Origin of the sequence: Pseudomonas sp. GL-R-26 (genome assembly GCF_019947365.1) — a bacterium.
Lineage (GTDB): Bacteria > Pseudomonadota > Gammaproteobacteria > Pseudomonadales > Pseudomonadaceae > Aquipseudomonas.
In genome coordinates this window covers 1-50,320 of sequence record NZ_JAGYGI010000036.1, presented here as the reverse complement: position 1 = coordinate 50,320, position 50,320 = coordinate 1, and the positions used below count along the sequence as shown (strand labels likewise).

Sequence of the window (50,320 nt, the reverse complement as noted above, 5' to 3'; positions counted from 1 at the left end):
GGCGGGACCCTGGGGCTGGCGCAATTTGCCAACAGCACCAAGGGTGACCCGAATGCATTGCTGGTGGTCGGCGCGATCATGGTCGCGGGCATCGAACAGAACAAACCGCAGATCAGCCTGAAGGATGTGACGCCCATTGCCCGGCTGTTCACCGAGTACAACGTGATCGCCGTGCGCAAGGAGTCTGAATACAAGACCCTCGATGACCTGATCAAGGCCTTCAAGGCCAACCCGACGAGCATCACCTGGGGCGGCGGCTCCAAGGGCTCGGTGGATCACATCGGCATCGCCGAGCTGGCGGGCAAGCTGGATGTGCCGGTCAACAAGGTCAACTACGTGGCCTTTGGTGGCGGTGGCGAGGTGGTTGCCCAGGCGCTGGGCGGCCAGCTCAAGGTGATCACCGGCGGTTACGCCGAGCTGGGCCAATACATCAAGACCGGTCAGTTCCGCGTCCTGGCCATCGGCGCGCCGGAGCGGGTTGCCGGCATTGATGCACCGACCCTCAAGGAGAGCGGTTATGACGTGACGATCGGCAACTGGCGCGGCGTTTACGGTGCAGCGGGCCTCACCCCGCAGCAGCGTAAAGAGGTGATCGACGCGGTCATGGCCGCCACCAACAGCAAGGTCTGGCAAGACAATCTCCAGACCAACGCCTGGACGCCCAGCGTGCTGACCGGCGATGAGTTCGGCAAATTCGTCGAAGAAGAACACGTACGGTTGCACGCCATGCTGGTCAAGGTCGGGCTGCTCTGAGATGGCCACACAGCGCGCAGTGGTGCCGACGCAATTGGCGGTCGGCATCGGCCTGATCGCCATCAGTGTCGTGCTGGCGATGGGCGCCTACCGGTTTCCGCCCGAAATGGGTTTCGTCATCCTCCCGGCGTACGTTTACCCCTATGTCGTGGCAGCCTTTCTGGGTGCCGTGGGCCTGCTGCTGGGGTATCAGGCCGTCAGTGGCGGTTTTCGCGAGCTGGATAACGACGCCACCACGGTGCCGGGTGGCAAAACCGGTGCTGCATGGGTGACAGCGGGGCTTGTCGGGGTGGCGGTGCTGATCAACCTGATCGGTTTCGTGCTGGCCGCCGGGTTGCTGTTTGCCTGTGCGGCGCGGGGGTTCGGCAGCCGTCATCCCCTGCGGGACCTGGCCATCGGCATTGCCTTGACCCTGCCGATCTACTGGCTGTTCAACGCCGGGCTTGGGGTTTCCCTGCCGTCGCTGATCAACATCTGGCTTTGAAAGGAGATCGACACCGTGGACATTCTTTCAAGCCTGGCGATGGGGTTTTCCTCGGCGCTGACGCCGATCAATCTGATGTGGGGGTTCATCGGCTGCCTGCTCGGTACCGCCATCGGCGTGTTGCCGGGGATCGGGCCGGCGCTGACGGTGGCCTTGCTGTTGCCGATCACCGCCAAGGTCGACCCCACCGGCGCGCTAATTATGTTCGCCGGTATTTATTACGGCGCGCAGTTCGGTGGCTCCACCACTTCGATCCTGCTCAACACGCCCGGAGAGTCGTCTTCCATGGTCACCGCCCTGGAAGGCAACCTCATGGCACGCAACGGCCGGGCCGGACCTGCGCTGGCGACGGCGGCGATCGGCTCATTCGTCGCCGGCACCATCGCCACGATTTTGCTGACGCTGTTTGCGCCCATCGTGGCCAGGCTGGCCCTGAATTTCGGCCCGACCGAATACTTCGCGATCCTGGTGCTGTCGTTCACCACCGTGTCGGCGGTGCTCGGCGCTTCGATGCTGCGCGGGTTTGCCTCGCTGGGTGTCGGGTTGACCATCGGTTTGATCGGTCTGGACTCGACCTCGGGCATTGCCCGCTACACCCTCGGCGTGCCGGAACTGGTGGACGGCATCGAGGTGGTGCTGGTGGCGGTCGGCTTGTTCGCGGTGGGCGAGGCCTTGTACAGCCTGCTCTATCAAACCGAATCAAACGAAGGACGGCATCGCCTGACCTCGTTGTGGATGACCCGCGCCGACTGGAAACGCTCGGTGCCCGCGTGGCTGCGGGGCACGCTGATCGGTTTTCCGTTTGGCTCGATTCCGGCCGGTGGCGCGGAGATTCCGACCTTCCTGTCCTATTCCACCGAACGCAAACTCAGCAAGTACCCCAAGGAGTTTTCCGCCAACAAGGGCGAGGGCGCCATCGAAGGCGTGGCCGGCCCGGAAGCGGCCAACAACGCCAGCGCAACCGGGTCTTTGGTACCGCTGCTGACCCTGGGCATCCCGACGTCTGCGACGGCGGCGATCCTCTTGGCGGCGTTCCAGAACTACAACCTGCAACCGGGGCCGATGCTGTTCGAAACCTCCGCGGAGCTGGTCTGGACGCTGGTGGCCTCGCTGTACATCGGCAACGTGATCCTGCTGGTGTTGAACCTGCCGCTGGTGGGGCTGTGGGTCAAACTGCTGCAAATCCCCCGGCCGTACCTGAACGCCGGCATCCTGGTCTTCGCCACCATCGGCGTGTATGGCATGCGCCACTCATCCTTCGACCTGATCCTGATGTTGGGCATTGGCTGGGGCGGGGTGCTGATGCGCCGTTTCGACTTCCCCGTCGCCCCGGTGATCGTCGGCATGCTGCTGGGGCCGATGGCCGAGAAACAACTGCGCAACGCCTTGTCCATCAGCCAGGGCGACTGGACGGTGTTCCTCACGCAACCGATCTCGGCGTTCTTCCTCGCCCTGACGCTACTGGTGCTGGTGGTGCCCCATGTGTTGCATAAACGCGGCATCAAGTTGCATGAGGATGATTGAGCAATCCCACAGGGTCATGCAGTGGTTTGCGCGGTGAACCATTGCATGACCGGTGCGCAGGCCGGATGCGCGGCGGCCGAAGGTTGCAGGCACAGCGAGTAAATCCCCCCGGTCTTCAACGGCTCACCAAACGGGATCACCAGTTCGCCCCGTTGAATCGACTCACCGGCCAGGGTCATGTCGGTCATCGCCACGCCCAGGCCCCGGGCGGCGGCATCGAGCGCCAGTTCGTCGAGGTTGAAGGGGATGTGCCGATAGTCATGCAACGACTTGCCGCCATGGGCTGACAGCCAGACCTGCCAGTCATGTTGATCGGAGGAGCGGTGCAGCAACGCGAACCCCGACAGGTCCTCCAGCGAAGCCAATGGCCGGGTCGGGGTGCCAAGCCCTGGTGCACACACGGGCACCAACGCCTCCTCGAACAAGGTCAGGCAATCCGGCGCTCCGGACGGCTCGGGCAGGTAAAGGATATAGGCATCGCTGTCACTGGCCGGCTCGACCACTTCGGTGGCCACGGTTTCGATTGCCAGGGATACGTCCGGGTGATGCCGGTAGAACTCGCTCAGCCTGGGCAGCAACCAGCGCACCGCCAGTGACACGTGCATGCGAATGCGGAACGGGCGCTTTTTCGGCGCGAGCCGGTCTTCGAGGGTGCGCAGCTGTTCGAGGATGCTGCGGGCGCTGGTCAGCACCTGTTCGCCCTCGGCAGTCAGTTGAAGGCTGCGGCTGCTCCTGACAAACAGCGCCACGCCAAAGTGGCTCTCCAGTTGCTGGATCTGTCGGCTCACGGCGCTTTGGGTCAGGCAGAGCTTTTGCGCCGCCTGGGTGAAGCTGCCCGACCCGGCAACTTCGACCAGGGCCTGCAAGCCCTGCAGCGAGGGCACGTGGCGAATCTTGTCCATGCGTTTTCAGAATGCCTCGATGATTTAATAACGTTGGTTGCCCGTGTTTGGAGCCTTTAGATTCTAGTCATCGCCACCGTCTTCGAAAACCATTTATGCAAATCCTGCATGCAGTGGGTCGAGACGGAACGCAGAACAAGAACCTGAGGTGACACATGGAAAATATCTGTGGCTGGATTGCGCAAGCGGGGAGTTCACCCCTGCGTGAGCCGCTCAAGGGCACGCAACAGGCCGATTGGCTGGTGATCGGTGCCGGCATCACCGGCCTCAGTGCGGCGCATGCCCTGGCGCAATTGCACCCCCAGGCACGCATCGTGGTCGTTGACCGGCAGCGGGCTGCGCAAGGCGCTTCGGCGCGCAACTCCGGTTTTGTGGTGGCCCATGAGCATCCTGCCGCTGGGGAGCTACTGGGTAGCGACGGGTTTGCCGGGTATCAAGTGGATACGTCCATCGGCCGCGCAGCCGCCGACGAGGTCCGTAAGCAGATTGCCCGCCATGGCATCGAATGCGATTTCAGGGAGTCGGGTTATTTCTTTGCCGTCAGCGATCCGCGCAAGCTGACCCAGGTCGATGCCAAGCTGCAGACCTTGCGTGCCGTGGGCGCCAGCGCGCAGTTTCTGCAAGGCGAGTCGTTGCTCGAAAAACTCGGCAGCCGGCACTACCGCGCCGCGATCTGGTGCGGCAACGGCAATGCGCTGCTGCAACCGGCGAAGTACGCTCGGGGCTTGCTCGATGCCCTGCCGCCGAAAGTGACGGTCTACGAGAACACCGATATCACAGGCCTTGAGCGCCAGGGCAACGGCCAAATTCGCGCCCGGGGCCAAAACGGTTGTGTCGAGGCCAAACAGGTATTGGTCTGCCTGAACGCCTTCATCCCCCGCGCGGGCATCGATGACAGCGGTACATTCGCGATGGAACTCAGCGCCAGCCTCACGCGGCCCCTCAGCGATCAAGAGTTTGAAGCCCTCGGTGCGCCAGCGTCCTGGGGCGTGCTGTCGACCCGTCCGCTCGGGGCCACGGTGCGCCTGACCCCGGATCGCCGGGTGATGATCCGCAACACCGCGGAATACCGCTCCCGGGATCTGTCATTGAGCGAATTGTCGACCCGCCGCCAACACCATGTGCTGGGGTTGCAACGGCGTTTCCCGATGCTTGGCGAGCAGGACATCGAATACACCTGGACCGGCCATCTCAGCGCTTCGCGTTCCGGGCAGCCGTATTTCGGCAAAGTCGAGGAGGGCGTTTTCGCCGTGGCCGGGTGCAATGGTTCCGGCGTGGCGCGGGGCACGTTGTGGGGCCGCTTGCTGGCGGAGTGGGCCTCGGGTCGTGATTCGCCGCTGACGCAGTCGGTCATTCAACGGGCGCAGCCCGGCTGGCTGCCGCCCAAGCCGTTGCTCGACATCGGTGCCATGCTGCGTATGCGCGTGGAAACGGTCCGGGCCAGAAGCGAAATCTGAAAACACCCATTTCACAACAAGAACAAAAGCACTTCCCATCGAAGGTGATTCAACATGCGCGTCAATACGCTTTCCCTTGTGGCCCTGATCTCGACCTTTTCCGCCGCCACGTATGCCGACGAAACCGTCAATATTTCCAACTGGAACGGCTACATCGCCGACGACACCTTGCCCAGCTTCACCCAGGCAACCGGGATCAAGGCGACCTACGACATCCACGACAGCAACGAAGTGCTGGAATCGAAGCTGATGACCGGCAACACCGGGTATGACGTGGTCAGCCCGTCGAACCACTTCCTGTCGCGCCTGATCAAGGCCGGCGCCATCCAGAAACTCGACAGGAGCCAGTTGCCCAACTGGAAAAACCTCGACCCGGCGCTGATGAAAAAGCTTGAGGTCAACGACCCGGGCAACCAGTACGGCTATCCGTATATGTGGGGCACGGCGGGCATCGGTTACAACGTCGAGAAGATCAAGGCGATCTTCGGCAATACCGACGTCACCCATTCCTGGAGCCTGTTCTTCGACGAGAACAACATCAAGAAGCTCAGCGAGTGTGGGGTGGCGATCATCGACAACCCGACGCAGATCCTGCCGATCACCCTCAATTACCTGGGCCTGCCGCCCCATAGCCATGAGCCGGCCGACTACAAGAAAGCCGAGCAGGCGCTGCTGAAGATCCGGCCTTACGTCCAGTACTTCCATGCCTCCAAGTACATCAGCGACCTGGCCAACGGCAACGTCTGCGCGGTGATCGGATTCAACGGTGACATCGTGCAGGCCGCCGCCAGCGCCAGGGAGGCGAAAAACGGGATCGATATTGCCTACTCGATCCCGGACGAAGGTTCCACGTTGTGGCTGGACATGGTGGTCATGCCCAAGAGCGCGCCGCATGAGAAGAACGGTTACGCCTACATGAACTACCTGCTGGAGCCGAAGGTGATTGCCAACATCAGCAACAGCATCCATTACGCCAATCCCAACAGTGCGGCGGATGCCTTCGTCGACCCGGCGGTGAAGCAGGACCTGGCAATCTATCCGCCGAAGAGCGTGATGGACAAGCTGTTTACCGTCGAGGACTTGCCCGCGGCTATCGCACGGTTGAGCACGCGGCTGTGGACCAAGTTGAAAACCAATACCTGACCGACTGGTGATTCCGGTCAATCAGATGTGACACTGCACCTGTGGCGAGGGAGCTTGCTCCCGTTGGGCAGCGAAGCGGCCCCGGCTCTTCATACGAGAAGCTGGGACTGCTGCGCAGTCCAACGGGAGCAAGCTCCCTCGCCACGGTTACTCGTTTGCCTGAGTCAACGATTCATTCAGGCGTCGATAGCCGGGAAGTCGATGTCGGTCAACGCTGCGTTGTTCAGGTAGTTGGTCAATGTCTGCGAGGCCACATGGGCGATCACTTCGATGATCTTGCCGTCATCGATGCCGGCAGCACGGGCTGTGGCGATCTGTTCGACCGTCAGGTGACCACGGCTTTCGGTGACTTGGCGGGCGAGGGTGGCATAGGCGTTGAGCTCACCCTGACGTGCGCTGAGAATGTCCTGGCCCGACAGCCCGGCCTTACTGGCGAACAGCGTGTGAGCGGCCAGGCAGTAGTCGCAGCCGTTGACCTGCGAGGTGGCAAGGAACACCGATTCTTTTTCCGTGGCGCTCAAGGACGTCTTGCCCAGTGCGGCCGAGTTTTGCAGATACGAGGCCAGCACCGCCGGGGCGTGGGCCAGTACCTTGAACAGGTTGGGCAGAAAGCCGATTTTCTTCTGCACGCCTTCCAGCAGCGGGCGGGTGGCGTCGGTGGCGTGTTCCAGACTGATCGGGGCAATGCGGGTCATGGTGATACTCCGTGGTGTAAGGCGCGGAATGCGCTGGGTACGGAGCTCATGTTAGGGAGAAGGTCTGGCGTATTGGGTGCAAATCGTCGAGGATATGCGACAGATCGTCCAGAACTGCTTCCGGGAGCCTGTCATGGATCGCTTGTCCACGTTGCTCACACACTTCGGCGTCAATGCCGGCACCTTCCATAGCGGTACGTTCTGCGGCACCGCCGCCTACGACGGCCAACAGACCAGCGGTCATTTGCACCTGCTTCAAGCGGGCGAGTTGCTGCTCAAGATGGGCGACCAGCCGGACCTGCAACAGACCGAACCGAGCCTGATCTTTTTCCCCCGGCCCTATCGACATCGCCTGTTCGCGTCTGAAGCGTCCGGCACGCAACTGGTGTGCGCGACCCTGGATTTCGACGGCGGAGCGGGCAATGCCCTGGCGGCGGCGCTGCCGGATTATCTGGTGCTCAAGCTCGATGAAATCCCGACCCTGGCCGGGACCCTGGAATGGCTGTTCAACGAGGCGTTTGACGGTACGTGCGGACGCGAAGCGGTGATGGATCGCCTGTTCGAGCTGCTGGTGATTCTGTTACTGCGGCACATCTTGAGCACCACTGGCCAGCAACCGGGCATGATGGCCGGCCTCGCCGATGCGCGCCTGGCGCGGCCCCTGAGCCTGATGCACGAAAACCCGGCCAAGGCCTGGAGCGTGGCCGAGCTCTCGGTCGCCGCCAACATGTCGCGGGCCAGTTTCGCCGAGCACTTTCGCCGGGTGGTCGGGCAGACGCCGGTGGATTACCTGGTGAGCTGGCGCATCAGCCTGGCGCAGAAACGCCTGCGCGAAGGTCGACCGATTGCGTTGATCGCCGAGGAGGTCGGCTACGAAAGTCCCTCGGCGCTGGCCCGGGCGTTTCGGCGCAAGACCGGGATGAGCCCGCGGGAGTGGAAGGGCAACTGACCTTGCATATTCCCCTGTGGGAGCGAGCTTGCTCGCGATAGCGGTGTGTCAGACACCTATGCTGTCGACTGACGTTCCGTCATCGCGAGCAAGCTCGCTCCCACAGGTCTAGCGGTGCGGCTTCTTTACGCGTACATCAGAACTTGAACGCCTGACGTCCTACCAACAGCCATTTACCGTCCTGCTTTTGCCAGATCTGGAAGTTCTCGATTTCGGTTGGCACCACTTCAGTGCCTTTCAGCGCTTGCGCCGAGAAGTGGTGACGGACCAGTGCGACGTCGCCGGAGACGGTAATGGTCTGGTTCTGCATCTCAAGGGTCTTGAACGCGCTTTTGCCGGTTTCGATGTCGGCGATGAAGGCCTGCTTGTCCTGGATCTTGCCGCTGGAATGCCCGTAGGTCAGGTTTTCGGCGGTCAAGGCGTTCAGCTCCGGGATGTCTTTGTGCAGCATGGCCTGGGTCAGGTGGTCGACCGCCTGGGCCACGTCCTTGTCCGCGGCAGCCGGGGTGGCGGCGACGTAGCCGCTGAACAGGCACAGAAAACCGATCAGCACTTTTGCTTTTTTCATGGGTGTTTCCTTGTTGTTGTAGGGATAGCGCGATGATTGGAAGAATATTCGTCAGTCATCGTACAACCTATCATGAGGTGAAGGAATAAAGCGAACTTGCCTGGCACCCTTGCCTCGAAGTTAAAAGGGCGATGTCCTGACTTTGAGGTATTGCGCCATGCAGCTTGACCCGCGTTTACGGCTCGACCTGACGTTGCTCATGGTGTTTGTGCTGATTGTCGGAGTGTCGGGGTTTTCTCCCCGCAGCCGGGTGGACTGGGCGCTGGAAAACCTGCTGGTGCTGTTGCTGGTGGGGACCTTGGTCGCGGTTTCTCGGCGATTCCGCTTGTCGGCGATGTCCATCACGCTGGTGTTTGCGTTTCTGTGCGTGCATGAACTGGGCGCCCACTACACCTATTCTCTGGTGCCTTACGATCATTGGTCTTCGGCGTGGTTGGGCTTCAGTTTCGACCGGGCGCCTGGTGTTCACCGCAATCACTACGACCGACTGGTGCATCTGAGCTACGGGCTGCTGCTGGCTTATCCGGTGCGTGAAGTCCTGCGGCGACTGACGCCGCTGCGCGGGTTCTGGCTGTTTTTCGTGACCCTGAACATCATGCTGTCGACCTCCGCCGTGTATGAGTTGGTGGAATGGATCGGCGGGGCCTTCCTGGGCAATGACACGGCGAACGCCTTCGTCGGCGCGCAAAACGATCCGTGGGATTCGCAGAAGGACATGGCCATCGCGGTCGCCGGTGCGTTTGTCAGTCTGTTGCTGGTGTCTTTGCGCGGCATGGCGCAAGAACACTCGATGACCACAGCAAGGTGATCGGGCAGACCGCTTCGGTGGGGGCAGCTGTCGCGGGCTTTGAGGTTGCAGAGCACTGTAGGAGCTGGCAAGCCAGCTCCTACAGGTCGGGGATTAAAGATATTTATCGGTCACAGCGCCCTCCGATGCACTGGACACCGTCTTCGCATATTTGGCCAACACCCCGCGCTTGTATTTCGATTCCGGCCGCACCCAGCGCGACTTGCGCTCGGCCAGCACCGCATCGGAGACATCCACCGTGATCTGCCGGGTCTCTGCATCGATGATGATCCTGTCGCCATTCTCGACCAGCGCAATCGGCCCGCCTTCAAAGGCTTCCGGCGTGATGTGACCGACCACGAAACCGTGGGACCCACCGGAGAAACGTCCGTCGGTGATCAGTGCCACCTCCTTGCCGAGGCCTTTGCCCATGACCGCCGACGTCGGCGACAGCATTTCGCGCATGCCCGGGCCGCCCTTAGGGCCTTCATAGCGGATCACGATCACTTCGCCGGGCTGCACTTCGCCATTGAGAATGCCGGCCAGCGCACCTTCCTCGCCGTGATAGACCCGGGCCGTGCCTTCGAAGCGCAGGCCTTCCTTGCCGGTGATCTTGGCCACGGCGCCGGTGGGCGAGAGGTTGCCGCGCAGAATGACCAGGTGGGAGTCCTTTTTGATCGGCTGGTCGAAAGGCCGTATCACGTCCTGGCCGGCCGGATAGTCGGGCACGCTGGCCAGGTTTTCCGCCAGGGTCTGGCCGGTGACGGTCAGCACATCGCCGTGCAGCATGCCGGCATCGAGCATGCGCTTCATCAGTGGTTGAATGCCGCCGATGGCCACCAGTTCGCTCATCATGTATTGGCCGCTGGGGCGCAGGTCGGCGACCACCGGGGAAATTTTGCCCAGCTCGACGAAGTCATCCAGGGTCAGTTCGACATCCACCGCGTTGGCCATGGCCAGCAGATGCAGCACAGCGTTGGTCGAGCCGGCGAGGGCGATCACCACGCGAATGGCGTTCTCGAAGGCTTTGCGGGTCATGATGTCGCGAGGCTTGAGGTCGAGCTTGAGCAGCTCCATGACCTGCTGGCCGGCGCGGAAACTGTCCGAGGCCTTGTCGCCGCCAATGGCCTCCTGGGAGCTAGAGCCGGGCAGGCTCATGCCCAAGGCTTCGATGGCCGAGGCCATGGTGTTGGCGGTGTACATGCCGCCACAGGAACCGGGGCCGGGAATCGCCACTTCCTCGATCTGCTTGACCTGGATCTCGCTGATATCGCCCCGCGCGTGCTGGCCCACGGCCTCGAACACGGAAATGATGTCGGTATGGCCGGCACCCGGCTGGATGGTGCCGCCGTAGACAAAGATCGACGGGCGATTCAGCCGCGCCATGCCGATCAGGCAGCCCGGCATGTTCTTGTCGCAGCCGCCGATGGTCACCAGGCCGTCGAAACCCTCGCAACCGGTGACCACTTCGATGGAGTCGGCGATCACCTCGCGGGACACCAGCGAATATTTCATGCCTTCGGTGCCGTTGGCGATGCCGTCGGAAATGGTGATGGTGTTGAAGATCACGCCCTTGGCACCGGCGGCATTCGCGCCTTTTTCAGCTTCGAGCGCCAGCTTGTCGATGTGCATGTTGCAGGGCGTGACCATGGCCCAGGTCGAAGCGATGCCGATCTGCGGCTTGGTGAAGTCTGCATCGGTAAAGCCCACGGCCCGCAACATGGCGCGTGCCGGTGCCGCCTCCACGCCGTCGATCACTTGAGAGGAGTACTTGCGCAGATCGTCTTTGTCGCTCATGACTGCTCCTATCGCTCATGGCTGTTCCTGACACACTCGTTGATAAAAACAGGATGAGTATAGAAGGCCGGGCGCCCTGGCCCGGACTAACCGGTCTGGAACAGACGCGCGGGTAAGCCTTGTCGTGATATTCTTCGCGCCAACTTGGTTTGACCTGTTCAGTTTGCGTGTCCTTGAGACGTGCCGACGGAATCACTGTCGCTCAAGTAGCTGAAGCCAATAAAGATAAAAAGTCAGTTCAGAAGGGACATTAAAGTGGGGTCGATGCGGTTCGTCGGCCTTGTGTGCCCACCCTGCAATCCTTGAGTGCCGCACCCGTGACTGCCGTGAAACACGGGGCTGTGCGCGTGAGGATGGAAGGGCGGATGGCGTTTTATCATAGGTGCTACAGATGTTTAAGAAAGTGAACACGGCCCTGCTGGGGCTGGCTTTGTCCATGGGGATGTCTTCCGTCCACGCGGAAGAGGCAAAGAAAGTCGATGTGTTGCTGATCGGCGGCGGCATCATGAGCGCGACCCTGGGTGTGTGGCTCAATGAGCTGGAACCTGGCATGTCGATGGAAATGGTCGAGCGCCTCGACGGCGTCGCCCAGGAAAGCTCCAACGGCTGGAACAACGCTGGTACCGGTCACTCCGCCCTGGCCGAGCTGAACTACACCCCGGAAGACGAGAACGGCAAGGTTTCGATCCCGAAGGCCGTTGAAATCAACGAAGCGTTCCAGATCTCCCGTCAGTTCTGGGCCTGGCAGGTTCAGCAAGGCGTGCTGAAGAACCCGCGTTCGTTCATCAACTCCACGCCGCACATGAGCTTCGTGTGGGGTGATGACAACATCAAGTTCCTGAAAAAACGCTACGAAGCCCTGCAAGCGAGCCCGCTGTTCGCTGGCATGCAGTACTCCGAAGACCCGGCTGTGATCAAGCAGTGGGTGCCGCTGATGATGGAAGGGCGTGACCCGAGCCAGAAGATCGCGGCCACCTGGAGTCCGCTGGGTACTGACGTGAACTTCGGCGAAATCACCCGCCAGTTCGTTGCACACCTGCAAACCACACCGAAGTTCGACTTGAAGCTGTCCAGCGAAGTGCAGGACATCACCAAGAACGAAGACGGCAGCTGGCGCGTCAGCTACAAGAACCTCAAAGACGGTAGCAAGACCGAAACCGACGCCAAGTTCGTGTTCATCGGCGCCGGCGGCGGTGCCCTGCACCTGCTGCAGAAGTCCGGCATTCCTGAAGCCAAGGAATACGCAGGCTTCCCGGTAGGAGGCTCGTTCCTGGTGACCGAGAACCCGACCATCGCCGAGCAACACCTGGCCAAGGCCTACGGCAAAGCCTCTGTTGGCGCTCCGCCGATGTCGGTTCCGCACCTGGACACCCGCGTGCTGGACGGCAAGCGCGTGATCCTGTTTGGCCCATTCGCGACCTTCAGCACCAAGTTCCTGAAAGAAGGTTCGTACCTGGACCTGCTGACCACCACGACCACTCACAACGTGTGGCCAATGACCAAGGTCGGCATCAAGGAATACCCGCTGGTCGAGTACCTTGCAGGCCAGCTGATGCTGTCTGACGAAGACCGCATGAACGCTCTGAAAGAGTACTTCCCGAACGCCAAGGCTGAAGACTGGCGCCTGTGGCAAGCCGGCCAGCGCGTGCAGATCATCAAGCGTGACGAAGCCGCCGGTGGCGTGCTGAAACTGGGCACCGAAATCGTCGCTTCCCAAGACGGCAGCATCGCCGGCCTGCTGGGCGCCTCCCCAGGCGCATCGACCGCTGCACCGATCATGCTGACCGTGCTGCAGAAAGTCTTCAAGGACAAGGTCGCGACCCCTGACTGGCAGGCAAAACTGCACCAGATCGTACCGAGCTACGGCACTCAGCTGAACGCCAGCCCTGAGAAAGTCGCTGAAGAGTGGGCCTACACCGCCAAGGTGCTGGAACTGACTCCGCCACCCGCGGTGATCGCGCCGGCTGTGAAGCCAGTGACTGTAGACACTGCTGTTAAGGCACCGAAGGCTAATGCTGCGAGTGATATGGCTCTCTAATTAGACTGCCGGATCAAAAAAAGCCCACTGAACCGGCGACGGTCAGTGGGTTTTTTTGTGGGCGATGGCACAGGCAGCGCTTTGAACCCGGAGTGTCCACGCCGTCCATAACGGGGGGGCCTGTCATCAATTGTCAAGTCACTGACGCTCAATGAGAAGCAGACAGTTTGGCCCTGACGATACTGATTTGTTTACCGACCACGGTAAGGCGAAACCGTAAGCCTGATACCTCTCCGCCCTGGCGGGAATTTGTAGGAGCGAGCTTGCTCCGGGCGGCGTTCCGACGATTGACTCAAGTGCGCTACGGTTAGTCAGTAAGCACGCGCTATCGTTAACGACATCGCGAGCAAGCTCGCTCCCACAGTCAGTTGCATCTCAATAAAACAAATCATAGAGAGCGCAGAATGAAGTTCAGCTTTGTAGACAACAGCAAACCGACCCGTCGGCGGGTTTTACGCGATGCTTTCACTCTGGCTTTGGCGGCCTCGCCGTTGGCAAGCCTGGCCAGGGCAGCCGACGAATCCGCAGCGGCCAGCGAATCCGCGGAGGAAGTGACCTTTGCCGCCGGCCCACGACCGCTGGTGCAATACCCGCAAAAACGCCCGTTGACCCTGGTGACCACGCGGCCGCCGCATCTGGAGACGCCATTCCCCGTCTTCAACGAAGGGCCGATCACGCCTAATGACGCCTTTTTCGTGCGTTACCACTTGGCCAATTTCCCGACCAGCATCGATCCGGACAGCTACCGCCTGACGATCAAGGGCACGGTCGACACGCCGTTGTCACTGTCCCTTGCCGAGCTCAAGGCCCTTGCCGAACCGGTTGAAGTGGTCGCCGTGAATCAATGTTCGGGCAACAGCCGTGGCTTCTCGATGCCCCGGGTGTTCGGCGCTCAGTTGGGCAATGGCTCAATGGGCAATGCGCGGTGGGTGGGGGTACCGCTCAAGGCTGTGCTGGAAAAGGCGGGGGTAAAAGCCGAGGCCAAACAAGTGACCTTCCGTGGGCTCGATAAACCGGTGCTGCCAAGCACGCCGGAGTACATCAAGGCGCTGGACATCAGCCATGCCATGGACGGCGAGCCGATAATCGCCTGGTCGATGAATGGCACCGACCTGCCATTTCTCAACGGTTACCCGATTCGCCTGGTGGTGCCAGGCTATTTCGGCACGTACTGGGTCAAGCACCTGAGTGAGATCGAAGTCGTCGACCATACCTTCGACGGTTTCTTCATGGCCAAGGGGTACCGGGTTCCAGACAACGATTGCTTCTGCATTGCCCCCGGCACCACGGCGGCGAAAACCGTGCCGATCTCCAAATTGCCGGTGCGCAGTTTCATCACCAGCGTTAAACACGGCGATGTATTGCCGCTGAACAAAAGCGTGCTGCTCAAGGGCATCGCTTTCGACGGGGGCGTTGGGGTCAACAAGGTTGAGGTGTCGATCGACGGTGGAAAAACCTGGCGCGAGACCCAACTCGGGCAGGACCTTGGCCGTTACTCCTTTCGTGAGTGGACACTGCCGATCACCTTTACCGGCAAGGGCGCCACTCTGTTGATGGTGCGAGCCAGCAACAGTGCCGGCGAGACGCAGCCGCTGCAAGCCGACTGGAACCCCGCTGGCTACCGCCGCCACGTCGTCGAAACCACCCACGTGACCGTCGCCTGAGGAGGGCCGCATGAAACTTGTGAAATGCATGACCGCCTTGCTCTGCGCGGCTCCGGTTTTTCTCACCACCCTGGCTGGCGCCGCGCCGCTGTCCATTACGCTGCCGCCTGAAACGGCGGTGTTCAAGCCCAGCACGATGCCTGGCTACGCTTTGGCGCAGCAGAAGTGTTCTGTCTGCCATTCGGCCGATTACATCAACTTCCAGCCGCCGGGCATGAGCCTGGCGCAGTGGACCGCCGAAGCGGGCAAGATGCAGCACGTGTACGGCGCTCCGATCAGCGACCAGGATGTGAGTGTTATCGGTGCTTACCTGGCGGTGACTTACGGCAGTGCGAAGGCGAGCGATGCCGATGTTCAGGCGGTCTCCAACCCGCCGGCGGATCAGCCACCCACGGTGTCGGTAGCGAAAGTTGCCTCGGCCTTGCTCCAGGACAACGCCTGCCTGTCCTGTCACGCGGTCGATCATAAGGTCGTCGGCCCGGCCTATCACGATGTGGCGGCCAAGTATGCCAATGACCCGCAGGGGCTGGCCCGGGTAATGTCGAGCATTCAGCACGGCGGTAGCGGAAAGTGGGGGGATGTGCCCATGCCACCGTTCGCGCAGTTGAGCTCGGACGACCTGAAAAGCCTGGCGACGTTCATCATGAAGCAGTGAATCAGCGTTAGCCTGATGCACAAAAGCCCACTGAACCGGCAACGATCAGTGGGCTTTTTTGTGGTGCGGGTTTATTCAAGACATCGAGGAGTTGGTCGCGCCGAAGCGCTTGAGAATGTCCTGGTACATTTTGGTCCGCCGGTGATCTTGGCCATAGCCGCCCGCAGCAGCGACGGTGCCGGACTGGACGTGATCCAGGTACTTGAAGATTTTGCCGGGAGAAAGAAACACGACTTTGTAGCCAAGCCCGATCACGCGGTCTTGCAGCTCATAACCGGGCACACGGTCATCGATCTGAAAATGCAAACCCTGCTGCTTCATCAGTCTGCCATTCCACAGCGTGCAAAAGCTTTTCACGTAGGTTTCCCGGTAGGGTTTCGGCTCCTTTGATCGCAGGCCCAGCGATTGCTTCAAGCGTCGGTAGTGGTGCTTGATCAGGCGTGAAGTGAAGCGCCAAACGGTCCTTGGCAGTCCGCGGTTGAGTTGCTCGGTGCAACCGACCGCGATGACGTTTTGATCCTTGGTGCAGTGCTCCATCATCATCGCAAAGACGTTTGCATCGAAGACGAACGTGTCGGTGTGCATGAGGAACAGATAGTCGGTGCTGACCCTGGCCAGCGCCATGTCCAGCGCTTTGCCGTGGGCGATGTGCCCCGGCTCTTTGGTAGGGGCATCGCGCTCGATCAGGTTGATCCAGTCGAGCGAGCGCAAATATTCGACGCTGGCGTCCGCCGAACCGTTGTCGACCACCCAGACCGCAATGCCGGCTTTTTGGACATGCTCCTGCAACAGCTCCAGGCAGATCCTGGTGAGCTCGGGGGTTTTGTAATTAACCAGAACGATGCTGAACGGAGGTTTGGCGTTTGTATCGACACTACCCATCTTCGAAATGCTCGACGACCCGAAAGTGTCGAAGATTAAAGGAACAACCTTAGCCCAAGCTTAATTTCACCTGGGCGGGTTGGCCGTTGGCATTCAGTCGGCGTCGGCTTGGAGAGGCGCTTAGGGTTTGGCCTGGTTTTTCTGCCTTTCTTCGATTTTCGCATCGACCGCCGCGCGAATCTGATCAACGCTGAAACTGGCGGGTTTCTGGCTCGGCGGGTACTCGATGAAGGTCTGCAGGAAGCGCGCAGCCTTGGCCACACCTGCGGCCAGCAGGTAGGAGTTCTTCACGAGCCAGTCGTTGTACTGGTCCGAGACCAGGTCAGCCCGCTCATACGGGTCCATGCGCAGGTTGAACAGCTTGGGCACCCGCAGCGGCACGAACGGGCTGCTCCATACCGCAAAACCACCCGGTTCGCGCTGTTCGGCGAAGACCACTTTCCAGTTGTCGAAGCGCATGGACACCAGCACGCCGTCGTCGTTGAAGTAGTAGAACTCGCGGCGTTGCCCTTTAGGCTGTTGGCCAGTCAGGTAGGGCAACTGGTTGTAGCCGTCCAGGTGCACCTTGAAACTGGTGCCGCCCGAGATAGGTGACCAGCCTTTCAACAGCTTGTCCTTCACCTCGGTATCGCCAGCCGCCGCGAGCAGGGTAGGGAACCAGTCCATGCCCGAAAACATCTCGTTGGACACTTCACCGGCCTTGATCTTGCCCGGCCAACGCACAATCGCCGGTACGCGATAGGCACCCTCCCAGTTGGAGTTCTTCTCGTTACGGAACGGCGTGGTTGCCGCGTCCGGCCAGGAGAACTGGTTCGGGCCGTTGTCGGTGGTGTAGACGACGATGGTGTTGTCGGTGATCTTCAGGTCGTCGAGGGTCTGCAGCAGTTTGCCGACGTCACCGTCGTGCTCGATCATGCCATCGGCGTAATCGTTGCCGGGCATGCCGCTCTGGCCTTTCATCGATTCACGCACGTGGGTGAACACATGCATGCGCGTGGTGTTCATCCAGACGAAGAACGGCTTGTCGGCCCTGGCCTGTTTCTCGATGAACGTTTGCGCGGCGGCGGTGGTTTCGTCGTCGATGGTTTCCATGCGCTTGGTGGTCAGTGCGCCGGTGTCTTCGATCTTGCCGTCGGCGTAGCTGTGGATCACGCCACGGGGAGTCCGGGATTTGACGAAGTCCGGGTCGTCCTTGGGCCAGTACGGGCGCTCGGGTTCTTCTTCGGCGTTGAGGTGGTACAGGTTGCCGAAGAACTCATCGAAACCGTGGTTGGTCGGCAGGTATTCGTCGCGGTCGCCGAGGTGATTCTTGCCGAACTGGCCGGTGGCGTAACCCTGGGACTTGAGGGCCTGGGCGAGGGTGATATCGCGTTTCTGGATACCGACCGGCGCCCCAGGCACGCCGACCTTGGTCAGGCCGGTGCGCAGCGGTGACTGGCCGGTGATGAACGACGAGCGCCCGGCGGTGCAGCTGTTCTCCGCGTAGTAGTCGGTGAACAGCATGCCTTCGTGAGCGATGCGATCAATGTTCGGTGTCTTGTAGCCGACCACACCCATGGAATAGGCGCTGATGTTGGTCTGGCCGATGTCATCGCCGAAGATCACCAGGATGTTGGGTTTGTCAGCGGCATTCGCCGCCATTGCCATGACCGTTGTCGCCACCAAGGCGAGTTTCGGCAGCCACTTTTTTATGCGAGTCATCTGACTGGCTCCTTGTTGACGGGCGTCGCGCAGGGCGACCGGTTCCGATGTTCAAGGGGCGTCAGAAACTAAACGCCACCCATATCAGGTGGCGTGGTTGTCGATATGCAACACCGCACCGGTGACGCTGGCACCCGCGCCACTGGCCAGCAACAGCAAGGGACCGTTGAGTTCCTGCAGACCCGCGTCGTTGCCGCGTCCGGCGGCAATCACATTGACCCGGATCCGGTGCGGCGTCAGTGACTGGGCCATGGCCCGGCTCATGCGGATCAGGCTGCTGTTGGAGCGCAAACAAGGGTTGGGCTCACTGATCGGTCGGGGCGGCGGTTCGATGTTGACGATGCTGCCGCCACGTTCGGCCTTGATCATGTGCAGGCTGGTGCAATGGACCAGGTGATTGTTCAGCACCACATGCTCACGCTCGGCGCTGTTGTTGATCAGTACATCGATGCTGCCGAAGCGTTCCTCGACGGCCTCAAGCGCCGCTTCGATGCTGGGACGGCGGGCGCTGTCGAGGCTGACGATCAGCACTTCACCACCCTCCCAGCGCAGGTCGGCTACCAGCTGCTCAAGTTGCGCAGGGTATTGCGCGCCGAGGGCCACACGGGCGCCGGCGAGGCTGATCAGGCGGGCGAAATGGGCGCCGAGCCGGGTGGTGGCATCGGCTACCAATACGGTTTTGCCGGCCATGGAAAAGGGCTGCATGAGGTCGCTCATGAAACTGCCTCCATCGGCATAGTGCGGCGTGTAATGGCTGCACGGCGCACGGTTGTGCGAGGTGATGCGATGGGCACGGCACCGAGCATTTTCAGCACCAGTTCCGAGTAATGGCGGATCACGTCGTCGACGCTCCAGCGGCCATCGGCCTGATACCAGACACAGGCATGCGTCAGCATGTTGAACAGGGTGCGCGCCATCAGTTTGGGTTCGGCGCAGCTGAGCGAGCCTTCACGCACGCCTTGCTCCAGCAGATCTTGCAGACCCTTGAGGTAAACCCGTCGCGCCTGGCGGACCTGGGTCAGGGATTGTTCATCCAGGCTGCGCAATTCCAGGTTGCCGAGAATGGCCTGATCCTGATGTTCCAGGTGATAACGCACATGGCAGGCGATGAACGTGCGCAGTTTCGTATCGGCCCGCGCAACGGCGGGGCGGCTGCGTGCCCATGCCTGGGAAATCCCCTGGAAATATTCCAGAACCAGCTCCAGCAGCAACTCGCCTTTGCCTTGGTAATAGAGGTACAGCGTCGAGGGGTTGATCCCCGATTCAGCCGCCAGCTGCCGAAGGCTCATCGAGCCGTAGCCATTACGCGAGATCAGTTTGATGGCGGCCTGGCGGATATTGGTTTCAGTCATGTTCATGATGTGATCCTGCGGTCATCGATCTCAAAGTCAGCAGAGCCAATGTGGCGAGGGGGCAGTTGTGGCGAGGGAGCTTGCTCCCGTTCGGCTGCGAAGCAGTCGTATCTCTGCCGATGCGCAGCAACTGACAGATTGTCGGGGGCCGCTTCGCAGCCCAGCGGGAGCAAGCTCTCTCGCCACAGTGGTTTTGCTTGTTGCTTGTCGGTTACTGCAGATTGCCGGCCACCGCGATGGTCTGGGCCGTGATGTAGTTCGACTCCGGCGAGCAGAACAGGTACACGGCGTCGGCCGCTTCCTTCGTGGTGCCCGGGCGGCCGAGCGGGTTGCGCTGGGCGAACGATTTGGCCGCTTCCGGGCTGATGCCGACGCGGATGTCGCGGCCTTCGATGTTCACGGTGGCACCGGCATGGGCGTCGGCGCTGGTCATGCGGGTTTCGATGAAACCGAAGGCCACGGCGTTGACGTTGACCTTGAAGCGGCCCCATTCCCGGGCCAGCGCGCGGGTCATGCCCAGTACACCGGCCTTGGCCGAGGAGTAGTTCATCTGCCCGGCATTACCGTTGAGGGCCGACACTGACGAGATGTTCACCACTTTGCGGAACACTTCGCGCTCTGCTGCGGCGTCCGCCTGGGCCTGCGCCTTGATGATCGGGTAGGCGGCACGCAGGATGCGGAACGGTGCGGTCATGTGGCAGTCGAGAATCGCGTACCACTGCTCGTCGGTCATCTTCTGGATCACGTCGTCCCAGGTGTAGCCGGCGTTGTTGACGATGATGTCGATGCCGTTGAAGTTGTCCATCGCGGTCTTGATGTAGCGCTCGGCGAAATCCGGGGCGCTGACGTTGCCGTGGCACACCGCGGCTTCGCCACCCATCTTGCGGATCAGTTCTGCGGTTTCATGGGCCGGATCGGCGTCCAGGTCGTTGATCACGATGCGCGCGCCTTCGCTTGCCAGTTTCAGGGCGATCTGCTGGCCGATGCCACGACCGGAACCGGTGACCAGTGCGACTTTGCCGTCGAGTTTTGCCATGGGGTGTTGCTCCTCAATTATTCGGTTTGTTTACAGAGCGATCACAGCGTCACCAACAATTTTGGTGTCGCCGTATTGATTGATGGTGCGCACTTCGACCTTGACCCGTTGCTCGCCGTCGACTTCAAAGCGCTCGACGACAGTGCCGGTGCAGGTGATCTGGTGGCCCAAGTGGGTGATGCCGAGAAAGCGCACGCCGAACTCGCGCAACTGGCGCTGATCGACCCACTGGGTCAGCAGGCGACCGAGGTAGGCCATCGACAACATGCCGTGGGCGAACACGTCGGCCATGCCGGCCTTGCGGGCGTAGTCGGTGTCGATGTGAATGGCGTTGTGGTCGCCCGACGCACCGGCAAACAACCCCAGCGTGGTGCGGTTGATCGGCGGCAGCGCCAGCGGTGGCAGGGTGTCGCCGATGTTGATTTTTTCCAGGCTTATGGCGTTCATCAATGTTCTCCGCTTCAGCTGTTGCGCTGTACGAGCACGCTGCGCAGGTCCGCGACGTGCTCACCGTGCTGGTTGGTGACTCGGGTCTCGCGCACCACGAATTCCAGCGCGCCGCCTTTTTTGTCGTAGATGTCGGCGATGCGCACGTCGAAGCGCAGGGTGTCGCCGGCATAGGCCATGCGGTGATAACGGAACGACTCCTCACCGTGCAGGATGCGTGCGGTGACGATGCCCAGCTCAAAGCGCCAGGCGTTGGACGGGATCTGGAATTCCAGCGAGAACAGAAAGGTCGGTGGCAACGGCAGGTTCGGATGCCCCGCATCGCGAGCGGCCTGCTTGTCGAAGTAGACCGGGTTGGTTTCCCCGGTGGCCTTGGCGAAGAAGCGCAGTTGCCCGGCTTCGGCGGTGGCGAGGAAGGTGGGCAGTTGTCTGCCGATGTGTTTTTTGTCGATCATCTGAGTGACTCCTTGATTATCCGGTCGCTTCAGTTTTTCTGGTACACGGTGACGACGCAGGCGCCGCCAAGACCGAGGTTGTGCTGCACGGCGATGCGCGCGTTCGGCACCTGGCGCTGTTCGGCGGTGCCGCGCAGTTGGTGGGTCAGCTCGTAGCACTGGGCCAGGCCGGTGGCGCCCAGCGGGTGACCCTTGGAGAGCAGGCCACCGGAGGGGTTGGTTACCCACTTGCCGCCGTAGGTGTTGTCGCCGTCGTTGACCAGTTGCTCGGCGCCGCCTTCAGCGCACAAGCCGAGGCCTTCGTAGGTCAGCAGCTCGTTCTGGGCGAAGCAGTCGTGCAGTTCGATCACGTCGATGTCTTGTGGACCGATGCCGGCCTGGTTGTAGGCGATGTCCGCTGCCATGCGCGTCATGTCGAAACCAACCACGCGGATCATGTCCTTGGCGTCGTAGGTGCTCGGCAGGTCGGTGGTCAGGGCCTGGCCGGCCATCAGCACGTCGGTGCGCAGGCCATGCTTTTTCGCGAAAGCCTCCGACACCACGATGCTCGCGGCGGCGCCACAGGTCGGCGGGCAGGCCATCAGGCGGGTCAGCACGCCTTCCCACAACATTGGCGCAGCCAGGACTTCTTCCGGGGTGACTACGTTGCGGAATACGGCCAGCGGGTTGTTGGCGGCATGGCGGCTGGCCTTGGCGCGGATTTTGGCGAAGGTTTCCAGCCGGGTGCCGTACTTCTGCATGTGCGCGTAACCGGCACCGGCGAACTGGCGGATGGCGGTCGGCAGGTCGGGCATGCCCACCAGTTCGTTGGTCAGCTTGAGGGCGCGCTCGGTGGCCGGGGCGCGGTCGGTCCAGGCGGACTTCAATGCGCCCGGATTCATCTGTTCGAAGCCGAATGCCAGGGCGCAGTCCACCGCACCGCTGGCCACGGCCTGCCGGGCCAGGAACAGCGCGCTGGAGCCGGTGGCGCAGTTGTTGTTGACGTTGATCAGCGGGATGCCGGTCATGCCCACGCGGTACAGGGCTTTCTGGCCGCAGGTGGAGTCGCCGTAGACGTAGCCGGCGTAGGCCTGCTGGATGTCACTGAAGTCCAGCCCGCAATCGGCCAGGGCCAGGCGAATCGCCTGTTCACCCATGATGTCGTAGGGCTCGTTGGTCCCCGGTTTCTTGAACTGGATCATGCCGACGCCAGCAACGAACACTTTATTGCTCATCGTTGTTTTCCTTGTTGTTTGAGAGGTTCAGAGCTTGCGCGCGATCATTTCGCGCATGACTTCACTGGTACCGCCGTAGATGCGGTTGACGCGCATGTCGACGAACGCGCGGGCAATCGGGTACTCCATCATGTAGCCGTAGCCGCCGTGCAGCTGGACCATGTCGTCGATGCATTTCCACAGGGTTTCGGTGGTGTGGAGCTTGGCGATGGCGGCTTCTTCGAGGGTCAGCCGGCGGCGCATGTGTTCGCCCAGGTAGTAGTCGACCATCACCCGCAGGGCGGTGGCCTGGGCCTTGATGTCGGCGAGTTTGAATTTGCTGTTCTGGAAGTCCCACACGGTCTGGTTGAAGGCCTTGCGGTCTTTCACATACTCGATGGTCTGCTCCAGCAGGCGCTCAAGCTTGGCGGCGGCGGACACGGCGATGGAGAAACGCTCTTGCGGCAGCTCACCCATCAGGTAGCTGAAGCCCAGGCCTTCCTCGCCCAGACGGTTGCCCATCGGGACGCGGACGTTGTCGAAGAACAGTTCGGCGGTGTCCTGGGCGTGCTGGCCGACCTTTTCCAGCTTGCGGCCATGCTTGAAACCGGCGCGGCCGGTTTCCACGGCAATCAGGCTGATGCCCTTGGCGCCAGCGGCCGGGTCGGTTTTGCACACGACGATCACCAGGTCGGCGGTCAGGCCGTTGCTGATGAAGGTCTTGCTGCCATTGATCACGTACTCGTCGCCATCGCGCACGGCGGTGGTACGCACAGCCTTGAGGTCGCTGCCGGTACCGGGTTCGGTCATGGCGATGGCGAGGATGATTTCGCCTGCGCAGATGCCCGGCAGCCATTTCTGTTTCTGTTCTTCGTTGCCGCAACGGTTGATGTAGGGGGCGATCACGTCGGAGTGCATGCCGAAGTAGGCGCCGCTCACGCCAGCCCGGGCGAACTCTTCGTTGAACACCGCGCAGTGGCCGAAATCGCCGCCGCCACCACCGTATTCGGTAGGCAGGGTGATGCCGAGCAGGCCTTCGCGGCCGGCCTTGAGCCAGGTTTCCCGGTCGACCTGACCGGCCTTGTCCCAGGCGGCCTGGCGCGGCAGGCATTCACGCTCGAAAAAACGGCGCACGGTGGTGCGGAACATCTCATGGTCGTCGCGGAAAACGGTTCGGGCGATGTGCACGCAAGACTCCTCAAAAATGCCAGGCCGGCCATAGGCCGAGCGCTTACGCAAGGCGCGAACTGCGCCTGTGATCTGAGGGTTACGATAGGTGGGGGGGCGCGAGTGAACGCCACCCGAGGTGGGTGGCGGTTAAAAAATCACTGAAGACAACACAATCCCTGTGGGAGCGGGCTTGCCCGCGAAGAGGCCAGCAAATTCAACATCTGTGTTGACTGACACACCGCCTTCGCGGGCAAGCCCGCTCCCACAGGTTTCTCTATTGGCAGTTAGTGAGTACCAGTGCCTGGATCACCCTGCGATTCCAGATCCCGCACCCGCGCCACCGCTTCATCGCGGCTGCTGACGCCGAGCTTGCTGTAGATATGGCTCAGGTGCCATTTCACGGTTTCCGGGGACAGCCCCAGGGCGCGGGCGATTTTCTTGTTGGGCAGGGCCTGGGCCAGCAGTCGAACCACTTCGATCTCCCGTTCGCTCAAGGGCTCGATCCCGGCCGCCAGCGGTTTGCTGGTTGCCGCCGTGGCGGGCTTGGTTTTCGAGACCGCAGGCGCTGTGGCCCCGGCGGCCTGCAAGCGTTCGACATAAAACGCCAGCACCGGGTCCAGGACTTCCCGGCTGGTGATATCGCAGATCAGTTTCAACCCGTCCGGATGGGCGTCGATGAGGCTGCGCACCAGGCCGAAGCGTTGCCCTCGGCGCAGCGCCTCCATGACCTTGTCCCGCGCCTGCTCATGGTGACCCCGTTCGGACTCGATCACGGCACTGAGCACCATCAGGCGTACCGCTCCAAGTTGGCGGCGGTGCCTTTCACAGGTTTGGATCAGCTGCTCTATGCGTGCGAAGGCGCCGTCCAGGTCGCCCTGCGCCAGTTGCCAGCGAGCGCGGGCGTTCTCGGCCAGGATGTGGATTTCCTTGAGTGCCGTGTGCCCGGCGTCCGGGTGGCGCGCGTCGATGGCATCCAGGCGCGCCAGCTTGGCCTGGGCTTGTGCGGTTTCCCCGAGTGTCAGCAACCAGCGCACCTGCCAGGTCAGGCAGTAGGCTTGCAGGCGCTCCAGGCCGAGTTTGATCGCGTACTCATCAAGGCGCTCGACGAACGCCAGGGCCTCCTGATGGTTGCCCGCCAGCCATTGCACATTCCACAGCACTTGCAGCACACGCAGCACGGAATCGGGAATCGAGATCCGTTCGAGAATGTCGATCCAGCCCGAGAGCATCTTGAACGCGGCGTCGAGGTCGTTGGTTTCGTACAGCACTTCGCCAAGCAGCGCAGCGGAGAGATAAGTCGCGTCGGCACCGCCCTTGCCGCATTGGCCGGCTTCATGCAACACATCGCGGTAAACCCGTTCCGCCTGGGTCATCTGGCCTTCAAGGGCCAGGCTCAAGCCGATCAGGCAACGACCCTGAAGGCTGCCCGCCGTGGTCCCCAACAGAGGCTGGCCATTGATCAGCAGGTTCGGCCGGTCGAGTTGCACCTGCCGGGCCTTTTCGTATTCACCGCGGTGCATGTACAGCCAGGACAGGATGTTGGCACAGGAGCCGATGGCCACGCTGTTGCTGCCCGCAGGCGGGTTGAGCAATTGCGGCAGGACCGTCATGGCCGCATCGGTGTCATCCCGCTGCAGGGCCAAAGAGGCGCGCAGCAGCGAGATCATGAAGCGGTCATGGACTTCGCTCTCGGGAACGTCGCGAAACAGTTGTTCGAGGCTGGCGGTGCAGGCCACGAAGTCCCTGGCATACAGCTGCATCCGCGTCTTGAGAATGCGCAGCTTGACCCGGGCCTGTACCTGTTCGACCGGCAACAGCCGCACCAACTCGATCAACATGCGCAGGTCGCCATGGGCGTACAGCGCCTCGCAGTGTTGTTCCACCAGATCGGCGGCGGCCGACGGGTCGCCGCCCATGACCGCATGGTGCACCGCTTCATCCAGGTGATTGTGCTCGCGGAACCAGTTCCATGCGCGAACGTGCACCGCTTGTTGCTCGGCGTGGCTTCGCGAGTCGAAATACTTGAGCAGGGTTTCGCGCAGCAATGGGTGCAGGCGATACCAGGTTTCGCGCTCGGTGCTGTCCACCGGAATCAGGAACAGGTTGTCCCGCTCCAGCCGCGTCAGCAGCGCGTTCGCCTCGGCAACCACCTGCGGGTGACCGCTCAAGGCCGCGCACAACGAGGCGCAGAAACGGTTGCACACGGCCATGAGCAGCAACAGGTCCAGGTCGGTCGGTGACAGGTGGGACAACACTTCGACTTCGAAAAACCTGGCGAAGGCTTGATCGTCCCGTAGCTGCGCTTGCACCGACGTTGCCTCTGTGGCGGCAGGCGGGCGATTCTTTTTGCGGCTGACGGCAAGCAGTTGCAGGCCGGCGACCCAGCCATCGGTCAGGTCATGCATCATCCGGGCGTCCCGGGCGCTGATCTCGCCCAACTGCGCCTTTAGGAACTGTTCGGATTCGGCGGCGGTGAAACGCAAGTCCCGCAGGTTCAGCTCCAGCACCAGTTCCTGGCTGCGCAACCGCGCCAGGGACAGCGGCACGACGCTGCGCGATACCAGCGCCAGGTGCAGGTTGGCCGGGGCGTAGTCGATCAGCCATTGCAGGGCCTGATGAATGCCCACGTCTGTCAGGTGGTGCAGGTCGTCGAGTACCAGCACCAGCTCACGGCCACGGCTGGCAATGCTGCGCACCAGAGTGATGACAGTGCGTTCCACGGCTTCGCTGTCGATGCCGCGACCTTCCAGTTGAGTCGCTTCGCGCACGAGCGTCGGGTCGATCTGGCCGAGGCTCGCCAACAGATAGTCAAGAAAGCGCGCCAGTTCGTTGTCATCGGCCGACAGCGTCAGCCACGCCACATCGAACCCCAGCGGCAACAGCGCCTGGCGCCAGGCAATCAGGGTCGAAGTCTTGCCACACCCGGCCGGCCCCTTGAGCACGATGCAACGCAGGCGGCGGGCCTTGAGCATTTGCTCCTGCAGGCGCTCGCGGGAAATCAGGCGCCCGGCGCTGCGCGGCGGAGTCAGTTTGGTACTGACGATCGGGGACTGAACCGGATTGAAGACCTGGCTGGCATGGGTGTCCGATGCATTGGACTTGCGGTGTTTATCCATGGGGCTGTCCGATTCTTTTTTGTTTTGTGAGTGCGCCGAATCTCATCGAGTGTAACCCAGACCATGGGCGGGATGACCCTGTCTTTGGCGGCCACCACCCGATGCGGGTGGTGGTCGGTGGGGCCGGGATTGATCTACTGGATGGCACAACAATAGGAGTGCTGCTGGCGCTCCAGAAGAATCACGGAGCGTTGGCGATGGGCGTACTGAGCGGCATTCGGGTGGTGGAGTTTGAGGCAATCGGGCCGGCGCCGTTTGGCACCATGCTGTTGGCCGACATGGGTGCCGACGTGGTGCGCATCGACCGGCCGCAGAAGGCCAGTGACCTGGGGCCGAAGCTTGAGGGCAAGCGCGCGGACATCACCGGGCGCAACCGCCGTTCGGTCACCCTCGACCTGAAACACCCCGACAGTGTCGCCGTCGCGCTGCAATTGATTGAACGCGCCGACGTGGTGATTGAAGGATTTCGCCCCGGCACGATGGAGCGCCTGGGCCTCGGCCCGGAAGTCGCACTACTGCGCAATCCGCGTCTGGTCTACGCCCGTATGACCGGCTGGGGCCAGACCGGCCCGATGGCCGACCGCGCCGGCCATGACCTGAACTACATCGCCTTGTCGGGTGTGCTGTCGAGTATTGGCCCGGCCGGTGGTCGGCCGGTGCCGCCGCTGAACCTGGTGGGTGACTACGGCGGTGGCGGCATGTTGCTGGCGATGGGCGTACTGGCGGCGCTGCTCAATGTGCAGCGCGGCGGCACCGGGCAGGTGGTCGATGCGGCGATGACCGAAGGTGCGGCGCAGCTGGGCTCGGTGATCTGGGGCCTGCTGGCTGGTGGTCACTGGAAAGAACAGCGCGGCAGCAACCTGCTCGATGGCGGTGCGCCCTGGTACGACACCTACGAAACCCGCGACGGCCAGTACATGGCGATCGGGCCGATTGAATCGCGCTTTTATGGGCAGATGCTGGACATTCTCGGGCTTTCCAACGCAGACCTGCCCAGTCAGCACGACCGGGCGGGTTGGCCACGGTTGCGTGAGGCACTCACCGCTGCGTTCTTCGGTCGTACCCGCAAGCAGTGGGAGGAGGCCTTCGAAGGCAGCGACGCCTGCGTTGCGCCGGTGCTTGGGCTCGCCGAAGCGGCCAAGCACCCACACGGCATTGCCCGTGGCAGCTTCATCGAGGTCGACGGGGTGGTGCAACCGGTTCCGGCTCCGCGTTTCCTCGGCACGCCATCGGCGCAACCGCAACCGGCGCCCGAGCGTGGTGAGCATGGCGGTGCGGCACTGCGCGACTGGGGCTTCGACACCGCGGCCATCGAGCGCTTGCGTGAACTGGGCCTGGGTTTTGGCGCCTGAAAAACAACATGAAGAATCGCGCAGCGCAGGAGTTACACCATGGCCATTCAGTTCAAGATCATCGATCACGTGGCACTCATCACGCTCGATGCGCAACAGTCGAACAACGCGCTGACCGTCAGCGATCTGATGCACCTGCGCAAGACCCTGGGTGCCTGCCAGGATGACGAGCAGGTGCGGGTGATCGTCCTGACCGGTGCCGGCGAGCGCGCGTTTTGCAGCGGAGCAAGCCACAAGGAGTCGTTGCTGGCGGCATCCGGTTTTGTTGCCGGCAACCTCAAAAGCCGCGAAACCGAAGCCGAGGAGGGCGGCTACAGCCGGCTGTTCGACCTCAGTGACCTGGACATCTGGAAACCGGTGATTGCCGCCATCAATGGTGCCTGCCTGGGTGGCGGTCTTGAGCTGGCGCTGCAATGCGACCTGCGCATTGCCTCGGCCAGCGCCACATTCGGCTTGCCTGAGGTGTGCGACGCGACCATTCCGGCGGCCGGTGGCGTGCAGTACTTGCTGCGCGCAATTCCAGCGGCCCATGCCATGAAAATGGCGCTGACCGGGGAATCGATCAACGCCGGGCAGGCCTTGGACATCGGTTTGATCATCGAGCTGTTGCCCAGGGACCGTCTGCTGCCAGCGGCGCTGGACCTGGCCGAGCGCATTGCCGCCAACGGCCCGCTCGCGGTGCAGTCGATCAAGCGCCTGGCCTTGCAGAGCGCCCATCTCGCACCCCGGGACTTCGTCACCCAGGCCCATCTGCACTGGGGCTTGCTGCGCGACAGCGAAGATCACGCCGAAGGGCGCATGGCACAGGTCGAGCAGCGTTCGCCGAAATACACCGGTACCTGATCCCCAGAGTCGCGTTCGTTACCTGACAACAATAATTCACAGGAGAACCTCATGTATCTGACCCAAGGCCTGCACCGCGTGCTGCAGCAACGTCCCCATGCCGTGGCGACGGTCTTTCGCGACCGCCGCCGCACCTATGCCGAACTGGCCGACCGGGTGGCTCGCCTGGCCGGGGCCTTGCAGCAACTGGGGATGCAGACCGGCGATCGCGTCGGTCTGCTGGGCCTGAACTCCGACCGGTTCCTTGAGTATTTCCTGGCGACCTGGTGGGGCGGTGGCGTGGTCAACCCGGTGAACATTCGCTGGAGCGTGCCGGAAATCGTCTATTCGCTGGACGACTGCGACACCCGCATCCTGCTGATCGACGACACCTTCCTGCCCCTGGCCGAAGGCATTGCCGGCAGCGCCAGGGTGCGGCCATTGCTGATTCACATTGGCGACGGGCCGTTGCCAGAGGGCATGCTGTCCTACGAGCAATTGATTGGTGAAGCCACGCCCGTGGACGACGCGTTTCGCGGCGGCGATGACCTGGCGAGCATCATGTACACCGGCGGCACCACCGGCCGACCGAAAGGCGTGATGCAGTCGCACATGAACCTGTGGACCGCTGCCGTGGCCCGCGCCGCCGACGTACCGGTGCCGGCGGACGCCTTGACCCTGCACATCGCGCCGATGTTCCACCTGGCGGCGCTGTCGCGGGTGATCCTGATTTCGCTGCTGGGGCTGCCGAGCATTTTCGTTCCGGCCTTCGATGCCCTGGACGTGATGCGCACCATCGAGCGCGAGCGCATCACCGATATCCTGATCGTGCCGACCATGCTTCAGGCGCTGATCATGCACCCCGATTTCGCCAGGCATGACCTGAGCTGCCTGCGCAGCCTCACTTATGGCGCTTCGCCGATTGCCGTGCCCTTGCTGGAAATGGCGCTCAAGGCCTTGCCGAATGTCGAGTTCACCCAAGGCTACGGCATGACCGAAGCGGCGCCGCCGATCTCCGCCAACGGCCCGGAAAACCACAGCGCCGAAGGCATCGCCAATGGCCGTCTGCGCTCGGCCGGGCGCCCGGGGCTGGGGGTCACGGTGCGCATCGTCGATGAACAGGACAACGAAGTGCCCTGCGGCACCGTCGGCGAAGTGGTGGTGCGCGGCCCGAACATCATGCTCGGCTACTGGAACAACCCCGAGGAAACCGCCAAGGCCTTGCGCGGCGGCTGGATGCACACCGGCGATGGCGCCTACATGGACGCCGATGGCTTCATCTACATCGTCGACCGCTTCAAGGACATGATCGTCAGCGGTGGCGAGAATGTGTATTCCGGCGAAGTGGAAAGCGCCATCGCCAGTCACCCGGCCGTCGCCGCCTGCGCAGTGATCGGCATTCCTTGTGCCCAGTGGGGCGAAGCGGTGCACGCGGTGGTGGTGCTCAAGCCGGACAACGAGGTTGCAAGCGCCCAGATCATTGAACACTGCCGTCGGCAGATTGCCGGCTACAAGACCCCGAAATCCGTGGAGTTCCGTGCTGCACTGCCGTTGTCCGGTGCGGGCAAGGTGCTCAAGCGCGATCTGCGTGAACCGTTCTGGCGCGGCACGGATCGGGGCGTGAGCTGACAGCATGTACATGACCCAATGCCTGCAACGCACGCTGCAACAGAACCCGGACCACATCGCGACTATCCATGGCGAGCGTCGCCACACCTACCGTGAATTTGGCGAACGGATCGCTCGCCTGGCGGGTGCCTTGCAGAAACTCGGCATGGCGGCCGGTGACCGGGTCGGCATGCTGGCGCTGAACTCCGACCGCTACCTGGAATACATCATGGGCGTGTGGTGGGGCGGCGGGGTGCTCAATCCGGTGAACATCCGCTGGAGCGTGCCGGAAATCGTCTATTCGCTGGACGATTGCAGTACTGGCATCCTCATCGTCGATGAGCACTTCGCAGCGCTGGCCGAAGGCATTTGTGCCAGGGCCCGTCGTGCGCCGCTGTTGATTTATGCGGGTGACGGTGACGTGCCGGCCGGCATGTCGGGTTTCGAGCAATTGATTGCCCAGACTGCGCCAGTGCAAGACGCCGGGCGGGGCGGTGAAGACCTTGCCTGCATCATGTACACCGGCGGCACCACCGGGTTTCCCAAGGGTGTCATGCAGTCGCACCTGAACCTGTGGTCGGCGTGCATGCCTCGCATGGTGGACATGCCGCCGATCCACGGCGGCCTGTTGATGCATGTCGCGCCGTTGTTCCATGTCGCCGGCATGGCCCGTGCACTGATTCAGTTTCTGGCCGGTGAAAGCCATGTGCTGGTGTCGAGTTTCGACCCCTTGCAGGCCTTGCAGATGATTGAGCGCGAACGGGTCACCGAGACGTTGCTGGTGCCGACCATGATCCTTGCGCTGTTGGCTCATCCTGACTTTGACAAGTATGACCTGGGCAGCCTGAAACGCCTGACCTACGGCGCTTCACCCAGCGCCGGGGATATGGTCGGGCAAGTGCTGGCCAGACTGCCGGACATCGAACTTTCACATTCCTACGGACTGACCGAGGCCTGCCCGGTGGTGTCCAGCAATCTGCCGTGCAATCACACGCCAGAGGCGCGCATCAGCGGCCTTTCACGCTCGGTAGGGCGCGGTGGCCTGGGCGTTAACGTGAAGATCGTCGACCCGCAGGGCCAGGAGGTGCCGCGCGGCACGGTGGGCGAGATCATTGTGCGCGGGCCGAACATCATGCAGGGCTACTGGAACAAGCCCGAGGAAACCGCCAGGGCGTTGCGCGACGGGTGGCTGTACACCGGCGACGCGGCGTGGATGGACGAGCAGGGCTACCTGTTCATCGTCGACCGCTTGAAGGACATGATCGTCAGCGGTGGGGAAAATGTTTACTCGGCGGAAGTCGAAAACATACTGTCGCGACACCCGGCCGTGGCGATGTGCGCGGTGATCGGTGTTCCCCATGAGCAGTGGGGCGAGGCGGTTCACGCGGTGGTGGTGTGCAAGCCCGGTGCCCAGGCCGATGAGGAGCAATTGCGGCTGTTCTGCCGCGAGTTCATCGCCGGCTACAAGTGCCCCAAGAGCGTGGAGTTCCGCGACGAACTGCCACTGTCGGCGGCGGGCAAAGTCCTCAAACGCGAACTGCGCAAGTAACCACACCACAAAACTTTGTAGGAGCGAGCCTGCTCGCGATAGCGGAGTGTCAGACGACGGATGTGTTGAATGTGACGCCGCCATCGCGAGCAGGCTCGCTCCTACAGGGGGGTGTGTTGCCTGCCTGATTTTCGTTGTTCAAATCCCCCGCAATCCGCTACCCGATCCGGGTGGCTTCATCACCCACCCCCCGCCAATACAGTGGACCCACGAACCAGGCGCGTGCCTGCCTGGCAACCCACTGGAGATCCCGATGCACATCAACCGTACCGTCTACCGTGAAGACCACGAAATGCTGCGTGAAACCGCGCGGCGTTTCTTCGAGCGTGAATGCCTGCCCAAGCAGGCGCAGTGGGACGAGGCCGGGCAGGTCGACCGGGAAACCTGGCTCAAGGCGGGCCGCCATAACCTGTTGTGCCTCACCGTGCCCACCGAATACGGCGGTGGCGGTGGCGACTTCGGTCACTCGGCGGTACTGATCGAAGAGCTGTACCGTGCCGGTGTCTCGGGCTGGAGCCTGGGTGTGCATTCGGACATCGTCGCCCCCTACATCGTGCGCCTGGGCACTGAAGAGCAGAAGCAGCAATGGCTGCCGAAAATCTGCTCCGGCGAAACCGTGCTGGCGGTGGCCATGACCGAACCGGGCACCGGCTCCGACCTCAAGGCGATCCGCACCACCGCCGTGCGCGACGGTGACGAGTGGGTGATCAATGGCAGCAAGACTTTCATCAGCAACGGCCTGACCTGCGACATGGTCGTGGTGGTGTGCAAGACCGACCCGAGTGCGGGCGCCAAGGGCTGCAGCCTGATCATGGTCGAGTGCAATCGCGAGGGTTTCCGTCGTGGCCGCAAGCTTGAGAAGGTCGGCCAGCACGCTGCCGACACCGCCGAGTTGTTCTTCGACGACGTCCGTGTGCCGGTGGGCAACCTGCTCGGTGAAGAAAACAAAGGCTTCATGCACTTGATGGAGGAGTTGCCGCAAGAGCGCCTGGTCATCGCCCTGTACTGCGCCGCCAAACTCGAACGCCTGCTGGAGCAGACCGTCGAGTACGTCAAGGACCGCAAGGCCTTCAACCAGACCGTGTGGGACTTCCAGAACACCAAATTCAAGCTGGCCGACATCAAGGCCAAGGCCACCGCCGTGCGCCTGACCATCGACCACTACATCGCCGAACACATGCGCCGTCGCCTGACCGTGCAGGAGTCGGCCATCGCCAAGCTGTACGCCACCGAGACGCTTTGGCAGTGCATCGACGACATGGTCCAGCTGCACGGCGGCTACGGCTACATGCTCGAGTACCCGATTGCCCGTGCCTTCGTCGACATGCGCGTGACGCGCATCTTTGGTGGCACCAGTGAAGTGCTGCGTGAGCTGATCGCTCGCCAGTTGTGATCCTTCCCCCTCATTTTCAGGTGACACCATGAGCGAAAAAGTCCTGGTTGCCGGCGTCGGCATGATCCCGTTCCGCAAGCCCAGCGAAAGCCCGACCTATGTGCAGATGGGCTCCGAAGCGATACGCCTGGCCCTGGCTGATGCGGGCATCGACTACAAACTGGTGCAAGAAGCCTATGCCGGTTATGTCTACGGCGACTCCACCTGCGGCCAGACCGTGCTGTACGAAGTGGGCATGACCGGGATTCCGGTGGTCAACGTCAACAACAACTGCTCCACCGGTTCCACCGCGCTGTTCCTGGCGCGCAAGGCCATCGAGTCCGGTTCGGCCGATTGCGTATTGGCGGTGGGGTTCGAGCAGATGCAGGCCGGCGCATTGAAATCCCACTGGGACGACCGCCCACCAACCCGCGAGCGCTTCCTGCCGATCCTGTGCGGTCTCACCGCCGATATGGATGGCATGCCCCAGGCCATCCGTACCTTCGGTGGTGCCGGGCGCGAGTACATGCACAAATACGGCACCAAAATGGAAACCTTCGCCGCCGTGCGCGCCAAGGCCAGCCGTCATGCCGCCAACAACCCACTCGCATTGTTTCGCAAGGTGCTCAGCGTCGAAGACGTGATGAACGACCCGGTGATTCTGCCAGGCGTCATGACCCGCCTGATGGCCTGCCCGCCAACCTGCGGTGGTGCCGCGGCGATCCTGGTGTCCGAGCGTTTTGCGAAAAAGCATGGCCTGCGTCGCGACGTGGAAATCGTCGCCCAGGCGATGACCACCGACACCCCGGAATCCTTCAACTTCGAAAAGCCGTCGCTGCTCGATTGGGTCGGCACCCACATGACCCACGCCGCCGTGGGCCAGGTCTACGAGAAGGCCGGCGTCGGCCCACAGGACATCGATGTGTGCGAGCTGCATGACTGCTTCGCCCAGAACGAAGTGATCTGCTACGAATCCCTGGGTTTCTGCCCCGAGGGCGGGGCCGAGAAGTTCGTCATGGACGGCGACAACACCTACGGCGGACAGATCGTCATCAACCCGTCCGGCGGCCTGCTTTCCAAGGGCCATCCCTTGGGCGCGACCGGTCTGGCGCAGTGCTACGAGCTGACCCGACAATTGCGCGGCAACGCCGATCAGCGTCAGGTCGACGGTGCACGTCTGGCCATGGCCCATAACCTCGGGCTGGGCGGTGCATGCGTGGTGACGCTGTACGGCAAAGTCAGTGGAGGTGCCCAGTGAGCAGCTTGCTCGACGCCTTTCGCCTGACCGCGCTACCGCCACACGCCGAGGCCTTTCGTGCCGAGGTCAAAGGATTTCTGGCCGAGCATCTGCCGAGCGTCCCGGCGGATGTGCGGGCCCGCAGCTGGACCGGTTTCGACGCCGGTTTCAGTCGCCAACTGGCGCAACGTGGCTGGGTCGGCCTGACCTTGCCGGCCGCTTATGGCGGTGCCGGGCTGGATGCATTCAGTCGCTTCGTGCTGGTCGAGGAACTGCTGTCGGCCGGTGCTCCGGTGGCGGCGCACTGGATCGCCGACCGCCAGAGCGGGCCGTTGATCCTGAAATTCGGCAACGACGCGCAGAAGGATTTTTTCCTGCCGCGCATCTGCGCCGGCAAGGCGTTTTTCTGCATCGGCATGAGCGAACCGAACTCGGGGTCGGACCTGGCCAGCGTGCGCAGCCGCGCTACCCGCTGCCCTGAAGGCTGGCGCCTGAGCGGTCGCAAGATCTGGACCACCAATGCCCATCACGCCGACTACATGATCGCTCTGGTGCGCACCAGCGGTTCGCCCGAGGACCGTCACAACGGGCTGTCGCAATTCATCATCGACCTCAGGCAGCCAGGCATCAGCGTGCGTCCCATTGTCGACCTGGCCGGCGACGAGCATTTCTCCGAAGTGGCCTTCGACGACGTCTTGCTTGGTGAGGACGCGTTGGTGGGCGAGGAGGGCAGCGGCTGGAAGCAGGTGAATGCCGAACTCGCGTTCGAGCGCAGCGGGCCGGAACGTTTCTACTCCAGCGTGGTGTTGCTCGATCTGTGGGCCGACACCTTGCGCCGTCACGGCGCCACTGCACAGGAATCCGCGTTGCTCGGCAGTTTCCTCACGCAGTTGACCTGCCTGCGCAATCTCTCGCTGGCGCTGACGGCGTTGCTCGCCCGGGGCGAAAGCCCGGTGGTGGAAGCTGCACTGGTCAAGGACATCGGCACTGAATTCGAACAGGCGATCCCATCAGCGATTGCCTCGGCGATCAGTGCCCATCCGGATGTACCCGTCGATGAGGAGCTGTACCGCACGGTCGCCTACCTGAACCAGGTCGCGCCGACTTTCTCGTTGCGCGGCGGCACCCGGGAAATCCTGCGCGGCATGATCGCCCGCGGCCTCGGCCTGCGCTGATGCACCTCGAATAGGAAAAACTTCATGTTCACTGAAGCCATTGAAAAGATCCTCAGCGACTTTTGCACGCCGGCACTGGTCCGTGCTGTGGAAGGCGGAGACAGCGCCGCAACGCTGTGGAGTGCCCTGGAAGACAGCGGCTTTCTGGAATTGCTGACGCCAGAAGTCGCTGGTGGAGCGGGACTTGCGCTGAATGCACTGCTGCCGGTTTTTGTCGCCTTCGGTCGCTGCGCGCTGCCGGTCCCGGCGGCGCAAAGCATTGCCGCCCGCGCTCTGCTGCGTGACGGTCCGATCACGCCTCCTACCGGAATGTTGACCCTGGCCGGCACAGCCTGTCGCCAGCCCGATGGCCTGTTGTGTGTGCCGCGTGTGGCGTTTGGTTTGTTGGCTGATTTCGCCCTGGTCAACCTGGAAGGCGAGTTGCTGCTGCTCGATTGCAGCCTCGCCCGGCGCGAGTCCACGGGCGTTCACGGCAGTCAATGCGCCACCTTGTACTGGCCGCAGGATTCACTCGGCAGCGCAATCGGCCATAACGGCGAAGAAGTTCGGGTGTTCAACGCCGCCATTCACGCCGCCACCATCGCCGGGGCCATGGAGCAGGTTCTCGCCATGACGCTGGAGTACTGCAACGACCGGGTGCAGTTCGGCAAGGCCATCGGCAAATTCCAGGCCGTGCAGCATCAACTCAGCGTGATGGCCGAGCAAGTGGCCGCCGCGCGCATCGCCGCTGAACTGGCGTTTGCCGGCGATTTGCAGGTGCCGGACCTGATGGCGACGGCCATTGCCAAAGCGCGGACCAGCATGGCCGTGCCTCAAGTCACTGCCATCGCCCACGCACTGTTCGGCGCCATCGGCGTGACCGAAGAACTGGACTTGCAACTGTTCACCCGGCGCCTGCACGAGTGGCGCATCAGCGACGGCTCGGAAACCTGGTGGAACGGTATCGTCGGCCAGGCCTTTCTCGAACAACCGGATACCTGCGCCAGCCATTTCGTGCGTCACGTCGCCCTGTCCCCATCGGCCTGAGGATCATTCATGAGCGCGTTTTTGAAATACGAACAGGAAGGTCATGTCGTCACCCTGACGATGAATGACCCCGAGCGACGCAACCCGCTGACCGGCAACAGCGCCGTGCCGGAATTCCTCGAAGCCATTGAGCGAATCGAACGCGACAGCAGTGTGCGTGCAGTGATCATCACCGGCGCCGGCACGGCGTTCTGCTCCGGTGGCAACGTGCGCGACATGGATCGCTACGCGCAGATGTCGGGCATGCAATTGCGTCAGGAATATCGCACCGGCATTCAGCGCTTGCCCTTGGCATTGTTCAATCTGGAAGTACCGGTGATTGCCGCAGTCAACGGCGCGGCCATTGGCGCGGGGCTGGATCTGGCGTGCATGTGCGACATCCGCGTGGCGTCGGAGCACGCGAAGTTTGCCGAGAGTTTCGTCAAGCTGGGGATCATTCCTGGCGACGGCGGTGCCTGGTTGTTGCCACGCATCATCGGTTTGTCCCGCGCTACCGAACTGACCCTGACCGGGCAAATGATCGACGCTCGCCAGGCCGAGCAATGGAACCTGGTGTCCCGGGTTGTTCCCGCCGAGCAGTTGCTGGATGCGGCGCGGGACATCGCCGCGTCGATTGCCGCCAACCCGCCTCACGCCGTGCGCCTGGCCAAGCGTTTGTTGCGCGAGGCCTTGCACACCCGACTCGACACGCTGCTGGAAATGTCGGCGACGTTCCAGGTGCTGTCGCACCAGACCGCCGATCACCGCGAAGCCGTGGCGGCGTTTATCGACAAGCGAACACCGACTTTTACCGGGTGAGTGTCACCGAGCGTAACGCACGGTGAGCGTTGTTCAAACCGGGTTGTTACGCGGCACAAAACCCCATCAATAACGCTGTTTCAAATCACCCGTTCGGGTGTGAGACCCCCAACGGAGCGCCGCTAGCATGGGCGCTCCAACACTTAATCCTTAACCGGAGAAACCGCATGACAACAAAAACAATGCGCGGAGTCTTCCAGCCGAGTCTGCTGGCCGTCGCTGTGATGGTTGCCACTTGCGCGAGCAATCAGGCTCACGCTGTGGCTTTCAATATCGGGGAAATTCAGGGCAGTTTCGATTCGTCGCTGTCGATTGGCGCGAGCTGGTCGGCAGCTGATCCAGACAAGCAATTCATCTCCAACTTCAACTCCCAGGGTGTCACCGGCGGCAAGTCTGCGTCCCGGACCACCGACGACAACCGCCTGAACTTCAAGAAGGGTGAAACCTTCTCGAAGATCTTCAAGGGCGTGCATGACCTGGAGCTCAAGTACGGCGACAGCGGCGCCTTCGTGCGCGGCAAATACTGGTACGACTTCGAGCTGATGGACGAGAGCCGTCCGTTCTATGACATCGACGACTCGGGGCGTGACCGTGCGGCCAAGTCGTCCGGCGCGATGTTCCTCGACAGCTTCGTCTACCACAACTACTCGATTGGCGATCAGGTCGGCAACGTGCGCCTGGGCAAGCAAGTGGTGAGCTGGGGCGAGAGTACCTTCATCGGCAACTCGATCAACAGCATCAACCCGATTGACGTCGCCGCGCTGCGTCGTCCCGGTGCCGAAGTGAAGGAGGGCCTGATCCCGGTCAACCTGCTCTATGTGTCCCAGGGCCTGGCCGACAACATCACCGCCGAAGGGTTTTACCAGCTGCAATGGGACAAGTCGGTGGTCGACAACTGCGGCACGTTCTTCGGCAATGACGGCGTGCCGCAAGGCTGTGATGACCGCCTGGTGATCGCCGGTCTCGACCTGCCACCGGGTGTCGCGAAGAACACTGGCGGTTTGGCTGCCATTGCTGCCGGCACCGACGACGCGTTCATCCCGCGCCTGAAGGACAACGATGCCCGCGACGGTGGCCAGTATGGCCTGGCGCTGCGCTGGTATGTGCCGGAAGCCAACGACACCGAGTTCGGTGCCTACGCGATGAATTACCACAGCCGCAACCCGTTCCTGAGCATCACTCAGATGAGCAACCCGGCCGGTGGCGTGACCTCGGCGCGCAGTGCGCGTTACTTCATCGATTATCCGGAAGACATTCGTCTGTATGGCTTGAGCTTCCAGACCAACGTCGCCGGCGTATCGCTCGGTGGCGAACTCAGCTACCGGCCAAACATGCCGCTGCAGCTGAACACCGCTGACCTGTTGTCCGCCGCGACCTTCGGCGCGACGTCACCGCTGATCACCACCGGTTTCGCAGGACGCACTCTGGGGGCCGAGGTCAACGGCTACAAGCGCATGCCGGTGACCCAGGCGCAGGTGACTGCCACGCAGTTCTTCGATCAGGTCTTCGGCGCCAGTCGCCTGACCCTGGTGGGCGAGGTGGGTTACAACAAGATCAACGGCCTGGGCAAGGCGGACGGTACGGACTTGCGCTTCGGTCGCAGTCCGGCCTTCGGTTCCGGCGAACTGCCGGGCGCAGCGGGAGCGGCCACTTGCCGTGGGACCGCAGCGGGCCTGCCCAACGCCAGCAACCCGGCGCAGGAGTGCAACAACGATGGCTTCTACACCAGCAGCAGCTGGGGTTATCGCCTGCGCGGCAAGCTCGATTACCCGAACGTGATCGCCGGTATCAACCTGTCGCCGAACCTTGCCTGGTCTCACGACGTGCAGGGTTTCGGCCCGAACTTCGATGAAGGCTCCAAGGCCGTGAGCCTCGGTGTCGACGCCGACTACCAGAACACCTACACCGCCAGCCTGAGTTACACCAACTACTTCGGTGGCGATTTCAACACCAACGTCGACCGCGACTACGCCGCGCTGAGCTTCGGCGTGAATTTCTGATGCAACCCTGCCAGAGGAAACTGAACATGAACGCACGTTTAATTCTGCGCGCTGGCGCACTGAGTCTGTCGTTGCTGGCCAGCGGTGTGATGGCCGCGGTTTCTCCGCAGGAGGCGTCGCAACTGGGGACTACGCTGACGCCGTTGGGGGCGCAGAAAGAGGGCAATGCCAACGGCAGCATTCCGGCCTGGACCGGGGGCCTCAAGCCCGGTGCGGCGGCACTCGACAATGGTTTTCTCGGCGATCCGTTTGCCGGTGAAAAACCGCAGTTCGTGATCACGGCAGCCAACGTCGACCAGTACAAGGACAAGCTGACCCCAGGCCAGCTGGCGATGTTCAAGCGCTATCCGGACAGCTACAAGATCCCGGTGTACAAGACCCAGCGCACCGCGGCGTCACCGCAGAACGTCTATGACATCGCGAAAAAGAGCGCGGTGACCACCGAGCTGACGCCCGATGGCAACGGCCTGGTGAACTTCACCCAGACCCGTTACTACCCGTTCCCGATCCCGAAGAACGGCGTGGAGATCTATTGGAACCACACCAACCGTTATCGCGGTGGCAACATGGAACGTATAGCGGCCCAGGCGGCTCCGCAAACCAACGGCTCTTACTCCATCGTTGAATACGAAGACAAGCTGGCCTTCCCGCAATTGATGGAAGGTGTCGATGCCGGGCAGGCCGATAACGTCCTGTACTACTACAAACAGGAAATCACCGCGCCGTCGCGCATGGCCGGCAGCGTGATCCTGATCCACGAGACCATCGACCAGGTCAAGGAACCGCGCCTGGCGTGGGTCTACAACGCCGGTCAGCGTCGCGTACGGCGAGCACCGCAAGTGGCTTACGATGGCCCGGGCAACGGTTCCGACGGCATGCGCACCGCCGACAACACCGACATGATGAACGGTGCTCCGGATCGTTATGACTGGAAGCTGGTGGGCAAACAGGAGCTGTACATCCCGTACAACAACTACAAATTGCAGTCGCCGAAGGTCAAGTACGACGACATCATCAAGCCGGGGCATATCAACCAAGACCTGACGCGCTATGAACTGCACCGCGTCTGGCACGTGCAGGCCACGCTCAAGCCCGGTCAGCGTCACGTGTATGCCAAGCGTGACATGTACTTCGACGAGGACACCTGGCAACTGGCCGAGGTCGATCACTACGACGGTCGTGGCCAGCTGTGGCGGGTGGCGGAAGGTTATGCGATCAACGATTACGAGCGTGGCGCGCCGAACTTCGCGATGCTTGGCATCTACGACCTGATCGCCGGCCGCTACAACGTGCTGGCCATGACCAACCAGTCCAGGCATGCCACCACCTATGGCTTGACCGCGAAGATGACCGACTTCACCCCGGCTGCGCTGCGCAACGACGGCATTCGCTGACCGTTCGCCCCCGCCGCAAGCAACGCCCTGTTCGCAGGGCGTTATGCATGGCGAGCCTTGCACCCACCTGATGCGGGTGGCGCGCAAACCGGTGTCCGGCTCAATGATGGAGTCCACTTCCCATCAGCGAGGTCCGCCATGTTTGTGCCACGGCCGCATCTGATCGATGCACTTGAGGGCAAGCAGTGCCGCTTGCAACTGCTTTGCGCGCCTGCCGGATATGGCAAGACGTCATTGTTGCAGCAGTATTTGCAAGGCATTGCGCCGCCGGGGCAAGTGGTCTGGATGTCTTTGGGCGCACAGCCGCAGACGCTGGAGCACTTCATTTCAGGACTGGCGGGTGAATTGGGGCTGGCGGCTGATACTGCGCCGGATGCGGTATTGGCGTTTCTCGATTCAAGAGCTGTGGTGCCTGAGCTATTGCTATCGCGAGCAGGCTCGCCCCTACAGGGGAACGCGGTTAACTGTAGGAGCGAGCCTGCTCGCGATGAGGCCCTTGAGGTAGCCCCAATCCACCTGGTATTCGACGATCTTCCCGTCGATATGCCCGCAGACCTGAACCACTGGTTCGACCAACTCCTGTCCCTCAAAACACCACGACTGCAAGTGTTGGTCACCTGCCGCCAGCGCCCAGACTGGAATCTGCCGCGCTTGATGCTGACCGGCCAGTTGCAGGAGCTGGGCGCCGGGCAACTGGCCCTGCGCCCCGATGAGTTCGAATCGCTGATCGATGCCCTGGCGCCACACACCGATGCACCGGCCAGAGAAAAACTCTGGCATGAGACAGGCGGGTGGTGCGCCGGTATTCGCCTGTCGCTTTCTCTGGAGCAGGCACGGTCCTCACCCTTGCTCGGCCAATACCTTGAGCGCGAACTGTTGTCGCGGCTGAGCCAGGAACAGCGCGAGGTCCTGTGTGGGCTCGCGCATTTGTCCCGATTCAGCGCGGACTTCTGCGAGCAGTTATGGGAAGGCCAGCAGGGTGGTCGGGTATTTCACAGCCTGCTGGACTGCCGGGCATTTCTGTTCCCGGTCGAGCAACAGCCCGGTTGGTATCGCCTGCTGCCCGCCGTGGCACAGGCCCTGCAAAACCAGTTGAGCGCAGCACCGTTGAATCGGTTGCGCCTGCGGGCCTGTCAGTTGCTCAGCGTGCTGGGGCATGTCGATGAGGCGGTGGAGCAGGCGTTGTGCGCTGATCAGCCGGAGGTGGCTGCCAATTACATGGAGCGCTTGTGGCTGAGCTGGATCCTCGGCGAACGTCATCTGAGCAAGCTGATGGACTGGCGTGAGCGTATCGAACCGCAGTTGCTGCACAGCAGCCCGCGCCTGATCTATCTGTGCGCCAAGGCCTTGCTGTTCAGCGGGCGACTGGACGAAGCCGCCGAGTGCCTGGCGCGGCTCGGGCATTTTCTGCCGTTGCCCGATGCCCGGCGCAATCAGCGTCTGCTGGCGAACTGGCAGGCGCTGTACGGCACCTTGCAGGCATTGCGCGGCCATGCCGATTCGGCGCGCCTGCATTGTCGGGCGGCCCTTGACGAGCTGACGGCGGAGGATTGGCTGTCGGTGTTGTTGTGTCATTGCATCCTGGCGCGGATCGCGATGGAGGGCGGCGACTTTGTCGAGGCCCAGTCGCTGCTGGATCACTCACTGGAACTGGCCCGGCGCCAGGGCAGTCATGAGTCGGAAGTGTTGGTCAACGTCGACCGGGCGCGCCTGCTGATGCTTCAGGGGCAATGGGGGCAGGCGCAATCGCTGGTGCGAAGCGAGCTCAACCGACTGACCGTGAAGGGCGCGCAACCTTACCCGTTGCTCGGGCGGCTGCTGTTCATGCAAGGCGAGTTGCTGTTGCAACAGGGCCACACCCACGAAGCCGAAGTGGTGGTGCAGGCAGGGCTGTTGCAGGTCCGCGACTGCTGCGCCCCCTTTGTGCTCAACGCCTACCTGCTGTTGTCGGAAATCGCTTCGCGCAGCCATGACCCGGAAAAGGCCCGCTGGCATTTGCACGAAGCCGAGCGGCGCATGCATTGGGGCAAGATCCACGCGGCGTGTTACCAAGGGCCGATCGCACGGCAGAACGCCCGGATCGCTGCCCGCGAGCAACCGGCCAACGACGACAAGGTTTCGCCGGTTCGCCTGACCGGCGTGGCGGATTACCAGGATGACCTGACGCCCCGCGAGGTCTCGGTGCTCAAGTTGCTGGCCGAAGGCATGTCGGTACGGGAGGTGGGCAGCCGCTTGTTCATCTCGGAAAATACCGTGAAAACCCACGCCAAGAACATCAACGTCAAGCTCGGCGCGTGCCGTCGCACCCAGGCCATCAACAGCGCCAAGGCCATGGGCATCCTCGCTTGAATCCATCGACGTGACGCCACCCACCTGATCCGGGTGGCGGCGTCGCGCCAGCGATGATCAACCATGCAGCCAGACCCTGTGCATTGCAGCCCGACCGTGGCCGCGTCCTGACAAAAACAAGAGAGGTAGTGATGAGCGCCATCGAGAGTTCGACGAGCTGTGACATCCGCACGATCCTGGAAAAACAACGCGCGGCCTTTCAGGCCCGCGAACCCTATACCCTTGAAGAGCGCTGCGAGTTGCTCGACCGGGCGATCGGTTTGCTGGTCAATCATGAGCAGGAAATCATCGAGGCCCTGAGCGCCGATTTCGGCCATCGCAGCCCCGGTTTCTCCAAGGGCAGTGAAGTGCTGTCGCCACTGGCGACGCTCAAGCAGACCAAAGCCGAACTGGCGCAATGGATGCGCCCGGAACAGCGCCAGGCCCGGGCCGGTGAAGCCTGGGTGCAATACCAGCCCCTGGGGGTCGTGGGCATCGTCACGGCCTGGAACGTGCCTGGCTACATGGTGTTCAGCGGGCTTGCCGGCGCGTTGGCAGCGGGCAACCGGGTGATGATCAAACCGTCGGAATTCAATCCGCATACCTCTGAGTTGATCGCTCGGTTGATCCGCTCTGTGTACGCCGAAGATGAGGTAGCGGTGGTTCTGGGCGGTGCGCAGGTCGGCCAGGCGTTCTGTGGCCAGCCGTTCGACCATCTGCTGTTCACCGGCGCCACCAGCATCGGCAAACATGTGTTGCGGGCGGCGGCGGAGAACCTGGTGCCGGTGACCCTGGAGCTGGGTGGCAAGTCGCCGACGATCATCTCGCGTTCGGCGGACTTCAACGATGCGGTGGCCAAGGTCGTGATCGGCAAGCTGCTCAACGCCGGCCAATTGTGCGTGGCACCGGACTACGTGTTTGTCCCGCAAGAGTCGGTGGACGCCTTCATCGGCGTGGCGAAAGCCGTAGTGGCGAAGTTCTTCCCGACGCTCAGGGACAACCCCGACTACACCTCGATCATCAACGCCCGGCATTTCGAGCGCTTGCAGGATTACCTGAGCGAGGCCCGCGCCGCCGGTGTCGAGCTGATCGAACTGAATGCCGGTGCTGAAGATTTCAGCCAATCGACACTGAACAAGATCGTGCCGACGTTGCTGCGCAACCCCGGTGACGATTTGCAGGTGATGCAGGACGAAATCTTCGGCCCGCTGCTGCCGATCAAACCCTACGAAACCATCAGCGAGGTCATCGCCCAGATCAACGCGCGGCCGCGTCCGCTGGCCTTGTACTACTTCGGTAACGATGCCGCCGAAGAGGCCCAGGTACTCAGCCGCACCTGTTCCGGTGGCGTGACCCTCAACGGCGTGATGAGCCACGCCAGCACCGAAGGTTTGCCATTCGGCGGCGTCGGCCAGAGCGGCATGGGTGCCTACCACGGCATCGACGGTTTCCGCACTTTCAGCCACGCCAAGGCCGTCTTGCGTACAGCGGCCAACCCGGTCTGAACCCCACATCATTGTTGAGAGAACTGCCATGAAAGCTGCCGTATTCCATCAGGTTGGAGCCCCGCTGGTCATCGAAGAGGTGGGCATCAGCAAACCGGGTCCGCGCGAAGTGTTGATCCGCACTAAAGCGGTGGGTGTGTGCCACTCGGACCTGCACGTCATCGACGGCTCGTTTCCCTATCCCGGCCCGATGGTGTTGGGTCATGAAGCTGCCGGTGTGGTCGAGCAGGTCGGCTCCGAAGTGCGTTCGGTCAAGCCCGGCGATCATGTGGTCACCTGCCTGACGGTGTTCTGTGGCCACTGCGATCACTGCGTGACCGGCCATCTGGCGCGCTGCGTGTCGCCGGAAACCAAACGTGGCAAGGACGAAGAACCACGCCTGACCTACGTACACAAACCGATGCCGCAATTCGTCAATCTGTCCGGGTTCGCCGAGCAGATGCTGGTGCACGAAAACGCCTGCGTGGCGATCCGCCGCGACATGCCTCTGGACCGCGCCGCCTTGCTCGGTTGCGCGGTCACCACCGGCACCGGCGCGGTGTTCAACACCGCCAAGGTGCGGCCGGGCGAGACCGTGGCCGTGATCGGTTGCGGCGGTATCGGCCTGGCCGCGATCAACGGTGCGGCGCTGGCCGGGGCAGGGCGGATCATCGCCATCGACATGCTCGACTCGAAACTGGAGCTGGCCAGGCAGTTCGGCGCCACCGATGTGATCAACGGTCGCGATGGCGATGCCGCCAAGCAGGTGATGGAGCTGACCCGTGGCGGTGTGCACCACGCGTTCGAATGCATCGGCCTCAAGCAAACCGCCGAGCAGGCGTTCGCCATGTTGGCCCGTGGCGGTACCGCCACGGTGATCGGCATGCTCAAGCCGGGCCTGAAGATCGAACTCGACCCGCTGCAATTGCTCCACGAACGGCGCATTCAGGGTTCGCTGATGGGCTCCAACCGCTTCCCGGTCGACATGCCGCGCCTGGTGGATTTTTACATGTCCGGCAAGCTCAAGCTCGACGAGATGATTTCCCAGCGCATCCGCCTGGACCAGATCAACGAGGCGTTCGATGAACTGCGTCGCGGTGAGCTGGCGCGCTCGGTGATCGTTTTCGAATAAACACCGCAGTTCCCCTGTGGGAGCGGGTAAGCCCCAATGCTTTTGGAGTGGATGGATGGACATTGAATTTTCCCCACAGGAACAGGCCTTTCGCCGGGAAGTCCGGGCCTTCTTGCGCGACAATTTGCCTGGCGAACTGTCCGAGCGGATTTCGTTGGGCAAACGCCTGAGCAAAACGCATCAGGTGCAATGGATGCAGATCCTCGACCGGCAAGGCTGGCTCGCGCCGGGGTGGCCGGTCGAGTTCGGCGGTACCGGCTGGAGTGCCGTGCAAAAGCATATTTTCGACGAGGAATGCTTTGCCGCGGGCGCACCGAAGGTGGTGTCGTTCGGCCTGAAAATGGTCGCGCCAGTGATCATCAAGTTCGGCACCGCCGAGCAGAAAGCACATTTCCTTCCCCGGATTCTTTCCTGTGAGGACTGGTGGTGCCAGGGCTACTCCGAGCCGGGTGCCGGTTCTGATTTGTCGTCGTTGAAAACCCGCGCAGTGCGCGAGGGCGATCACTACGTGGTCAACGGCCAGAAAACCTGGACCACCTTGGCGCACTTTGCCGACTGGATGTTCTGCCTGGTGCGCACCGACCCCGAGGCCCGTCAGCAACGGGGCATTTCGTTCCTGCTGATCGATATGAAAACCCCGGGCATCACGGTGCGGCCGATCATCACCCTCGACGGCGAGCATGAAGTCAACGAGGTGTTCTTCGACAACGTGCGGGTGCCGGTGGCGAATCTGGTGGGGCAAGAGAATGAGGGCTGGACCTGCGCCAAGTACTTGCTGACCCACGAGCGCACCAGCATCGGCGGGATCGCGCAGAACAAGGCATTGCTCACCCGGCTCAAGCGCATTGCCAGCCAGGAAGTCCGTGACGGTCGGCCGCTGATCGAAGATCCGTTGTTCCGCGCGCAGATCGCCGAAGTCGACATGCAATTGATGGCGGCCGAAATGAGCAACCTGCGCACGTTGGCGGCGACACAAAACGGCGATGTACCCGGTGCCGAAAGCTCGTTCCTGAAGATCAAGGGCACCGAGATCCGGCAGGCCATCACCTACCTGATCAGCAAGGCCGTGGGTCCCTATGCATTGCCGTTCATTGAAGATGAACTGGGTTATGGCAGCGAACCGTTGCTCTACACCGACTACAGCAGCGCGGCCACCTACCAGTACCTGGATGCGCGCAAGGCCTCGATCTATGGCGGCGCCAATGAAATCCAGAAGAACATCATCGCGAAAATGATCCTCGAACTCTAAGGCGCCACGACCATGGATTTCAAACTGACAGAAGAGCAGCTGATGCTGCAGGAAACCGCCGCGCGCCTGGTGCGTGACGTTTACGGTTTTGAGCATCGCGAGCAATACCGCCGGAGCAGGCAGGGTTTCAGTGGCCCGTTCATGCAGCAACTGGGTGAACTCGGACTGTGCGCCGTGCCCTTTGCCGAAGCCTATGGCGGCTATGGTGGCAGCGGAGTGGAGAACATGCTGATCATGACCGAACTGGGCCGGGGGCTGTGCCTGGAGCCTTACCTGCACTCGGTGATTTTCGCCGGCGGCCTGGTCGAGCAGTTGGGCTGCGCAGCCCAGAAAGACACGCTGTTGCCGCAAGTCGGCAGCGCCAGCCTGCAACTGGCCGTGGCCCTCGATGAGCCGCAGAGTCACTACCAGTTGCACGACGTTCAGACCATCGCCGAGCCAGTCAGCGGCGGCTGGAAACTTAGTGGCCGCAAGTCGGTGATTATCGGTGGCCAGAGCGCCGGGCTGATTCTGGTGTCGGCGCGCACCAGCGGCGGTGTTCGGGACGAGAAGGGCATCACTCTGTTCCTGGTCGACCCGCAAGACAACGGCGTCAGTCGACGCTCCTTCGACACCCTGGATGGGCGAATGGCCTGCGAGCTGTACCTTGAGGACGTGTTCGTCAAAAGCACTGCGGTACTCGGTGAAGTGGGGCAGGCCTTGCCAGCGCTGCGTTATCAGCAAGGCCGCTGCATCGCCGCGCAATGCGCTGAGGCTGTCGGCAGCATGGAAGCGGCGTGCGCGTTGACCCTCGATTACCTGAAAACGCGCCAGCAGTTCGGTCAGCCCATCGGCAAGTTCCAGGTGCTGCAACACCGCATGGTGGATATGCGCATCGAGCTGGACCAGGCCACTTCGATGACCCTGCTCGCCGCCTGCGTGGCGGATCAGGCCGACAGTGACGAGCGCAGCCGCGTCCTGGCAGCTGCCAAGTTCATCGTCAGCCGCGCCAGCCGTTTTGTCGCGGACCAAAGCATCCAGTTGCACGGCGGTATCGGCCTGACCTGGGAATACATGCTGTCGCACCATGCCAAGCATCTGCTGATGGTGGCGCGCCAGTTCGGCGATGACGATCACCACTTGCAGGTTTACGCGAAGTTGATGCCGGTGGCGTGAGGCGCGGGGCGGTGGCGCTGGCTATCGCTGCCTGACGTCCTCGAACGAACCTGTGCGCACCTCGCCGCTGCGGGTGTAGCGGGCGATCAGTACCCCTCCGGGTGAGCTGATCGAATTCACCAGGGTGAAGGCCGATGCTTGTGCGTTGTCGTCGAACAGGCGCTTGCCGCGCCCCAGCAGGATGGGATGAATCATCAGCCGCAACTCGTCCACCAGGCCGGCGGCAAGCAGTTGGCGCACCAGGTCACCGCTGCCTTGGGTCAGTAGCTGAGGACCGTCCTGGCGTTTGAGCGCGCCGATCGCATCGACCAGGTTGCCCTCCAGCGCATGACTGTTGTGCCAGGCCAGTGAGTCGGCGCGATGGGTGGCCACGTGCTTGGGGGCGGCGTTGAACAGGTCAGCGATGGTGTGATGGGTTGCGTCGGCCTGAATGTGCGGCCAATAGGCGGCGAAGATGTCGTAGGTACGACGCCCCAGCAGCAGCTCGAATGGCTGTGAGAACAGGTCCTGTACGGCCTGGCCGGTGGTTTTGTCGGCGTAGGGCACTATCCAGCCACCGAAGCGGAATCCGCCACTGGAATCCTCCTCAGGCCCGCCGGGCGCTTGCATGACACCATCCAGACTCACGAATGCAGCAACGGTCAATGTGCGCATGCTGATCTCCTGATTGATCCTGGTTTAAGCGTTATCCGCCACAGGAATGACCGACTTCATGTTCGATGAAAGTCGTATGGCGGCTGGTTCTGACAAATGGTAGGTAGTTTTTGTCTTGAAAACGCAATTGCTAATTTGTATCATTTGCTTTCAATTCAGCGAAGCAGGGAACGCAGCGCCAAAACAATAATAAGGTCAAGGCAATGCTCAAAATGCTTCTCGTGTACGGTCATCTGCTCGCTACGTGTATTGCCTTGGGGAGGGTGTTGCAGGCGGATCACAAGCTTTGGAGTTGGCGCAAGGAAATACTGGACCAGGCGAGGCTTGAATACCTCGATGAAACCCAGAAGATTGTCAGCCTTGCGCTGCTGGCCCTTTGGGCAAGCGGACTGTTGCTGGTGCTTCAGGGTTATCTCAATGAAGGCGACGTGTATCTGCTCAATCAGAAACTCTGGGCCAAGGTGACGGTCGTCGCGCTGCTGAGCCTCAACGGTGCACTATTGCATCGAATCGGCTTCCCGCTGCTGCAAAAGGCTCCATTCGTCGCACTGCGCAGTGCAGGCCGCACGCGGCTCGCCTTGTTGGGGGCGCTTTCCATGAGCGGTTGGCTATTCGCCGCTTTCCTGGGGGTGGCTCGAGCATGGAATCACGTGTTGCCTTACCTGCATGTGATGGGCGCATTCGCCGGATTCTCGTTACTGGCCTGTTGCGTGGCACTGGCAGTCGCCGGCAGGGCGGGCAGTGTCGGTGAGCAAAAAAACTCGGTACCGGGTTAGCGATCGACAGACCGTGTTTCGTACCTGTAAACCTCTGGTTTAAAACGTAAAGTACCGCCGCCCATGCCACTCCCGCATGGGCAATCCCCCCTCATCCCCATCTGTGTCCCCAGGCCGTCGGTCGGCTTTCTGCTGCGCGGGTTGACCCAGCGCCAGAAAGGGCTAACTTCTGTGTGTGGGAAAAAATCCCACGCGTAAGAATTCAAAAGAAGATGTAGGTTTGACGGTTTGCTCCCATGCCGCTCCCGGATCGCAACGCGTATGGCGTTGACACTGCTCGCGGTAAATCACCAGGAGAATGCACGATGAACAATTACCTGCTTTTCAAGAGAGGATTGCTGGCGCTGGCAATTGGCGGTGTCCTTTCGGCTTCCATCGTTCTGGTACCAGATTCCATTTCCCATGACTCCAGTGCCTATGCCAAGGATGGTGGTGGTGGTG

Annotated in this window: 42 protein-coding genes; 27 read left to right on the top strand and 15 right to left on the bottom strand. The window is 62.1% G+C overall.

What is annotated here, in order from left to right; all coding sequences use genetic code 11:
• The 3 genes from KGA96_RS26150 to KGA96_RS26140 all read left to right on the top strand — a co-directional run.
• On the top strand, nucleotides 1-753 hold a 753-nt coding region (locus KGA96_RS26150), incomplete at its 5' end, for a tripartite tricarboxylate transporter substrate binding protein (RefSeq protein WP_223515454.1).
• 1 nt (nucleotide 754) lies between these two features.
• Entirely contained in the window at nucleotides 755-1,237 is a 483-nt protein-coding gene (locus tag KGA96_RS26145) for a tripartite tricarboxylate transporter TctB family protein (RefSeq protein WP_046040384.1), read from the top strand.
• Nucleotides 1,238-1,252: 15 nt separating this feature from the next.
• Nucleotides 1,253-2,761 carry a tripartite tricarboxylate transporter permease gene (locus KGA96_RS26140; protein WP_046040385.1) on the top strand — a complete coding sequence of 503 codons (1,509 nt, stop codon included), beginning with the start codon at nucleotides 1,253-1,255 and terminating at the stop codon, nucleotides 2,759-2,761.
• 14 nt (nucleotides 2,762-2,775) lie between these two features.
• On the opposite strand, the gene KGA96_RS26135 is transcribed toward KGA96_RS26140, so the two are convergent.
• Entirely contained in the window at nucleotides 2,776-3,663 is an 888-nt protein-coding gene (locus KGA96_RS26135; protein WP_046040386.1) for a LysR substrate-binding domain-containing protein, read from the bottom strand.
• Between the two features lie 155 nt (nucleotides 3,664-3,818).
• Here KGA96_RS26135 and KGA96_RS26130 point away from each other — a divergent pair, with 155 nt between their 5' ends.
• Nucleotides 3,819-5,120, top strand: coding sequence for an NAD(P)/FAD-dependent oxidoreductase (locus KGA96_RS26130; RefSeq protein ID WP_046040387.1), 1,302 nt, complete (start codon nucleotides 3,819-3,821; stop codon nucleotides 5,118-5,120).
• A gap of 54 nt (nucleotides 5,121-5,174) precedes the next feature.
• Nucleotides 5,175-6,263, top strand: a complete 1,089-nt coding sequence (locus KGA96_RS26125; RefSeq protein WP_046040388.1) for a polyamine ABC transporter substrate-binding protein — start codon at nucleotides 5,175-5,177, stop codon at nucleotides 6,261-6,263.
• 176 nt (nucleotides 6,264-6,439) lie between these two features.
• On the opposite strand, the gene KGA96_RS26120 is transcribed toward KGA96_RS26125, so the two are convergent.
• On the bottom strand, nucleotides 6,440-6,958 hold the full coding sequence (locus KGA96_RS26120) for a carboxymuconolactone decarboxylase family protein (protein ID WP_223515451.1): 519 nt from the start codon (nucleotides 6,956-6,958) through the stop codon (nucleotides 6,440-6,442).
• Between the two features lie 133 nt (nucleotides 6,959-7,091).
• On the opposite strand from KGA96_RS26120, the gene KGA96_RS26115 reads away from it, so the two are divergent.
• Nucleotides 7,092-7,907: a cupin domain-containing protein gene (locus KGA96_RS26115; RefSeq protein ID WP_223515448.1), complete on the top strand. Its 816-nt coding sequence runs from the start codon at nucleotides 7,092-7,094 to the stop codon at nucleotides 7,905-7,907.
• A gap of 136 nt (nucleotides 7,908-8,043) precedes the next feature.
• On the opposite strand, the gene KGA96_RS26110 is transcribed toward KGA96_RS26115, so the two are convergent.
• Entirely contained in the window at nucleotides 8,044-8,475 is a 432-nt protein-coding gene (locus tag KGA96_RS26110) for a nuclear transport factor 2 family protein (RefSeq protein ID WP_223515445.1), read from the bottom strand.
• Nucleotides 8,476-8,632: 157 nt separating this feature from the next.
• Here KGA96_RS26110 and KGA96_RS26105 point away from each other — a divergent pair, with 157 nt between their 5' ends.
• Nucleotides 8,633-9,283: a DUF2238 domain-containing protein gene (locus KGA96_RS26105; RefSeq protein WP_046040392.1), complete on the top strand. Its 651-nt coding sequence runs from the start codon at nucleotides 8,633-8,635 to the stop codon at nucleotides 9,281-9,283.
• A gap of 93 nt (nucleotides 9,284-9,376) precedes the next feature.
• Here KGA96_RS26105 and ilvD read toward each other — a convergent pair whose 3' ends face one another.
• Entirely contained in the window at nucleotides 9,377-11,059 is a 1,683-nt protein-coding gene (gene ilvD, locus KGA96_RS26100; protein ID WP_223515440.1) for a dihydroxy-acid dehydratase, read from the bottom strand.
• Nucleotides 11,060-11,450: 391 nt separating this feature from the next.
• On the opposite strand from ilvD, the gene mqo reads away from it, so the two are divergent.
• From mqo to KGA96_RS26085, 3 genes are all read left to right on the top strand, one after another.
• Nucleotides 11,451-13,097, top strand: a complete 1,647-nt coding sequence (gene mqo, locus KGA96_RS26095; RefSeq protein ID WP_223515437.1) for a malate dehydrogenase (quinone) — start codon at nucleotides 11,451-11,453, stop codon at nucleotides 13,095-13,097.
• Between the two features lie 404 nt (nucleotides 13,098-13,501).
• The gene (locus KGA96_RS26090) at nucleotides 13,502-14,761 is read left to right on the top strand and encodes a molybdopterin-dependent oxidoreductase (RefSeq protein WP_046040395.1); all 1,260 of its coding nucleotides are present in this window, start codon (nucleotides 13,502-13,504) and stop codon (nucleotides 14,759-14,761) included.
• Between the two features lie 10 nt (nucleotides 14,762-14,771).
• Nucleotides 14,772-15,416: a c-type cytochrome gene (locus tag KGA96_RS26085; protein ID WP_046040396.1), complete on the top strand. Its 645-nt coding sequence runs from the start codon at nucleotides 14,772-14,774 to the stop codon at nucleotides 15,414-15,416.
• 75 nt (nucleotides 15,417-15,491) lie between these two features.
• Here the strand turns inward: KGA96_RS26085 and KGA96_RS26080 are convergent, their stop codons facing one another.
• From KGA96_RS26080 to KGA96_RS26035, 10 genes are all read right to left on the bottom strand, one after another.
• The gene (locus KGA96_RS26080; RefSeq protein WP_223466261.1) at nucleotides 15,492-16,298 is read right to left on the bottom strand and encodes a glycosyltransferase family 2 protein; all 807 of its coding nucleotides are present in this window, start codon (nucleotides 16,296-16,298) and stop codon (nucleotides 15,492-15,494) included.
• 120 nt (nucleotides 16,299-16,418) lie between these two features.
• Nucleotides 16,419-17,999: an arylsulfatase gene (locus KGA96_RS26075; RefSeq protein ID WP_223515433.1), complete on the bottom strand. Its 1,581-nt coding sequence runs from the start codon at nucleotides 17,997-17,999 to the stop codon at nucleotides 16,419-16,421.
• 84 nt (nucleotides 18,000-18,083) lie between these two features.
• Entirely contained in the window at nucleotides 18,084-18,716 is a 633-nt protein-coding gene (locus KGA96_RS26070; RefSeq protein WP_046040399.1) for an SDR family NAD(P)-dependent oxidoreductase, read from the bottom strand.
• Nucleotides 18,713-19,357: a TetR/AcrR family transcriptional regulator gene (locus tag KGA96_RS26065; protein WP_223515430.1), complete on the bottom strand. Its 645-nt coding sequence runs from the start codon at nucleotides 19,355-19,357 to the stop codon at nucleotides 18,713-18,715. Before KGA96_RS26065 ends, KGA96_RS26070 begins: the two co-directional genes overlap by 4 nt.
• 205 nt (nucleotides 19,358-19,562) lie before the next feature.
• A complete protein-coding gene (locus KGA96_RS26060; protein ID WP_223515427.1) occupies nucleotides 19,563-20,387 on the bottom strand; it encodes an SDR family NAD(P)-dependent oxidoreductase in 825 nt (274 codons plus the stop codon).
• Nucleotides 20,388-20,417: 30 nt separating this feature from the next.
• Nucleotides 20,418-20,834 carry a MaoC family dehydratase gene (locus tag KGA96_RS26055; protein WP_223515424.1) on the bottom strand — a complete coding sequence of 139 codons (417 nt, stop codon included), beginning with the start codon at nucleotides 20,832-20,834 and terminating at the stop codon, nucleotides 20,418-20,420.
• Nucleotides 20,835-20,848: 14 nt separating this feature from the next.
• A complete protein-coding gene (locus KGA96_RS26050; RefSeq protein ID WP_223515421.1) occupies nucleotides 20,849-21,289 on the bottom strand; it encodes a MaoC family dehydratase N-terminal domain-containing protein in 441 nt (146 codons plus the stop codon).
• Between the two features lie 29 nt (nucleotides 21,290-21,318).
• Nucleotides 21,319-22,503 (bottom strand): lipid-transfer protein, encoded by a 1,185-nt coding sequence (locus tag KGA96_RS26045; protein WP_223509407.1) that lies wholly within the window; start codon nucleotides 22,501-22,503, stop codon nucleotides 21,319-21,321.
• 27 nt (nucleotides 22,504-22,530) lie between these two features.
• Nucleotides 22,531-23,631, bottom strand: coding sequence for an acyl-CoA dehydrogenase family protein (locus tag KGA96_RS26040; RefSeq protein WP_223515457.1), 1,101 nt, complete (start codon nucleotides 23,629-23,631; stop codon nucleotides 22,531-22,533).
• A 305-nt stretch (nucleotides 23,632-23,936) separates the two neighbouring features.
• A complete protein-coding gene (locus KGA96_RS26035) occupies nucleotides 23,937-26,768 on the bottom strand; it encodes a LuxR C-terminal-related transcriptional regulator (protein WP_223466268.1) in 2,832 nt (943 codons plus the stop codon).
• Nucleotides 26,769-26,965: 197 nt separating this feature from the next.
• On the opposite strand from KGA96_RS26035, the gene KGA96_RS26030 reads away from it, so the two are divergent.
• The 16 genes from KGA96_RS26030 to KGA96_RS25955 all read left to right on the top strand — a co-directional run bounded on the left by KGA96_RS26030 (nucleotide 26,966) and on the right by KGA96_RS25955 (nucleotide 48,449).
• Complete coding sequence (locus KGA96_RS26030; RefSeq protein ID WP_223515417.1) at nucleotides 26,966-28,120, top strand: CaiB/BaiF CoA transferase family protein; 1,155 nt, start codon at nucleotides 26,966-26,968, stop codon at nucleotides 28,118-28,120.
• A 39-nt stretch (nucleotides 28,121-28,159) separates the two neighbouring features.
• Complete coding sequence (locus KGA96_RS26025; RefSeq protein WP_223466271.1) at nucleotides 28,160-28,963, top strand: enoyl-CoA hydratase/isomerase family protein; 804 nt, start codon at nucleotides 28,160-28,162, stop codon at nucleotides 28,961-28,963.
• Between the two features lie 51 nt (nucleotides 28,964-29,014).
• Nucleotides 29,015-30,571, top strand: coding sequence for an acyl-CoA synthetase (locus tag KGA96_RS26020; RefSeq protein ID WP_046040409.1), 1,557 nt, complete (start codon nucleotides 29,015-29,017; stop codon nucleotides 30,569-30,571).
• A 4-nt stretch (nucleotides 30,572-30,575) separates the two neighbouring features.
• Nucleotides 30,576-32,099 carry a long-chain-fatty-acid--CoA ligase gene (locus tag KGA96_RS26015; RefSeq protein ID WP_223515414.1) on the top strand — a complete coding sequence of 508 codons (1,524 nt, stop codon included), beginning with the start codon at nucleotides 30,576-30,578 and terminating at the stop codon, nucleotides 32,097-32,099.
• Between the two features lie 253 nt (nucleotides 32,100-32,352).
• Nucleotides 32,353-33,492: an acyl-CoA dehydrogenase family protein gene (locus KGA96_RS26010; RefSeq protein WP_046040411.1), complete on the top strand. Its 1,140-nt coding sequence runs from the start codon at nucleotides 32,353-32,355 to the stop codon at nucleotides 33,490-33,492.
• A 28-nt stretch (nucleotides 33,493-33,520) separates the two neighbouring features.
• Nucleotides 33,521-34,729, top strand: a complete 1,209-nt coding sequence (locus KGA96_RS26005; protein ID WP_223515411.1) for a lipid-transfer protein — start codon at nucleotides 33,521-33,523, stop codon at nucleotides 34,727-34,729.
• Nucleotides 34,726-35,883: an acyl-CoA dehydrogenase family protein gene (locus tag KGA96_RS26000; RefSeq protein WP_223515408.1), complete on the top strand. Its 1,158-nt coding sequence runs from the start codon at nucleotides 34,726-34,728 to the stop codon at nucleotides 35,881-35,883. Before KGA96_RS26005 ends, KGA96_RS26000 begins: the two co-directional genes overlap by 4 nt.
• Nucleotides 35,884-35,907: 24 nt before the next feature.
• Nucleotides 35,908-36,909, top strand: coding sequence for an acyl-CoA dehydrogenase family protein (locus KGA96_RS25995; protein ID WP_223515405.1), 1,002 nt, complete (start codon nucleotides 35,908-35,910; stop codon nucleotides 36,907-36,909).
• 9 nt (nucleotides 36,910-36,918) lie between these two features.
• Nucleotides 36,919-37,707 carry a crotonase/enoyl-CoA hydratase family protein gene (locus KGA96_RS25990; protein ID WP_046040415.1) on the top strand — a complete coding sequence of 263 codons (789 nt, stop codon included), beginning with the start codon at nucleotides 36,919-36,921 and terminating at the stop codon, nucleotides 37,705-37,707.
• 167 nt (nucleotides 37,708-37,874) lie between these two features.
• Nucleotides 37,875-39,707, top strand: coding sequence for a DUF1302 domain-containing protein (locus KGA96_RS25985; protein WP_046040416.1), 1,833 nt, complete (start codon nucleotides 37,875-37,877; stop codon nucleotides 39,705-39,707).
• Nucleotides 39,708-39,733: 26 nt separating this feature from the next.
• The gene (locus KGA96_RS25980; RefSeq protein ID WP_046040417.1) at nucleotides 39,734-41,101 is read left to right on the top strand and encodes a DUF1329 domain-containing protein; all 1,368 of its coding nucleotides are present in this window, start codon (nucleotides 39,734-39,736) and stop codon (nucleotides 41,099-41,101) included.
• Between the two features lie 138 nt (nucleotides 41,102-41,239).
• On the top strand, nucleotides 41,240-43,450 hold the full coding sequence (locus KGA96_RS25975; protein WP_046040419.1) for a helix-turn-helix transcriptional regulator: 2,211 nt from the start codon (nucleotides 41,240-41,242) through the stop codon (nucleotides 43,448-43,450).
• 53 nt (nucleotides 43,451-43,503) lie between these two features.
• The gene (locus KGA96_RS25970; RefSeq protein WP_223466278.1) at nucleotides 43,504-44,934 is read left to right on the top strand and encodes a coniferyl aldehyde dehydrogenase; all 1,431 of its coding nucleotides are present in this window, start codon (nucleotides 43,504-43,506) and stop codon (nucleotides 44,932-44,934) included.
• Between the two features lie 28 nt (nucleotides 44,935-44,962).
• A complete protein-coding gene (locus KGA96_RS25965) occupies nucleotides 44,963-46,045 on the top strand; it encodes a Zn-dependent alcohol dehydrogenase (protein WP_046040422.1) in 1,083 nt (360 codons plus the stop codon).
• Between the two features lie 55 nt (nucleotides 46,046-46,100).
• Nucleotides 46,101-47,294: an acyl-CoA dehydrogenase family protein gene (locus KGA96_RS25960; protein WP_223515402.1), complete on the top strand. Its 1,194-nt coding sequence runs from the start codon at nucleotides 46,101-46,103 to the stop codon at nucleotides 47,292-47,294.
• Nucleotides 47,295-47,306: 12 nt separating this feature from the next.
• On the top strand, nucleotides 47,307-48,449 hold the full coding sequence (locus KGA96_RS25955; RefSeq protein WP_223515399.1) for an acyl-CoA dehydrogenase family protein: 1,143 nt from the start codon (nucleotides 47,307-47,309) through the stop codon (nucleotides 48,447-48,449).
• A gap of 21 nt (nucleotides 48,450-48,470) precedes the next feature.
• On the opposite strand, the gene KGA96_RS25950 is transcribed toward KGA96_RS25955, so the two are convergent.
• Nucleotides 48,471-49,103, bottom strand: a complete 633-nt coding sequence (locus tag KGA96_RS25950; RefSeq protein ID WP_223466282.1) for a dihydrofolate reductase family protein — start codon at nucleotides 49,101-49,103, stop codon at nucleotides 48,471-48,473.
• A gap of 203 nt (nucleotides 49,104-49,306) precedes the next feature.
• Between KGA96_RS25950 and KGA96_RS25945 the strand changes: the two genes are divergently transcribed.
• Entirely contained in the window at nucleotides 49,307-49,879 is a 573-nt protein-coding gene (locus KGA96_RS25945) for a DUF2214 family protein (RefSeq protein ID WP_046040428.1), read from the top strand.
• The last annotated feature ends 441 nt before the right edge of the window (nucleotides 49,880-50,320 follow it).

What these genes read in the sequence shown, in the direction of transcription:
- KGA96_RS26145 (WP_046040384.1), top strand. Translation starts at nt 755, where the DNA reads ATGGCCACACAGCGCGCAGTGGTGCCGACGCAATTGGCGGTCGGCATC.
- KGA96_RS26135 (WP_046040386.1), bottom strand. Translation starts at nt 3,663, where the DNA reads ATGGACAAGATTCGCCACGTGCCCTCGCTGCAGGGCTTGCAGGCCCTG.
- KGA96_RS26130 (WP_046040387.1), top strand. Translation starts at nt 3,819, where the DNA reads ATGGAAAATATCTGTGGCTGGATTGCGCAAGCGGGGAGTTCACCCCTG.
- KGA96_RS26125 (WP_046040388.1), top strand. Translation starts at nt 5,175, where the DNA reads ATGCGCGTCAATACGCTTTCCCTTGTGGCCCTGATCTCGACCTTTTCC.
- KGA96_RS26120 (WP_223515451.1), bottom strand. Translation starts at nt 6,958, where the DNA reads ATGACCCGCATTGCCCCGATCAGTCTGGAACACGCCACCGACGCCACC.
- KGA96_RS26115 (WP_223515448.1), top strand. Translation starts at nt 7,092, where the DNA reads ATGGATCGCTTGTCCACGTTGCTCACACACTTCGGCGTCAATGCCGGC.
- KGA96_RS26110 (WP_223515445.1), bottom strand. Translation starts at nt 8,475, where the DNA reads ATGAAAAAAGCAAAAGTGCTGATCGGTTTTCTGTGCCTGTTCAGCGGC.
- KGA96_RS26105 (WP_046040392.1), top strand. Translation starts at nt 8,633, where the DNA reads ATGCAGCTTGACCCGCGTTTACGGCTCGACCTGACGTTGCTCATGGTG.
- ilvD (WP_223515440.1), bottom strand. Translation starts at nt 11,059, where the DNA reads ATGAGCGACAAAGACGATCTGCGCAAGTACTCCTCTCAAGTGATCGAC.
- mqo (WP_223515437.1), top strand. Translation starts at nt 11,451, where the DNA reads ATGTTTAAGAAAGTGAACACGGCCCTGCTGGGGCTGGCTTTGTCCATG.
- KGA96_RS26090 (WP_046040395.1), top strand. Translation starts at nt 13,502, where the DNA reads ATGAAGTTCAGCTTTGTAGACAACAGCAAACCGACCCGTCGGCGGGTT.
- KGA96_RS26085 (WP_046040396.1), top strand. Translation starts at nt 14,772, where the DNA reads ATGAAACTTGTGAAATGCATGACCGCCTTGCTCTGCGCGGCTCCGGTT.
- KGA96_RS26080 (WP_223466261.1), bottom strand. Translation starts at nt 16,298, where the DNA reads ATGGGTAGTGTCGATACAAACGCCAAACCTCCGTTCAGCATCGTTCTG.
- KGA96_RS26075 (WP_223515433.1), bottom strand. Translation starts at nt 17,999, where the DNA reads ATGACTCGCATAAAAAAGTGGCTGCCGAAACTCGCCTTGGTGGCGACA.
- KGA96_RS26070 (WP_046040399.1), bottom strand. Translation starts at nt 18,716, where the DNA reads ATGAGCGACCTCATGCAGCCCTTTTCCATGGCCGGCAAAACCGTATTG.
- KGA96_RS26065 (WP_223515430.1), bottom strand. Translation starts at nt 19,357, where the DNA reads ATGAACATGACTGAAACCAATATCCGCCAGGCCGCCATCAAACTGATC.
- KGA96_RS26060 (WP_223515427.1), bottom strand. Translation starts at nt 20,387, where the DNA reads ATGGCAAAACTCGACGGCAAAGTCGCACTGGTCACCGGTTCCGGTCGT.
- KGA96_RS26055 (WP_223515424.1), bottom strand. Translation starts at nt 20,834, where the DNA reads ATGAACGCCATAAGCCTGGAAAAAATCAACATCGGCGACACCCTGCCA.
- KGA96_RS26050 (WP_223515421.1), bottom strand. Translation starts at nt 21,289, where the DNA reads ATGATCGACAAAAAACACATCGGCAGACAACTGCCCACCTTCCTCGCC.
- KGA96_RS26045 (WP_223509407.1), bottom strand. Translation starts at nt 22,503, where the DNA reads ATGAGCAATAAAGTGTTCGTTGCTGGCGTCGGCATGATCCAGTTCAAG.
- KGA96_RS26040 (WP_223515457.1), bottom strand. Translation starts at nt 23,631, where the DNA reads ATGTTCCGCACCACCGTGCGCCGTTTTTTCGAGCGTGAATGCCTGCCG.
- KGA96_RS26035 (WP_223466268.1), bottom strand. Translation starts at nt 26,768, where the DNA reads ATGGATAAACACCGCAAGTCCAATGCATCGGACACCCATGCCAGCCAG.
- KGA96_RS26030 (WP_223515417.1), top strand. Translation starts at nt 26,966, where the DNA reads ATGGGCGTACTGAGCGGCATTCGGGTGGTGGAGTTTGAGGCAATCGGG.
- KGA96_RS26025 (WP_223466271.1), top strand. Translation starts at nt 28,160, where the DNA reads ATGGCCATTCAGTTCAAGATCATCGATCACGTGGCACTCATCACGCTC.
- KGA96_RS26020 (WP_046040409.1), top strand. Translation starts at nt 29,015, where the DNA reads ATGTATCTGACCCAAGGCCTGCACCGCGTGCTGCAGCAACGTCCCCAT.
- KGA96_RS26015 (WP_223515414.1), top strand. Translation starts at nt 30,576, where the DNA reads ATGTACATGACCCAATGCCTGCAACGCACGCTGCAACAGAACCCGGAC.
- KGA96_RS26010 (WP_046040411.1), top strand. Translation starts at nt 32,353, where the DNA reads ATGCACATCAACCGTACCGTCTACCGTGAAGACCACGAAATGCTGCGT.
- KGA96_RS26005 (WP_223515411.1), top strand. Translation starts at nt 33,521, where the DNA reads ATGAGCGAAAAAGTCCTGGTTGCCGGCGTCGGCATGATCCCGTTCCGC.
- KGA96_RS25995 (WP_223515405.1), top strand. Translation starts at nt 35,908, where the DNA reads ATGTTCACTGAAGCCATTGAAAAGATCCTCAGCGACTTTTGCACGCCG.
- KGA96_RS25990 (WP_046040415.1), top strand. Translation starts at nt 36,919, where the DNA reads ATGAGCGCGTTTTTGAAATACGAACAGGAAGGTCATGTCGTCACCCTG.
- KGA96_RS25985 (WP_046040416.1), top strand. Translation starts at nt 37,875, where the DNA reads ATGACAACAAAAACAATGCGCGGAGTCTTCCAGCCGAGTCTGCTGGCC.
- KGA96_RS25980 (WP_046040417.1), top strand. Translation starts at nt 39,734, where the DNA reads ATGAACGCACGTTTAATTCTGCGCGCTGGCGCACTGAGTCTGTCGTTG.
- KGA96_RS25975 (WP_046040419.1), top strand. Translation starts at nt 41,240, where the DNA reads ATGTTTGTGCCACGGCCGCATCTGATCGATGCACTTGAGGGCAAGCAG.
- KGA96_RS25970 (WP_223466278.1), top strand. Translation starts at nt 43,504, where the DNA reads ATGATCAACCATGCAGCCAGACCCTGTGCATTGCAGCCCGACCGTGGC.
- KGA96_RS25965 (WP_046040422.1), top strand. Translation starts at nt 44,963, where the DNA reads ATGAAAGCTGCCGTATTCCATCAGGTTGGAGCCCCGCTGGTCATCGAA.
- KGA96_RS25960 (WP_223515402.1), top strand. Translation starts at nt 46,101, where the DNA reads ATGGACATTGAATTTTCCCCACAGGAACAGGCCTTTCGCCGGGAAGTC.
- KGA96_RS25955 (WP_223515399.1), top strand. Translation starts at nt 47,307, where the DNA reads ATGGATTTCAAACTGACAGAAGAGCAGCTGATGCTGCAGGAAACCGCC.
- KGA96_RS25950 (WP_223466282.1), bottom strand. Translation starts at nt 49,103, where the DNA reads ATGCGCACATTGACCGTTGCTGCATTCGTGAGTCTGGATGGTGTCATG.
- KGA96_RS25945 (WP_046040428.1), top strand. Translation starts at nt 49,307, where the DNA reads ATGCTCAAAATGCTTCTCGTGTACGGTCATCTGCTCGCTACGTGTATT.